The organism is Streptomyces pseudoechinosporeus, assembly GCF_054783935.1.
This window is the reverse complement of record NZ_BAAGPS010000004.1, coordinates 390,068-447,738: the sequence shown is the minus strand read 5'-3', so window position 1 is coordinate 447,738 and position 57,671 is coordinate 390,068. Positions and strand designations below refer to the sequence as shown.

At 69.9% G+C, this 57,671-nt stretch carries 49 protein-coding genes and 2 pseudogenes (1 of these 51 cut by a window edge); 17 read left to right on the top strand and 34 right to left on the bottom strand.

The features are described from left to right. The 3 genes from ACYVO6_RS06615 to leuA form a co-directional block, all read right to left on the bottom strand. On the bottom strand, positions 1-773 hold the 5' portion of the coding sequence (locus ACYVO6_RS06615) for an MMPL family transporter (protein ID WP_461058196.1). 1,348 nt of this gene lie to the left of the window's left edge; the window shows 773 of its 2,121 coding nt (coding positions 1-773); the start codon lies at positions 771-773; its stop codon lies beyond the left edge, outside the window. Positions 774-961: 188 nt separating this feature from the next. Further along, entirely contained in the window at positions 962-1,672 is a 711-nt protein-coding gene (locus tag ACYVO6_RS06610) for a TerB family tellurite resistance protein (RefSeq protein ID WP_461058194.1), read from the bottom strand. Between the two features lie 372 nt (positions 1,673-2,044). After that, positions 2,045-3,766 (bottom strand): 2-isopropylmalate synthase, encoded by a 1,722-nt coding sequence (leuA, locus tag ACYVO6_RS06605; RefSeq protein ID WP_461058192.1) that lies wholly within the window; start codon positions 3,764-3,766, stop codon positions 2,045-2,047. A gap of 395 nt (positions 3,767-4,161) precedes the next feature. Here leuA and ACYVO6_RS06600 point away from each other — a divergent pair, with 395 nt between their 5' ends. The 4 genes from ACYVO6_RS06600 to ACYVO6_RS06585 all read left to right on the top strand — a co-directional run bounded on the left by ACYVO6_RS06600 (position 4,162) and on the right by ACYVO6_RS06585 (position 7,655). Next, positions 4,162-5,229: a M4 family metallopeptidase gene (locus ACYVO6_RS06600; protein WP_461058190.1), complete on the top strand. Its 1,068-nt coding sequence runs from the start codon at positions 4,162-4,164 to the stop codon at positions 5,227-5,229. Between the two features lie 56 nt (positions 5,230-5,285). Beyond that, the gene (locus ACYVO6_RS06595; RefSeq protein ID WP_388671865.1) at positions 5,286-5,552 is read left to right on the top strand and encodes a protealysin inhibitor emfourin; all 267 of its coding nucleotides are present in this window, start codon (positions 5,286-5,288) and stop codon (positions 5,550-5,552) included. A 58-nt stretch (positions 5,553-5,610) separates the two neighbouring features. Continuing rightward, on the top strand, positions 5,611-6,945 hold the full coding sequence (locus tag ACYVO6_RS06590; RefSeq protein ID WP_461058188.1) for a GH1 family beta-glucosidase: 1,335 nt from the start codon (positions 5,611-5,613) through the stop codon (positions 6,943-6,945). A gap of 233 nt (positions 6,946-7,178) precedes the next feature. Beyond that, positions 7,179-7,655, top strand: coding sequence for a hypothetical protein (locus ACYVO6_RS06585; RefSeq protein ID WP_461058186.1), 477 nt, complete (start codon positions 7,179-7,181; stop codon positions 7,653-7,655). A 134-nt stretch (positions 7,656-7,789) separates the two neighbouring features. Here ACYVO6_RS06585 and ACYVO6_RS06580 read toward each other — a convergent pair whose 3' ends face one another. Continuing rightward, complete coding sequence (locus ACYVO6_RS06580; protein ID WP_461058184.1) at positions 7,790-8,128, bottom strand: P-II family nitrogen regulator; 339 nt, start codon at positions 8,126-8,128, stop codon at positions 7,790-7,792. A gap of 116 nt (positions 8,129-8,244) precedes the next feature. Between ACYVO6_RS06580 and era the strand changes: the two genes are divergently transcribed. Beyond that, complete coding sequence (era, locus tag ACYVO6_RS06575) at positions 8,245-9,213, top strand: GTPase Era (protein ID WP_211270803.1); 969 nt, start codon at positions 8,245-8,247, stop codon at positions 9,211-9,213. Between the two features lie 39 nt (positions 9,214-9,252). Here era and ACYVO6_RS06570 read toward each other — a convergent pair whose 3' ends face one another. From ACYVO6_RS06570 to ACYVO6_RS06525, 10 genes and pseudogenes are all read right to left on the bottom strand, one after another. Next, positions 9,253-9,600, bottom strand: a complete 348-nt coding sequence (locus ACYVO6_RS06570) for a cytidine deaminase (protein WP_328771666.1) — start codon at positions 9,598-9,600, stop codon at positions 9,253-9,255. Positions 9,601-9,680: 80 nt separating this feature from the next. Beyond that, positions 9,681-10,031 (bottom strand): annotated as a pseudogene (locus tag ACYVO6_RS06565) (MmyB family transcriptional regulator); the annotation flags it as partial. Between the two features lie 119 nt (positions 10,032-10,150). Continuing rightward, complete coding sequence (locus tag ACYVO6_RS06560) at positions 10,151-10,510, bottom strand: MmcQ/YjbR family DNA-binding protein (RefSeq protein WP_461058181.1); 360 nt, start codon at positions 10,508-10,510, stop codon at positions 10,151-10,153. Then, positions 10,507-11,814 carry a hemolysin family protein gene (locus ACYVO6_RS06555; RefSeq protein ID WP_461058179.1) on the bottom strand — a complete coding sequence of 436 codons (1,308 nt, stop codon included), beginning with the start codon at positions 11,812-11,814 and terminating at the stop codon, positions 10,507-10,509. Before ACYVO6_RS06555 ends, ACYVO6_RS06560 begins: the two co-directional genes overlap by 4 nt. Continuing rightward, a complete protein-coding gene (gene ybeY, locus ACYVO6_RS06550) occupies positions 11,811-12,308 on the bottom strand; it encodes an rRNA maturation RNase YbeY (RefSeq protein WP_461058177.1) in 498 nt (165 codons plus the stop codon). The genes ACYVO6_RS06555 and ybeY overlap by 4 nt, the downstream gene beginning before the upstream one ends. 13 nt (positions 12,309-12,321) lie before the next feature. After that, the gene (locus tag ACYVO6_RS06545; RefSeq protein ID WP_461058175.1) at positions 12,322-13,374 is read right to left on the bottom strand and encodes a PhoH family protein; all 1,053 of its coding nucleotides are present in this window, start codon (positions 13,372-13,374) and stop codon (positions 12,322-12,324) included. A gap of 155 nt (positions 13,375-13,529) precedes the next feature. Further along, positions 13,530-14,642, bottom strand: coding sequence for a carbohydrate kinase family protein (locus ACYVO6_RS06540; RefSeq protein WP_461058173.1), 1,113 nt, complete (start codon positions 14,640-14,642; stop codon positions 13,530-13,532). A gap of 110 nt (positions 14,643-14,752) precedes the next feature. After that, a complete protein-coding gene (locus ACYVO6_RS06535; RefSeq protein WP_461058171.1) occupies positions 14,753-15,781 on the bottom strand; it encodes an adenosine deaminase in 1,029 nt (342 codons plus the stop codon). Positions 15,782-15,801: 20 nt separating this feature from the next. Then, entirely contained in the window at positions 15,802-16,707 is a 906-nt protein-coding gene (locus ACYVO6_RS06530) for a ribonuclease Z (RefSeq protein WP_461058169.1), read from the bottom strand. 16 nt (positions 16,708-16,723) lie between these two features. Next, a complete protein-coding gene (locus tag ACYVO6_RS06525) occupies positions 16,724-17,077 on the bottom strand; it encodes a histidine triad nucleotide-binding protein (protein ID WP_461058167.1) in 354 nt (117 codons plus the stop codon). Between the two features lie 200 nt (positions 17,078-17,277). Here ACYVO6_RS06525 and ACYVO6_RS06520 point away from each other — a divergent pair, with 200 nt between their 5' ends. The 3 genes from ACYVO6_RS06520 (at position 17,278) to ACYVO6_RS06510 (ending at position 19,353) form a co-directional block, all read left to right on the top strand. After that, complete coding sequence (locus ACYVO6_RS06520) at positions 17,278-17,877, top strand: isochorismatase family protein (protein ID WP_461058165.1); 600 nt, start codon at positions 17,278-17,280, stop codon at positions 17,875-17,877. 10 nt (positions 17,878-17,887) lie between these two features. Beyond that, a complete protein-coding gene (locus ACYVO6_RS06515; protein WP_461058162.1) occupies positions 17,888-18,796 on the top strand; it encodes a GlxA family transcriptional regulator in 909 nt (302 codons plus the stop codon). 356 nt (positions 18,797-19,152) lie between these two features. Beyond that, positions 19,153-19,353, top strand: a complete 201-nt coding sequence (locus ACYVO6_RS06510; protein WP_461058160.1) for a helix-turn-helix domain-containing protein — start codon at positions 19,153-19,155, stop codon at positions 19,351-19,353. Between the two features lie 76 nt (positions 19,354-19,429). On the opposite strand, the gene ACYVO6_RS06505 is transcribed toward ACYVO6_RS06510, so the two are convergent. From ACYVO6_RS06505 to ACYVO6_RS06495, 3 genes are all read right to left on the bottom strand, one after another. Next, positions 19,430-19,777, bottom strand: coding sequence for a helix-turn-helix domain-containing protein (locus ACYVO6_RS06505; RefSeq protein ID WP_461058158.1), 348 nt, complete (start codon positions 19,775-19,777; stop codon positions 19,430-19,432). Between the two features lie 53 nt (positions 19,778-19,830). Then, a complete protein-coding gene (locus tag ACYVO6_RS06500; RefSeq protein WP_461058156.1) occupies positions 19,831-20,337 on the bottom strand; it encodes a hypothetical protein in 507 nt (168 codons plus the stop codon). 258 nt (positions 20,338-20,595) lie between these two features. Next, the gene (locus ACYVO6_RS06495; protein WP_461058154.1) at positions 20,596-21,474 is read right to left on the bottom strand and encodes a sigma-70 family RNA polymerase sigma factor; all 879 of its coding nucleotides are present in this window, start codon (positions 21,472-21,474) and stop codon (positions 20,596-20,598) included. An 83-nt stretch (positions 21,475-21,557) separates the two neighbouring features. Between ACYVO6_RS06495 and ACYVO6_RS06490 the strand changes: the two genes are divergently transcribed. The 3 genes from ACYVO6_RS06490 (at position 21,558) to ACYVO6_RS06480 (ending at position 26,267) form a co-directional block, all read left to right on the top strand. After that, the gene (locus ACYVO6_RS06490; RefSeq protein WP_461058152.1) at positions 21,558-22,007 is read left to right on the top strand and encodes a carboxymuconolactone decarboxylase family protein; all 450 of its coding nucleotides are present in this window, start codon (positions 21,558-21,560) and stop codon (positions 22,005-22,007) included. A gap of 516 nt (positions 22,008-22,523) precedes the next feature. Next, positions 22,524-22,982 carry a hypothetical protein gene (locus ACYVO6_RS06485; RefSeq protein WP_461058150.1) on the top strand — a complete coding sequence of 153 codons (459 nt, stop codon included), beginning with the start codon at positions 22,524-22,526 and terminating at the stop codon, positions 22,980-22,982. Positions 22,983-23,027: 45 nt separating this feature from the next. Continuing rightward, positions 23,028-26,267, top strand: a complete 3,240-nt coding sequence (locus tag ACYVO6_RS06480; protein ID WP_461058148.1) for a S41 family peptidase — start codon at positions 23,028-23,030, stop codon at positions 26,265-26,267. A 94-nt stretch (positions 26,268-26,361) separates the two neighbouring features. Here the strand turns inward: ACYVO6_RS06480 and ACYVO6_RS06475 are convergent, their stop codons facing one another. From ACYVO6_RS06475 to hrcA, 4 genes are all read right to left on the bottom strand, one after another. Then, on the bottom strand, positions 26,362-27,108 hold the full coding sequence (locus ACYVO6_RS06475) for a 16S rRNA (uracil(1498)-N(3))-methyltransferase (protein WP_461058146.1): 747 nt from the start codon (positions 27,106-27,108) through the stop codon (positions 26,362-26,364). Continuing rightward, complete coding sequence (locus ACYVO6_RS06470; RefSeq protein WP_461058144.1) at positions 27,108-28,190, bottom strand: nitronate monooxygenase; 1,083 nt, start codon at positions 28,188-28,190, stop codon at positions 27,108-27,110. Before ACYVO6_RS06470 ends, ACYVO6_RS06475 begins: the two co-directional genes overlap by 1 nt. Positions 28,191-28,359: 169 nt before the next feature. After that, positions 28,360-29,496: a molecular chaperone DnaJ gene (gene dnaJ, locus ACYVO6_RS06465; RefSeq protein WP_461058142.1), complete on the bottom strand. Its 1,137-nt coding sequence runs from the start codon at positions 29,494-29,496 to the stop codon at positions 28,360-28,362. Beyond that, the gene (gene hrcA, locus ACYVO6_RS06460; RefSeq protein ID WP_461058140.1) at positions 29,497-30,513 is read right to left on the bottom strand and encodes a heat-inducible transcriptional repressor HrcA; all 1,017 of its coding nucleotides are present in this window, start codon (positions 30,511-30,513) and stop codon (positions 29,497-29,499) included. 213 nt (positions 30,514-30,726) lie between these two features. On the opposite strand from hrcA, the gene ACYVO6_RS06455 reads away from it, so the two are divergent. Both ACYVO6_RS06455 and ACYVO6_RS06450 read left to right on the top strand, forming a co-directional pair. After that, positions 30,727-31,473, top strand: coding sequence for an MBL fold metallo-hydrolase (locus ACYVO6_RS06455; protein ID WP_461058138.1), 747 nt, complete (start codon positions 30,727-30,729; stop codon positions 31,471-31,473). 43 nt (positions 31,474-31,516) lie between these two features. Further along, positions 31,517-32,317, top strand: coding sequence for a DUF3097 domain-containing protein (locus ACYVO6_RS06450; protein WP_461058136.1), 801 nt, complete (start codon positions 31,517-31,519; stop codon positions 32,315-32,317). 126 nt (positions 32,318-32,443) lie between these two features. Here the strand turns inward: ACYVO6_RS06450 and hemW are convergent, their stop codons facing one another. Next, positions 32,444-33,676, bottom strand: coding sequence for a radical SAM family heme chaperone HemW (gene hemW, locus ACYVO6_RS06445; protein ID WP_461058134.1), 1,233 nt, complete (start codon positions 33,674-33,676; stop codon positions 32,444-32,446). A 37-nt stretch (positions 33,677-33,713) separates the two neighbouring features. Beyond that, positions 33,714-35,633: a SpoIIE family protein phosphatase gene (locus ACYVO6_RS06440; RefSeq protein ID WP_461058132.1), complete on the bottom strand. Its 1,920-nt coding sequence runs from the start codon at positions 35,631-35,633 to the stop codon at positions 33,714-33,716. Between the two features lie 132 nt (positions 35,634-35,765). On the opposite strand from ACYVO6_RS06440, the pseudogene ACYVO6_RS06435 reads away from it, so the two are divergent. Then, a pseudogene (locus ACYVO6_RS06435) lies at positions 35,766-36,383 on the top strand (HAMP domain-containing protein); the annotation flags it as partial. A gap of 189 nt (positions 36,384-36,572) precedes the next feature. Here ACYVO6_RS06435 and ACYVO6_RS06430 read toward each other — a convergent pair. Beyond that, positions 36,573-38,459, bottom strand: a complete 1,887-nt coding sequence (locus ACYVO6_RS06430; protein ID WP_461058130.1) for an AMP-dependent synthetase/ligase — start codon at positions 38,457-38,459, stop codon at positions 36,573-36,575. Between the two features lie 315 nt (positions 38,460-38,774). Then, the gene (gene lepA, locus ACYVO6_RS06425; RefSeq protein WP_461058128.1) at positions 38,775-40,643 is read right to left on the bottom strand and encodes a translation elongation factor 4; all 1,869 of its coding nucleotides are present in this window, start codon (positions 40,641-40,643) and stop codon (positions 38,775-38,777) included. A 284-nt stretch (positions 40,644-40,927) separates the two neighbouring features. Between lepA and rpsT the strand changes: the two genes are divergently transcribed. Next, positions 40,928-41,194, top strand: a complete 267-nt coding sequence (gene rpsT / locus ACYVO6_RS06420; protein ID WP_165341355.1) for a 30S ribosomal protein S20 — start codon at positions 40,928-40,930, stop codon at positions 41,192-41,194. 337 nt (positions 41,195-41,531) lie between these two features. Here the strand turns inward: rpsT and holA are convergent, their stop codons facing one another. From holA to leuS, 9 genes are all read right to left on the bottom strand, one after another. Continuing rightward, on the bottom strand, positions 41,532-42,536 hold the full coding sequence (gene holA / locus ACYVO6_RS06415; RefSeq protein ID WP_461058125.1) for a DNA polymerase III subunit delta: 1,005 nt from the start codon (positions 42,534-42,536) through the stop codon (positions 41,532-41,534). Positions 42,537-42,768: 232 nt separating this feature from the next. Further along, positions 42,769-43,014, bottom strand: a complete 246-nt coding sequence (locus ACYVO6_RS06410; protein ID WP_189319964.1) for a hypothetical protein — start codon at positions 43,012-43,014, stop codon at positions 42,769-42,771. 101 nt (positions 43,015-43,115) lie between these two features. Next, positions 43,116-43,997, bottom strand: a complete 882-nt coding sequence (locus ACYVO6_RS06405) for a YceI family protein (protein WP_461058123.1) — start codon at positions 43,995-43,997, stop codon at positions 43,116-43,118. A gap of 168 nt (positions 43,998-44,165) precedes the next feature. After that, complete coding sequence (locus ACYVO6_RS06400) at positions 44,166-44,993, bottom strand: arylamine N-acetyltransferase family protein (protein WP_461058121.1); 828 nt, start codon at positions 44,991-44,993, stop codon at positions 44,166-44,168. Positions 44,994-45,247: 254 nt separating this feature from the next. Further along, positions 45,248-47,944 carry a ComEC/Rec2 family competence protein gene (locus ACYVO6_RS06395; RefSeq protein WP_461058238.1) on the bottom strand — a complete coding sequence of 899 codons (2,697 nt, stop codon included), beginning with the start codon at positions 47,942-47,944 and terminating at the stop codon, positions 45,248-45,250. 65 nt (positions 47,945-48,009) lie between these two features. After that, entirely contained in the window at positions 48,010-49,083 is a 1,074-nt protein-coding gene (locus ACYVO6_RS06390) for a helix-hairpin-helix domain-containing protein (protein WP_461058119.1), read from the bottom strand. A gap of 187 nt (positions 49,084-49,270) precedes the next feature. Next, a complete protein-coding gene (locus ACYVO6_RS06385; RefSeq protein ID WP_461058117.1) occupies positions 49,271-50,116 on the bottom strand; it encodes a DegV family protein in 846 nt (281 codons plus the stop codon). A gap of 314 nt (positions 50,117-50,430) precedes the next feature. Continuing rightward, the gene (locus ACYVO6_RS06380) at positions 50,431-51,171 is read right to left on the bottom strand and encodes a hypothetical protein (protein ID WP_461058115.1); all 741 of its coding nucleotides are present in this window, start codon (positions 51,169-51,171) and stop codon (positions 50,431-50,433) included. Between the two features lie 136 nt (positions 51,172-51,307). Then, a complete protein-coding gene (gene leuS, locus ACYVO6_RS06375) occupies positions 51,308-54,184 on the bottom strand; it encodes a leucine--tRNA ligase (RefSeq protein ID WP_461058113.1) in 2,877 nt (958 codons plus the stop codon). Between the two features lie 533 nt (positions 54,185-54,717). Between leuS and ACYVO6_RS06370 the strand changes: the two genes are divergently transcribed. Both ACYVO6_RS06370 and ACYVO6_RS06365 read left to right on the top strand, forming a co-directional pair. Beyond that, positions 54,718-55,995, top strand: a complete 1,278-nt coding sequence (locus tag ACYVO6_RS06370; RefSeq protein ID WP_461058111.1) for a cytochrome b/b6 domain-containing protein — start codon at positions 54,718-54,720, stop codon at positions 55,993-55,995. Further along, positions 55,995-57,623: an NADH-ubiquinone oxidoreductase-F iron-sulfur binding region domain-containing protein gene (locus ACYVO6_RS06365; RefSeq protein ID WP_461058109.1), complete on the top strand. Its 1,629-nt coding sequence runs from the start codon at positions 55,995-55,997 to the stop codon at positions 57,621-57,623. Before ACYVO6_RS06370 ends, ACYVO6_RS06365 begins: the two co-directional genes overlap by 1 nt. Positions 57,624-57,671: the final 48 nt, after the last annotated feature.

Here is a 57,671-nt window from a genome sequence, read left to right as displayed (position 1 = left end):
ATCAGCAGCAGGGCGTAGTCGGTGCCCGCGCCGAACACGAGGATCGTCATGATGCCCGTGCTCTGCCCGGAGATGGTCGTGCCAAAGGCCGAGTGGAGGCCGTAGGCGACGCCCATCGAGAGGTAGTTGGCGACGCCCGCGACGGCGAGCGGTACGAGCCACAGCAGCGGGCTGCGGTAGATGAGGATCAGCAGGATCGCGACCACGCCGACGGTGGTGTAGAGCAGCGGGCCGTCGAGCGAGTTGTAGACCTCAGCGGCGTCGGTGGCCAGCGCCCCCGGACCGCCCACCTCGACGCTCAGCCCGCCGTCCCCCTGGGCGACATCGCGTACGTCGTGGACGAACTCGTCCCGCAGTTTCTCGTCGATGCCTGGTTCGTTGCTGGCGACCGGGTACATCAGGGTGGTCCCGTCCTCGGACGGTACGCCCTTGGGGGCTGCGGTCAGCTGGTTCGCGCCCGCGATCTCGTCGACCTGCTGCGCCGCCGTCTCACGGTCGGCAGCGGTGAGCCCGCCGTCCCGGTGATAGACGAGCACCAGCTCGGTGGTCTCGCCGCCGGGCAACTGCTCCTGGATCTTGGCCACTTGGGTGGAGTCCGCACTCGCCGGCAGATAGTCCACGGCTCGGTCGTGCTGCACGTCGGACAGCTTGGACGCGAACGGCGAGGTCAGGGCGAGCACGGCCACCCAGAGCCCGAGCAGCACCCAGGGCACGGCTCGTCGCCGCGTACGCGTGGTTGTCTTTGCGGGTTTCCCGTGGTTTTCGGGCCCCATGCCGGGGTCCCCCTCCCTTGAACGGGTGTCTGGACATCCACCAGACTCCCGGCGGGAAGGGCGGGAATCGTCGCGCGTCAGGGCGACTTCGGGGGTACTGCCGGGGGTGACTGAGGGGACGGATTACTCCCCGGGGAGTAGCGCCGTCGGCGGCAGGAGGGCGTCCGCGCCCGTCTGCCCTACGCCCCTCACGACGGCGTACGCGCCGCAGCCAGCAGCCTCGTCACATCGTCCGAGCAGATCGTCAGCGCCGCGCCCACCGTCGCGAGAGCATCGCGTTCGGCGGGGGTGTACGGGCCGTCGGCCAGCGCGATGCGGGCGCCCTGGAGGAGGATCGACTCGCGGCCGGCGGGGGCGAGGTGCGGGGCCAGTGGGTCCAGCGCCTCGTGGAGCTCTATGGCCAGGCCCGGTCCGCAGGGTCCGGCGTGGACGCGGCCGGTGTCGGCGGCGAGGGCCTCGACGAGTGCGGCGAGCTGGTCCTCGGTGCAGTCCTCGAAGCCGGCCGAGCGTACGGCGTCGGCGGCCGTCTCCAGGGACGTACGGGAGCAGGTGCCGCCCGCGGCCAGGATCGCGAGCGCGACGGTGTGAACGGCGTCGCGCAGCATCGCGGAGAAGCGGGTGGTGGTGGGGTGGTCGAGGACGTCCGCGCCGAAGTGGTCGCGGCAGGCGGCGCACTCCACAACGGGCCCGGTGGCGCCGCGCGGCAGGACCGGCATGCCGAGCAGGGTGAAGCGGCGGCGGCCGGCGAGGCGCTGGTAGTTGCGGTCGCCTCCACAGCCCGGGCAGAAGAACTCACCGTCACCGACTGTGGTCCACGCGGTACGGGTCCCCAGGACGCGGGAGACACCGATCGCGCGAGCGCAGACAAATCGGTCGTTTCGTCCCCAGCCTGGCAGCACGTCAGCACCTCCGTAACCCCGCGGCAACATCGCCGCGCTGGCGTGATGTTAGCCACATCGTCGACTCGGAGTCAGTACCCCGTACGAGGCCACTGTGCGACATGGCCGGTAATCACACCGCGGCCCCGCCCGCCGAGGTGGCGGACGGGGCCGGAGAAAAGCAGGTGAACGGGCTTAGCCCGACCGGCACTTGGAGGGCGGCGTCGCGGGGTCTGGCACGCACATCTGCCGCGTTGTCGTCGGTCGCGATGACTCCGCCATCACTCCCTCCTCCGCCTTGCAGCTGCACGCTCCCCCACGCTCGGCTTCGCTCGCGCGGGGGGACCCCCATCGCCCCCGCTCCTTCTCCCACCCTCCAAGTGCCGGTCGGGCTTATCGCGCCGCGCGGTTGACCGCGGAGACGACCGCCTTCAGCGAGGCGCGTGTCGTATTCGCGTCGATGCCGATCCCCCACAGGACCTTGTCGCCGATCGCGACCTCGATGTACGAGGCGGCCTGCGCGGAGGCGCCCTCGCTCATCGTGTGCTCCTGGTAGTCCAGCAGACGCGCGTCGACGCCGATGCCCTGCAGCGCGTGGAAGAACGCGGAGATCGGGCCGTTGCCGGTGCCGACCAGGGTGGTCTCGGCGCCGTCCACCTCGGCCTCGACGGTCAGTGTGTCCACACCGTCCTTGTCGGTGGTGGACTGGCCGTTCCTCAGCTGGATACGGCCCCAGGCGTTCTCGGGGTTCGGCAGGTACTCGTCCTGGAAGATCGCCCAGATGTCCTTCGGCGTGACCTCGCCGCCCTCGGCGTCCGTCTTCGCCTGGATGATCTTCGAGAACTCGATCTGCATCCGGCGCGGCAGATCCAGCTTGTGGTCGTTCTTCAGGACGTACGCGATACCGCCCTTGCCGGACTGCGAGTTGACGCGGATGACCGCCTCGTAGGAGCGGCCGACGTCCTTCGGGTCGATGGGCAGATACGGCACCGCCCACTCGATGTCGTCGACCGTCTTGCCCTGCTCCTTCGCGGACGCCTCCATGGCGTCGAAGCCCTTCTTGATGGCGTCCTGGTGGGAGCCGGAGAAGGAGGTGTAGACGAGGTCGCCGACGTAGGGGTGGCGGGCGTGGACCTCCATCTGGTTGCAGTACTCGGCGGTGCGGCGGACCTCGTCGATGTTCGAGAAGTCGATCTGCGGGTCGACGCCCTGCGAGAACAGGTTCATGCCCAGGGTGACCAGGTCGACGTTGCCGGTGCGCTCGCCCTGCCCGAACAGGCAGCCCTCGATACGGTCGGCGCCGGCCATCAGCGCCAGCTCGGCGGCGGCGACGGCCGTACCGCGGTCGTTGTGCGGGTGCACGGACAGGCAGACGTACTCGCGGCGCGACAGGTTGCGCGACATCCACTCGAAGCGGTCCGCGTGCGTGGAGGGGGTCGAACGCTCCACGGTGGCGGGCAGGTTGAGGATGATCTCGCGGTCCGGGCCCGGCTGCCAGACGTCCATGACGGCCTCGCAGACCTCCAGGGCGAAGTCCAGCTCGGTGTCGGTGAAGATCTCGGGGCTGTACTGGTAGCCGAAGGTCGTCCGCTCGTCCAGCAGCTTCTCGGCGTACTCCATCACCAGCCGCGTACCGTCGACGGCGATCTGCTTGATCTGGTCCTTCGAGCCGCGGAAGACGACCCGGCGGAAGACGGGTGCGGTGGCGTTGTAGAGGTGGACGGTGGCGCGCTTGGCACCGACCAGGGACTCCACGGTCCGCTCGATCAGATCCTCGCGGGCCTGGGTCAGTACGGAGATCGTGACGTCATCGGGGATCGCGCCCTCTTCCTCGATGATCGAGCGTACGAAGTCGAAGTCGGTCTGCCCGGAGGCGGGGAAGCCCACCTCGATCTCCTTGTAGCCCATCCTCACCAGCAGATCGAACATCTCGCGCTTGCGGGCGGGCGACATGGGGTCGATCAGGGCCTGGTTGCCGTCGCGCAGGTCCGTGGAGAGCCAGCGGGGGGCGACGGTGATCCGGTTGTCCGGCCACGTGCGGTCGGGGATGTCGACCTGGTCGTACGGGCGGTACTTGTGGATCGGCATGGATGTGGGCTGCTGGCGGTTCGCCATGATGCGTGGGCTCCTCGTGGTGTCCGGAAGGACGGCCGACGGCGCAACGCCAGACTCCGCGGGGAGGGGGTCGGCCTCGACTACAGGCCCTCGCCGCGGCAGCTAAGGAGAAGCAGCCCGAAACGCATGATGCGAGGAATGCTAGCGGAGCCTGACTCCGAGCGAGGGTTCGTATCAGTATGCGGGACCACGGAGGAATACGACCCAAAAGGTGCACAAGGCCACAGAGGCCCACTACAACGCGCCTTTCAGGGGCGCGGGGAACTGCGCGACAAGCCACAACGAACCCGCAGCCATAACACAACGGGTAACCCCCACGGCGCCCATATCCACACGTTTCACCAATCATGGTTGCGCCTAGTGACACCAAAAGCACTCAGTGCAAAGGTGCGGTCATGACCGCGAACCGTGGCTTTGAGCCCACCTTCTGCACCATCGTGCCGCCCCACGTCCTCGACACCCTCGCCCAGTCCGAGGACCCCGCGCTCGCGGGCCCCGCCCGCCGCACCTTGGAGCGCGACGCCCTGGAGCGCACCCACCGCCGCCTGACCACGGTCATCGGCGCCCCCACCCTCGCCCCGCCGGAGGCCCTCGCCGACCAGCCGAACCGCACGATCCACGACGCCAAGCACAAGCAGGACCTGCCCGGAAAGAAGGTCCGCGGCGAGGGCGACAAGCCCGGCAAGGACGCCACGGTCAACCGCGCGTACGCCGGCCTCGGCGCGACCTTCGACCTGTTCCTGAAGGCGTACGAACGGAATTCGATCAACGGCGAGGGCCTGCCGCTGAACGCGACCGTGCACTTCGGCGAGGAGTACAACAACGCCTTCTGGAACGGCGAGCAGATGGTCTTCGGCGACGGTGACGGCGAGATCTTCCTCGACTTCACGATCCCCGTCGACGTCATCGGCCATGAACTCGCCCACGGCGTCACGCAGTACACCGCGAACCTGACCTACTTCGGCCAGCCGGGCGCCCTGAACGAGTCCATGTCGGACGTCTTCGGTTCGCTGATCAAGCAGTACACGCTCGGCCAGACCGCCGCCGAGGCCGACTGGCTGATCGGCGCGGGCCTGCTCGCGCCGCGCGTCACCGGCAAGGCGCTGCGCTCCATGAAGGAACCGGGCAGCGCGTACGACGACGATGTGCTCGGCAAGGACCCGCAGCCCGCGACGATGGACGACTACGTGCAGACGGGCCGCGACAACGGCGGCGTCCACATCAACTCCGGCATCCCCAACCACGCCTTCTACCTCACCGCGACCGCCCTCGGCGGCAACGCCTGGGAGCGTGCGGGGCAGATCTGGTACGACGTGCTGACCGGCGGCGAGCTGGACTCGAAGGCGGACTTCGCCGACTTCGCGAACCTGACCCTGGCGCAGGCCCGCGCCACGTACGGCGAGGGCGAGGAACTCCAGGCCGTCACGAAGGCGTGGGAGCAGGTCGGGGTACCCACGGCCTGAGCGCGGGGCGCGGACCCGGAGTGGCCGGGCGGGCGCTTTCGTACTAGACAGGAAGCATGCGTATCCAGGTGAAGCGCACGGGCGGATTCGCGGGCATCGACCGGCACGCCTCGGTGGAGACGGCGGGGCGGGCCGATGCCCAGGAGTGGCACGACCTGGCCAAGCAGGCCGTAGCCGCCGCCCGCCAGACCCCCCCGATCGGCGTGCCGGACGGCTTCAGCTACCAGCTCACCGTCGACGGGAAGACGGTGTACTGCTCGGATCCCCGCTTGACGGAGGAGCAACGGAAGCTGATTTCAAGGGTGCTGAAGGAGGGCGCGTAACGGCCAGTTCTCGCCGGGCTGTTGACTTCTGTTACCGCCGGTAAGGATGATCCGGTGCATGGCGAGCGATGCGCGCGGCGCGACCAACCCCATACCCCAGTTCCCGGCCGACTTCCTCTGGGGCGTATCCACCTCCGCCCACCAGATCGAGGGCGCCGCGGACCAGCGCGAGCCCTCCGTGTGGGACGCCTTCACGGCCGAACCGGGCCGGGTGAAGGACAACTCCACCGCGGCGGTGGCCTGCGACCACTACCACCGCTACCCCGAGGACGTGGCGCTCCTCCGCGACCTGGGCGTGGGAGCGTACCGCTTCTCTATCTCCTGGCCCCGCGTCCAGTCCCCCGGCGGCCTCGACTTCTACGACCGCCTGGTGGACGAGCTGGTGGCAGCGGGCGTACGGCCCGTTCCGACGCTCTTCCACTGGGACCTGCCGCTCGCGGTGGACGAGGAGGGCGGCTGGCTGCGACGCGAGACCGCCGAGCGTTTCGCCGAGTACGCGGCCCTCGTCGCCGAACGCCTCGGTGACCGGATCGACAAGTGGATCACCCTCAACGAGCCCGCCGAGCACACCCTGTTGGGCCACGCCCTCGGCACCCACGCACCCGGCAAGCAGCTGATGTTTGACGCCCTCCCCGCCGCCCACCACCAGCTGTTGGCCCACGGTCTGGCCGTACGGGCCCTGCGCGCGGCCGGAGTCACGGACATCGGGATCGCCAACTCGCACGGCCCGACGTGGCCCGCGTCCGACGCGGCAGCCGATGTGGAGGCGGCCGGTTTCTACGACCTGCTCCTCAACCGGCTGTTTGCCGACCCCGTCCTGCTGGGCCAATACCCGGAAGGACTGGGCGAGTTGATGCCCGGGGACGTCGACGCCGACCTGAAGGTGATCGCCGAGCCGCTGGACTGGTACGGGATCAACTACTACGCACCGACCAGGGTGGGCGCACCTCAGGGCGCCGACATCCAGTTCGGCGGTTTCACACTTCCGGCCGAACTCCCCTTTTCCGTAAGGGAGATCGAGGGTCACCCGGTCACCGACTTCGGCTGGCCCGTGGTCCCGGAGGGACTGACGGAGCTGCTGACCAGCTTCCGTGACCGCTACGGCGACCGCCTCCCGCCCATCGTCATCACCGAGAACGGCTGCTCGTACGAGGGGATCGACGACCAGGAGCGGATCGCGTTCCTGGACGGCCATCTCCGGGCGCTGCACCGGGCGTTGGAGGCGGGCGTCGACGTACGCGGGTACTTCGTGTGGTCACTGCTGGACAACTTCGAGTGGGCGGAGGGCTACGCCAGGCGCTTCGGCCTGGTTCACGTCGACTACGAGACGCTGAAGCGGACACCGAAGGCGTCGTACGGATGGCTGCGGGACGTACTGCGCGCACAGCCCTGAGACGGAGCCCGTTTTCGGGCAACCATCAACTGCCTTCGGCCACTTCCTCCAACCATCAGAAGAATCACTTCCGCATCTCTTGCGATCACGCGCCACTCAGGCCTCAATAGACCTCGACTCTTTCTTTTGACGGGCCGTCAGATCTGACCCCGCGCAGCATTTCCGCGCCCCACCCGTGGGCGGTCCGTCAACCGTTCCCACATGGCAACTCCCCACCAAGGAAAGGGAATCCGATGAGACGCAAGCGGATCGGAATCGGTGCGGCCGTCGCGGCCGGCACCCTCGCAATGACGGGCTTCGTCCTGGCCCCCAGCGCCGCCGCGGTGGTCCCGCAGTCGGCGACCATCACCGCGGACTGCGGCACCCTCGGCGGCGGCGAGGCCACCCTCACCGCCACGCAGGACGGCACCTCCGCCACCATCACCGTCAGCTCCACCGAGATCACCGCGCCGATCGCCCTCGGCGAGGACTCCATCCAGGCCTCGCTCACCATGGTGAAGGCGAGCGGCGGCACCACCGCGTTCACCGGCACCGAGAACCCCGCGATAGCCGCCGGTGAGGGGGTCACCGTCGGACCCCTGACCGGCACCGTCGCCGCCGGGGACAGCCTTGAGGCGAACGGCGGCTCCCTGGACCTGACGGTCCTCGGGATCAACCTCACGTGCACCGCCCAGGGACCGCAGTCACCGGGCCCGTTCGTGTTCGAGTAAGCCCAAGCCCCACGGCAAGTTCCGTACCCCCGCACAACTCCGTACGTGATGATCGGTGCCGTCCGCGCGCAGACGGCACCGATCAGCCACATCAGCCGCCGACTCGGCCCGCGACGAAATACCGACGCGAGAGTTCAGAGCGCATCCGGGCCGCGCTCCCCCGTCCGTACCCGCACCACCGTCTCCACCGGCAGCATCCACACCTTGCCGTCGCCGATCTTCCCCGTCCGCGCCGCCTGGACGATCGCGTCGGTGACCGGGTCGGCGTCCGCGTCCTCGACGACGACCTCGATACGGACCTTGGGGACGAGGTCGACCTGGTACTCGGCCCCGCGGTACACCTCGGTGTGCCCGCGCTGACGCCCGTAACCGCTGGCCTCCGTGACGGTCAGCCCGTGGACGCCGAGCTCCTGGAGGGCGGTCTTGACCTCGTCGAGGCGATACGGCTTGATGATCGCGATGATGAGCTTCATGAATCCGTGATCGTAAGTGGTCGCGGCGTGCGGCGTAAGGCCCGTGAAGGTTCGGACGTGAAGGTCCGGGCATGCGAACGTGAGCACGTGCGGCGGGACTCCGATGATCAGGGACAATGGGCGGCATGAGCGTTCGTACCCAGTCATCCGAGCCGCCGGAATCCTCGGGGGCCACCCATCGCGCGGGCTTCGCCTGCTTCGTGGGCCGCCCGAACGCGGGCAAGTCCACCCTCACGAACGCTCTGGTCGGCCAGAAGGTGGCGATCACCGCCAACCAGCCGCAGACCACGCGGCACACGGTACGGGGCATCGTGCACCGGCCGGACGCGCAGCTGATCCTGGTGGACACCCCAGGGCTGCACAAGCCGCGCACGCTCCTCGGTGAACGGCTCAACGACATCGTCCGCACCACCTGGGCCGAGGTCGACGTGATCGGCTTCTGTCTGCCGGCGAACGAGAAGCTGGGGCCCGGCGACCGTTTCATCGCCAAGGAACTGGCGTCCATCAAGAAGACGCCGAAGATCGCGATCGTCACGAAGACCGACCTGGTGGACGGGAAGACCCTCGCCGAGCAACTCATCGCCATCGACCTGCTCGGCAAGGAACTCGGCTTCGAGTGGGCGGAGATCGTGCCCGTGTCGGCCGTCGCCGACAAGCAGGTGGACCTGCTCGCCGATCTCATCGTGCCTCTGCTGCCGGAGGGGCCTGCCCTCTACCCGGAGGGCGACCTCACGGACGAACCCGAGCAGGTCATGGTGGCCGAGCTGATCCGCGAGGCCGCCCTGGAGGGCGTACGCGACGAGCTGCCCCACTCCATCGCAGTCGTGGTCGAGGAGATGCTGCCCCGCGAGGACCGCCCCGCCGACCGGCCCCTCCTCGACATCCACGCCTTCGTCTACATCGAGCGCCCCAGCCAGAAGGGCATCATCATCGGCCCCAAGGGCAAGCGCCTGAAGGAAGTCGGCATCAAGTCACGCAAGCAGATCGAGGCGCTTCTGGGCACGCCGGTCTTCCTCGACCTCCATGTGAAGGTCGCGAAGGACTGGCAGCGGGATCCTCGGCAGTTGCGGAAGCTGGGGTTCTGAGGGCGGGGTTCTGAGGACGGGTTCCCGGTCCGAAAACCCTCACCCCGCCGTCGCCGACACCCGCACCACCCCGTCCACCCCCGCCAACAACACCGGCGTAGAGGCCCCGCCAAGGTCCCGCACAGCCGCCAGGTCGCCGTCCGCCAAGGATTCGGCCTCGCTCACCACCGCCGCCGCCTCCAGCGACTTCGCCCCCGACGCCACGGCCATGGCGACCGCGGTCTGCAGGGCACTGAGCCGCAGGGAGTCCAGGGCGACGGTTCCGGCGACGTACGTACGGCCGGTCTCGTCGCGTACGGCCGCCCCCTCGGGCACGCCGTTGCGGGCCCGGGCGGAACGAGCCAGGGTGACGATCTTGCGGTCCTCGGGATCAAGGGTGTCGGTCATGCCCTGAGCATACGAAGACCTGGGCGTACGAAGAGGCGGCGGGTCCGGAACGCGCGCCTGCCCGGCCACGGGATACGTACCTACCCGGCCACGGGATACATGGCCCCCCGCCGCCCCTCCGGCGAGGCCAGCCATTCCAGCTTCGCCGCCGTGTTGGCCTCCGCGAGCGGGGTGTGCAGCACGACCGTGAGATCGGGCCGGGCGGGCACCTTCATGGCGGTCGACTCGACGCACAGCAGCCCGACCAGCGGATGGTCGAGCTCCTTGCGTATCTGGCCCTGGTCCAGGATGTCGCGCTGTTCCCACAGCTCGGTGAACTCGGCGCTGGCCGCCTTCACTTGGGCGAGCACCTCCTGGAAGCCCTCGTCGTCGGGGCACTGGGAGCAGGCGGCCCGGAACTGGGCCACCACCGTGCGCGCGTTCTGCTCCCAACGGTCCTGGCCCTGGACGCGACGATCGTGCTCGTCGCGGCGGTGCTCGTGGCCGTGGGCCTGCGTAGGGGTGTCACTCGGGCGTGAGCCGGCGGGGCGGGGCCATGCGCCCCGCCCTGTCAGGCCCGGTCCAGCCGCAGCCGCTCCGCCCGCGGCAACCCCGCCACCACCAGGTCGTACGAGTCCTCGATCAGCTCCCGTACGAGCTGATCCGGAAGGTCGCCGTCGACCGTGACCGTGTTCCAGTGCCGCTTGTTCATGTGATAGCCCGGCACGATCAATCCCGGATACTCGCCCCGAAGCCGAATCGCATCCTCCGGATCACACTTGAGGTTCACCGTGAGCGGGACGCCGTCCAGCCGGGTCAGCGCGAACAGCTTCCCCAGCACCTTGAAGACGGACATGTCCGGGTTGAACGGAAAGTCCTCCACCGCCGCGTTGAAGGACAGGCAGAAGGTACGCAGCTCCTCAGGGGTCACTCCGGCTTCTTCTCCTCCTCCGGCGGCTCCGCCGGGCCCATCGGCTCCACCAGCACGGTCACGATCTTGTTCCGGCGGCCCGCCGCGGTCTCCGCGGTGAGCCGCAGCTCGCGCTCGTCCGGCAGCGACACCACCGACGAGGCGCCCGCGATCGGCACCCGCCCCAGTGCCTTGGCGAGCAGCCCGCCCACCGTCTCGACGTCCTCGTCGTCGTACGCCTCGAAGCCGTACAGCTCACCGAGGTCGCCGATGTCGAGGCGGGCCGTCACGCGGTAGCGGTCGTCGCCGAGGTTCTCGACCGGCGGCAGTTCACGGTCGTACTCGTCCGTGATCTCGCCGACGATCTCCTCCAGGATGTCCTCGATGGTGACGATGCCGGCCGTGCCGCCGTACTCGTCGATGACGACCGCGACGTGATTGCGGTGCTGCTGCATCTCGCGCAGCAGATCGCCCGCGTTCTTCGTGTCCGGTACGAAGGCCGCAGGCCGCATTGCCGTCGAGACGAGCTCGCTCTCCGCGTCCCGGCTGATGTGCGTCTTACGGGCCAGGTCCTTCAGATACACGATCCCCACGATGTCGTCCTCGCTCTCCCCGGTGACGGGGATCCGCGAGAAACCCGACCGCAGGGCCAGGGTCAGCGCCTGCCGGATCGTCTTGTACCGCTCGATGACCACCAGGTCCGTACGCGGGACCATCACCTCCCGCACGAGCGTGTCGCCCAGCTCGAAGACGGAGTGCACCATCCGGCGCTCCTCGTCCTCGATGAGCGACTCCTTCTCGGCGAGGTCGACCAGGGCGCGCAGCTCGGCCTCGGAGGCGAACGGGCCGCGGCGGAAGCCCTTGCCGGGGGTCAGTGCGTTGCCGATGAGGATCAGCAGGGGCGGGATCGGGCCCATGACACGCGCCAGGGGCAGCAGGACGTACGCCGCCGCCGTCGCCGTGTTCAGCGGATGCTGGCGGCCGATCGTGCGCGGGGAGACCCCGACCGCGACATACGAGACGAGGACCATCACGCCGATCGCGATCGACAGGGCCTCCCACGTCTCGTCGAACTCCATCAGGCAGGCGTACGTGACGAACGCGGCGGCGGCCATCTCGCAGGCGACCCGCACGAGCAGCGCGACGTTCAGATAACGGGTCGGGTCCGCGGCGACCTGAGCCAGCTTGGCGCTGCCGCGGCGGCCGGAGCGTACGGCCTCCTCCGCGCGGAAGCTCGAGACGCGCGCCAGGCCCGCCTCCGCGCAGGCGGCGAGCCAGGCCACGACGACCAGCGCTGTCGCGCCGAGAACGATCTGGGGGTTCATGACACGGTCGGGGCCGGGGACGGACCGGTCAGGCCCTTCTCCGCACGCCAGCCGTCCACGATGGCGGCCTGCAGACCGAACATCTCCGCCTTCTCGTTCGCCTGCTCATGGTCGTAACCGAGCAGATGCAGCACCCCATGAACCGTGAGGAGCTGAAGCTCCTCGTCCATGGAGTGCTGCGTCGCCGCCTCCTTGCCCTGCCGCTCGGCGACCTCGGGGCAGAGCACGATGTCACCGAGCAGCCCCTGCGGCGGCTCGTCGTCGTCCTTCGACGGCGGACGCAGCTCATCCATCGGGAAGGACATCACGTCCGTCGGTCCCGGCAGCTCCATCCACTGGATATGGAGCTGCTCCATGGCGTCGGCGTCCACGACGATCACCGAGAGCTCGGAGAGCGGGTGGATACGCATCCGCGCGAGCGCGTAACGGGCGATGTCGAGGATCGCCTGCTCGTCGACCTCGGTTCCGGACTCGTTGTTGACGTCGATCGACATGATCGGGCTTGGTCTACTTCCGTTTGTTACGGCCCTTGTGGGAGCCGTTCTGCGTGCCGTTCTCGCTGTCGTACTTCTCGTACGCGTCGACGATACGGCCGACCAGCTTGTGCCGGACGACATCGTGGGACGAGAGCCGCGAGAAGTGCACGTCCTGGACACCGTCCAGGATCTCCTGGACCTGCCGCAGCCCGGACTTCGTGCCCTCTGGAAGGTCGACCTGGGTGACGTCACCCGTGACCACGATCTTCGAGTCGAAGCCGAGCCGGGTGAGGAACATCTTCATCTGCTCGGCGCTCGTGTTCTGGGCCTCGTCCAGGATGATGAAGGCGTCATTCAAGGTACGGCCACGCATGTATGCGAGGGGTGCCACCTCTATCGTCCCCGCCGCCATCAGCCGCGGGATCGAGTCCGGGTCGAGCATGTCGTGCAGGGCGTCGTACAGCGGACGCAGGTACGGGTCGATCTTCTCGTACAGCGTGCCGGGGAGGAAGCCGAGGCGCTCTCCTGCCTCCACCGCGGGGCGGGTCAGGATGATGCGGTTGACCTGCTTGGACTGGAGGGCCTGGACCGCCTTGGCCATGGCGAGGTACGTCTTGCCGGTGCCTGCGGGGCCGATGCCGAAGACGACGGTGTGCTTGTCGATGGCGTCGACGTACCGCTTCTGGTTGAGGGTCTTGGGGCGGATCGTGCGGCCGCGCGAGGACAGGATGTTCTGGGTGAGGACCTCGGCCGGGGTCTCCTCGGGGCCGTTGCCGTCTTCACTTGCCCTCAGCATGGCGATCGAGCGTTCCACCGCGTCCTCCGTCATCGGCTGTCCGGTGCGGAGCACCAGCATCATCTCGTCGAACAGGCGCTGGACGAGGGCCACCTCGCGGGCGTCGCCGACCGCGCTGATCTCGTTGCCCCGGACGTGGATGTCGGCCGCCGGGAAGGCCTTCTCGATCACGCGCAGGAGGGCGTCTCCTGAGCCCAGCACGGTCACCATGGGGTGCTTGGGCGGGACGGTGAACTGCGCTTTCGCGTTTCCCTGGACAGGGCCTTGCGCTGTGGGTGTGTCAGTCATGGGCCGGCTCGTAGGCCTTGCTCGTCCTCCTCGACAGGGTCCGCAGTCGGTGGACTGCCTTTGCACTGCCCAGGGTACGTCGGAGCACTGACAACGCCGTAGGCGTTTTCGGGGGCCGTTATCGGAGGGGAATGCGAATAACTCACGCCGATCCCTCACGCCGACGTACGGAATCCGATCGTCGGTACCGCCCGTCGCAGTGGCCAGGGCCTGGCGTCCTCCGGGAGCAGTGCCTCCAGGAAGGCGTACCGCCTGAGTGCGGCCGGGTCCTGGTCGTCGTACGACTGGACGCGGCGCCACCAGGCGGCGATCTCGGTCCAGCCGGGGGCGGAGAGGGAGCCGCCGAACTCCTGGACGGAGAGGGCGGCCGTGAGGCCGGCGAAGGCGAGGCGGTCGGCGAGGGGCCAGCCGGCCAGGGTGCCGGTGACGAAGCCCGCCACGAAGACGTCGCCGGCGCCGGTGGGGTCGAGGGCCTCGACGACGATGGCGGGGACGTCGGCGGTCTCTCCGGTGCGGCCGTCGACAGCGTACGCGCCTTCCGCGCCGAGGGTGACGACGGCGAGCGGTACGCAGTCGGTGAGGGCGCGGGCGGCGGCGCGGGGGCAGGGGGTGCGCGTGTAGCGCATGGCCTCCTCGGCGTTCGGCAGGAAGGCCTCGCAGTGCTCCAGGTCGGGGAGGGCGGCGAGGTCCCAGCGGCCGGTGTCGTCCCAGCCGACGTCGGCGAAGATCCTGGCTCCCTTGTGCGCGGCCTGTGCGATCCAGGGTGCGCGTGTGCCGGGCGTCAGGGAGGCGATGGCGGCACGCGCGTGTGGGGGGCAGTCGGGCGCCGGCTCCTCCGGGGGCGGTTCGTGGCCGTGGCTGACCATGGTCCGCTCGCCCTCGTACGCCATGGAGACGGTGACCGGGGAGTGCCAGTGGGGCACCGTGCGTGACGTGGACAGGTCGATGTGCTCGCCCTGTTCCAGGGCGTCCCAGCAGTACTCCCCGTAGTGGTCGTCCCCGAAGGCCGCCGCCAGGGAGGTCTTCAGGCCGAGGCGGGCCAGTGCGGTCGCCATGTTGGCGACGCCTCCGGGGCTCGAGCCCATGCCGCGCGCCCAGGACTCGGTGCCGCGTACGGGGGCGGAGTCGAGCCCGGTGAAGATGATGTCCAGGAAGACGGTGCCCGTGAGGTAGACGTCCCAGGGCGGGTCGCCGGGTGTGCGCAGCCCGGCGAGCGGATCGACGTGGGCGTGGCGGTGGTACGGGCCCTCTCCGTGGGGCGTGGTCACGGTGCGCTCCCCTGAGGTGGTGCGATTTTCAGCCAGTGTGCACCACACCACTGACAGCCGCCCCGCTGCAGCGGGCGCACCCCCGCACCCCTACGCCCCTCTACGCTCCGCTACTCGAACGCGTAGGCCTCCACCTCGGCGAGATACCGCGCCCGCCGCTCCTCGTCATGCTCGAGGAACGACGCGAGGAACGAGTTCCGCGCCAGTTCCCGCAGCCGCTCGCGCGAGAGCCCCAGCGTCTCGTGCACGGCGTGGAAGTTGTCGTCGACGTAGCCGCCGAAGTACGCGGGATCGTCGGAGTTGACCGTGCACAGCAGTCCGGCGTCGAGCATCGCGGGCAGCGGGTGCTCGGCCAGGGTGTCGACGGCTCGCAGCCGTACGTTCGACAGGGGGCAGACCGTCAGCGGCACCCGCTCCCGTACGAGCCGCTCGACCAGCGCCGGGTCCTCCATGCAGCTCAGCCCGTGGTCGATCCGCTCGGCGCCGAGTACGTCGAGTGCCTCGGTGATGTACGCGGGCGGCCCCTCCTCCCCCGCGTGGGCGACCCGTCGCAGTCCGAGCGCGGCGGCGGCCTCGTACACCTCGCGGAACCTCCCCGGCGGATGCCCGACCTCGGCGGAGTCGAGGCCGACGCCGACGATCCGGTCGAGATAGGGCCTGGCGGCGTCCAGGGTCTGCATCGCGGACTCGGCGGACTCGTCCCGCAGGAAGCACATGATCAGCTGCGTGGAGACACCGTGTGCGGCCTCTCCCCCACTCTCGGCTTCGCTCGAGCGGGGGGACCCCCATCGGCCGAGGGCCCGCCAAAGCCCTTCCACGACCGTCCCCATGGCGACGCCGCGTGCGAGGTGCGCCTGCGGATCGAAGAAGATCTCCGCATGCCGCACTCCCTGTGCCGCGGCCCGCGCGAGATAGGCGTCGGCCAGTTCCTCGAAGTCCCGCTCGGTCCGGAGCCCGGCCATCAGCTCGTAGTAAAGCCCCAGGAAGGACTGGAGGTCGCTGAACTGGTACGCCTTGCGGAGCTCCTCCGTATCGGCGTACGGCAGCTCGACACTGTTGCGCGCGGCGAGCGCGAGCGCCAGCTCGGGTTCGAGGGTGCCTTCGATGTGCAGGTGCAGTTCGGCTTTGGGCAGGGGCATTCCGGCATCGTACGACCGGATCACCGGCGTTTCGGAACCGGTACACGCAGCAGATCGTGCGCCACTGTCAGCTCCCCCTCGAACCCGGCGGCCCGCGCCTGTCGCTCGAATTCATCGGGTTCGTTGTAACGCTGGCTGAAGTGCGTCAGCACGAGATGCCGTACGCCCGCGTCCCGGGCGACGCCACCCGCCTGACCGGCTGTCAAGTGGCCGTATTCGACTGCGAGTTCAATGTCCGCGTCGAGGAAGGTCGACTCGATGACGAGCATGTCGGCCCGCTCAGCGAGCGCGTACACGCCGTCGCACAGTCGGGTGTCCATGACGAAGGCGAACCGCTGCCCCCGCCGCACCTCGCTCACGTCCTCCAGCGCGACATCGCCCAACACCCCCTCCCGCTGGATCCGCCCCACGTCCGGCCCCTTGATCCCGTACGAGGCGAGCCGCTCGGGCAGCATTCGCCGCCCGTCGGGTTCGACGAGCCGGTAGCCGTACGACTCGACGGGGTGGGCGAGTTTGCGGGCCTGAAGGGTGTACGACTTCGAGGCCGCGAGTACGCCGTCGGCGGCGACCGGTGCTTCGGTGAGCTGGACGGTCTCGCGGTAGGCGGTGGCGTACCGCAGCCGTTCGAAGAAGCGCCGGCCGGAGCGCGGATAGTGGGCGGTGATCTCGTGCGGCACCCGGTCGAGGTTGATGCGCTGGATCACTCCGGCGAGGCCCAGCGAGTGGTCGCCGTGGAAGTGCGTGACGCAGATCCGGTGCAGGTCATGGGCCGCGACCCCGGCACGCAGCATCTGCCGCTGCGTGCCCTCGCCGGGGTCGAAGAGCAGCCCCTCCCCGTCCCAGCGCAGCAGATAGCCGTTGTGGTTACGGTGCCGGGTGGGGACCTGGCTGGCGGTGCCGAGGACCACCAATTCGCGTACGGACACGGTGAGTTATCCCGGCTTATCCCGGCGGCCACTGCATGCCGCGGCCGCCCAGGACGTGCGCGTGCACGTGCCAGACGGTCTGGCCCGCACCGCTTCCGGTGTTGAAGACGATGCGGTAACTGTCCAGCTTCTCGTCGGCCGCGACCTCACCGGCCTCGCGCACCACGTCGGCGAGGACCGCGGGGTCGGCGGCGGCGAGCGAGGCGGCGTCCCGGTAGTGGGCCTTCGGGATCACCAGGACGTGCGTGGGCGCCTGCGGGTTGATGTCCCGGAAGGCAACGGTCGTCTCCGTCTCCCGCACGACGGTCGCCGGCACCCTCCCCGCCACGATCTTGCAGAACAGACAGTCGTCCTGCGGTTCCCCTGCCATGCGCGGCCTCCTCACGCTGGATGATCGTTACGTCGGCATCGTATCGACCGGTGGGTTCCGGCAGGGGGTCTACGGTCCGGCCGTAAGCCCCTCGTCACAGTGGTTGCTCGGCTGCATGGCCTGCTGGTGACCAGATCGGTCCGCTGCCGGACCCGATACGGCCTGTCGCCGCCCCGCCCGCGCGGCCCAGACTCGAGGACATGACCCGAGCACTGATCGTCATCGATGTCCAGGAGTCCTTCCGCGTCCGTCCACTGTGGGCGGCCATCTCCGACCCGAAGATCGCCGACCAGGTGAACCGCCTGGTCCGGCTCGCCCGTCAGGCCGGGGACCTGGTGGTGTGGGTACTGCACACCGCGCCCGGCACCGGCGATGTCTTCGACCCGGCCCTCGGCCATGTCCGGCTGATGGAGGAGCTGGAGCGAGCGGACGGGGAGCCGCTGATCCACAAGACCTCGCACAACGCCTTCACCACCACCAACCTGCAGCAACTCCTCACCGAGCGCGGCATCCACGAGCTCACCGTCTGCGGCATTCGCACCGAGCAGTGCGTGGAGACCACCACCCGCGTCGCGAGCGACCTCGGCTACCAGGTCACCTTCGTCACCGACGCGACCGCGACCAATCCCATCCCGCACCGCGACGCTCCCGCCGACCAGAGCGTCGCCGAGCTACTGGCCGACCCCCGCACGCTGTCTGCCGAAGAGGTCATCCGGCGCACCGAGTACGCCCTCGCCGGACGCTTCGCCACCATCGCGACGGTCAATCAGCTGGAGGCCGCGGCAGGACGTCAGGCATGATGACCGAATCGTGAGCCACGTCGTCTTCTTCCTGGTGCCCGGAGTCCACTTGCTGGACCTGGCCGGCCCCGCGCAGGTCTTCTCCACGGCGGCCGGCTTCGGGCACCCCTACACGCTCGCCTACGTCGCCGAGCAGCCACAGGTCCCCACTGCCCAAGGGCTGCCGCTGATGGCAGGGCTCGACTGGCCCGAGCTCGGGCCCGAGGATCTGATCGTGGTGCCCGGCTGGCGGGTAGTCACCCTGGCCGACGCCCCCGCCATCGGCGCCGCCACCCTGCAGGTCCTCCGGGACCACCACGCCAGGGGCGGGACGGTGGCCAGCGTCTGCGCCGGAGCCGAGGCGCTCGGCCGGGCCGGCCTGCTCGACGGCCGCCACTGCACCACCCACCACGACGTGCAGGACGAACTGGCCCTGCGCCACCCCAGGGCGGTGGTCGTCCGCGACGTCCTGTTCACCGCCGACGACCGGGTGATCACCTCGGCCGGAATCGCCAGCGGCATCGATCTGGCCCTGCACCTGGTCGCGACCCGGCACGGCCCGGCCGTCGCCGCCCAGGCCGCCCGGAACATGGTCGTCTACGCCCGCCGCAACGGCCATGAGCCGCAGTCCAGCGCGATGCTCCGGCACCGCTCCCACCTCGACGACACCGTGCACCGCGCCCAGGACCTCATCGACGCCCACTTCGACCAACCACTCCCGCTGCCCACCCTGGCCTCGGCCGTCGGCGTCAGCGAACGCACCCTCACCCGCCTCTTCACCCGCGCCACAGGACTCACTCCCCTGCGCTACCAGCAAACCCTCCGCCTCGAACGCGCCCAGCACCTCATCAGTCACGGCGCGACGATCGACGCCGCCGCCCGCTCGGTCGGTTTCGAGGACCCACGCATGCTGCGCCGGCTGCGCGCCCGCACGGCCTGACTGCGGCAGTGGGAGGGGGCTCCCCCTTCAGCCGCGGGACGACCACACCCCACTCGTGCCCCGACTCTGCGCATGTGGGCCACCCGATCGTCCCGTCACCCGCGTTCGGGCTCGGCCGCGCCGTGCTGCCTGCCCGGTCACGGCGATGGTAGTCACGTCTCTCCCTCAGCTAAGAGGCCCGCAGCGCCTGGCTGGCCCCGGCGTGCGCGGGCCAGGACTGGGTGAGGGCAGCCGCGTCGACAGCGCGGCGTGTGTACTCCACGGCGCCGGATACGCCACCCATGGGGCTGCACGTCGTCCTCGCGTAACTCGACGCGAGTACATTGCGAGGTGTCAGCATCGCAATAGGGGTCAGAATGCCCGACGCAGCCTCCGCTGCCCCAGAGCGCATCGGGGCACGCATCCGAGAATTCCGGACTATCCGCGACTACTCACTGTCCGAACTCGGCCGGAGGGCGCACGTCTCGCCAAGCTTGCTCTCCCGCATCGAGAGCGGCGAACGGGCCGTGCAAGACCTCGGCGACCGTGTCAGCGGTATCGGGGGTGGCCAACGCTGACAAGGAACGCCGACATGGCAGAAGCTGCAGCCCCGAAGCAGGAACGCGAACCCAGGGCCAAAATGACGATGCGCGTCTACTCGAGGAGCCGTAGCGGCGAGGTCACCCAGGACCCGGCGTTCGGTGAGGACGACGAAGCAGCCACGGACCGTGCGCCATAGTGCTGAGGTATGGGGCGGCCCGGGCAGTGGGCATCCGCCAGCGCGTCGAACCCGCCGGCCGCGAAGCGGCGGACCGCACCGCGCACGGTGACCTCGTTGCATTCGAGCAGGTCAGCCACCTCCGGCACAATCAGGCCCCGTCCCATCAGTCGTACGCATTCCAGACGCAGTCGGGTACCCGGCGCGAGATCACACGCCCGCAGACGCTCACGCACCTCGCGCTCCTGATCAGACGTCAACTCCACACGCAAGATCTTCGGCATGGGCAACCCTCCCGCCCCATACCCGAACCGCAGCCCCACATCACCGAGACCGCTCAGTGCCCTGGGCCAGGCATTTCGAGTTCGGGCAAGGAGAAGAAACCGGTGATTGCTTGCACCGTCCGTTCCTCGTTGTCATCTCTGTCAAGATCCGCCTGCGGCCCGATCAGATTCGCCGCCGTGAGGACGGGTAGCAGCAGATCAGGGTCCTCACCCACCCGGCCGTGCAGGTTCTCGAAGCTGAAGCCGGTGACCAGGCTCCCATCGCGGTAGTACTCGACCCAGGGACGGTGGGCCTTCGCCCAGCAAGGCTCGGTCACGAAGACAACGAGTTCGCCGCCGTCCGGGCACAGCCGACGGTAATCGGCAAGGTCATAGTCGCCGCTGTCCCAGCTGAGCATGTCGTGCATCATCAGCCCCCAGTCGGTTCCCTTGCCGTACGCGAGTGGCATTCGCCGCAGGCCGATGAGTCCTCGCGTAAGCGCGTCCAGAGACAACCCCCGGAAGAAGACGACATTGGTCTCCTCGTGGTGCGGAAGCGGGCCATGTATCCAATGCGTCATACCGGGCACCGTAGAGGAGCCCACTGACACGGCCGCACAGCCGCCTGCCGTCGTCAAAGCAGCGGCCGACCGGTGAGCGCCAGGTAAGAAGCAGGCCCACTGGCGAGCCGTGAACGCACCCCACCTCGTCGCCCTCGTCCGCGCCGGGACCCGCTTCGAACGCGGCCAGATCATCGAACGCCCCGAAGCCCCGCAGCCTGAAACAGGTCAATGATCCACAGACTGTGGCGCTTGGCGGCGACCTGCCCCGGCAGGGACTCACGCCGGATCCGGCAGGTCCATCAGCGCGAGCTTGGCCGGGTCGATCACGACCGTGATGTTGGTGATCCGGTCGTCGACGACGGTGAACGCGAGGGCCGAGAGCGGGGTGCCGTCCTCGCGCCAGGAAATGATCCCCGGGAGGCCGTTGACGAGTGCCGCCCGCCCCTGTGCGGCTGCGCCGGCGGACAGTTGCGCGCCGGCTGCGACCTTGGTGGCGCCGAGGGTGACGACTACGCCGGACGGGGTGTCGACGGTCAGTTTCACCTCGGGGTCGAGTACCCGCAGCAACCCCTCGAAGTCGCCGCGGCGAGCCGCCGCCAGGAAGGCCTGGACCACCTCTCGCTGCTCCCGTCCGACGCCGGTCGGCCGCTCAATCGCCTGCACCTTCCTGCGGGCGCGGCTGGCGAGCATCTTGGTGGCGGCGGTGGACTTGCCGAGGATCTGGCCGATCTCGTCGAACGGCACCGCGAACAGGTCGTGCAGCACGAACGCCAGCCGCTCGCTCGGCCCGAGCGACTCCAGGACGACGAGCAGCGCGAGCCCGACCGAGTCGGCGAGCACTGCGTCGTCCTCGGGAACAGGACTGTCGTGGAGCGTCACCACGAGCTCGGGCAGGCGGTCGTCGTAGGACGCCTCCGGGCGGGCCTGGCGCGATCGCAGGACATCGAGGCTGATCCGGCCGACCACCGTGGTCAGCCAACCGGCGAGGTTGTGGATGGTCGCCGCGTCCTGGCGGGAGAGGCGCAGCCAGGCCTCCTGGACCACGTTCTCGGCGTCGGCGTGCGATCCGAGCATGCGGTAGGCGACCGCGCGCAGCCGGTCACGCTGGGCCTCGAACGCCGCGGCCATCGGGTCCGCCGGGCTGGTGTCGGACATGTTGTTACCTTCCTCGGCTCTGCTCCGTCATGGGTGATGACGGGCCCGAAGGGGCGCAGGTAACCGATGAAGGAGCAACACCGATGGAAGCACGCATGACAAGCCCGGCGAACCCCGACGTGATCACAGCGATCCAGCACCTCTACAAGGCGATTCACGCCGGGGGCGTCGACAAACGCCTGCTGTCGCTGGTCCACCTGCGGACCAGCCAGATCAACGGCTGCAGCCCGTGCATTTTCGCCTCGATCGAGTCGGCGCGGAAGGCCGGTGAGACAGACGAGCGGCTGCACAACGTGGTCGCGTGGCGCGAGACGCCCTTCTACACCGAGGAGGAGCGGGCGGCCCTCGCCCTGACCGAGGCCGCCACCCGGCTCCAGGACGGCGCACCGGGCGTGACCGACGAGATCTGGGACGCCGCCGCCGACCACTTCAGCGAGGAGCAGCTGGGCGCGATCACCCTGGAGATCGCGATGACCAACTTCTTCAACCGGATCAACCGCACGGTCCGGGAGCAGGCGGGCAAGACCTGGTGAGCCGGGCGGGGCGTCATCCCCCGGAGGCCGCGCCTTCCCAACGTCAAGGGATGACGCCCCCACAGACCGAAACTCCGGAGTCCGTGGCATTCGTTACAGGCACCCCGATCCACAGGTCTTTACTATTCCTCCTGGTCGTGGGCCTGAGCGGCCAAAGAATCAGTACTCGACTTCGCCATACCGCTTAGGGCATCTCGCCCCGCCAACTGGCCCTGGCTGAAATCCTGTTACGAAGTGGAAGGAGTGGCGAGTGCGGCGAATGAGATGGGCGGCCTGCAACCCTCCTGTGTGACTTCTACGAAAGGGGAGGGTGAAGAACCCCACCCGCACCCAGCGTGGCCGCATGCGGTCTACCGCACCCCCGGCCGTAGTGGCACCCTGCCGCCTATGGGGGCATTGAGGCGTATACGGCATGGCTTACGGGGGCGGCGCGGCCCGGTCGTGGCCGGGGTCGCGGTGGTTGCCGTCATGGGAGTCGTCGGGTGTGAGCCGGGGGACGGTATCAATTCCGCCGCCGTGGCCATCACCACCGATCAGGTCGGGACCCGGGAGCTCGAGCGGCAGGGTGTCGATGTGCGGTGGGTCAGCTGCACGGCCTCGTACGGGGAAAGCGCGACCGCCGGGAATTCGCCGAATGCGCGGAGTGTGGCGACCGTCGACTGTGTGGGCGAGGACAAGGAGGGGCGGGACATCACGATCAAGGGAAAGGTGACGCAGGAGGTCGACGGGAAGTGTGTGCGGGGGGATCTGATCGCCAGGGTCGGCGGCAAGGAGTGGTTCAGGGCAGATGTGCTCGGGAACTGCGATGCGGCCGACCCGACCACCGCCGCGCCCACCCCGTCACCACCCGACGACGATCACGGCTCCACCCCGCCCGTCGACCACGAGACGTCGCCCCCTGGGCCCACCGTCACCGTGACCACCACGGTCACCGAGCGCCCGAGCCCCACCTGCTCCTGCCATCAGGGGAAGTGATCCAAAGCTCTGGCCGGAGGAAGAACCGCTGCATAGGGTGATCGGGTGACACAGACCGCATCCGCTGCATCCCATGCCTCCGCTGCGTCCTCGGCGTATCTCCGGTATCCGCATCTCCATGGCGAGTTGATCACCTTCACCGCCGAGGACGACGTCTGGGTCGCGCCCCTCGACGGCGGTCGCGCCTGGCGGGTCAGTGCCGACAACGTCCCGGTGAACCATCCGCGCATCTCCCCGGACGGTACGTCCCTCGCCTGGACGTCCACCCGCGACGGCGCCCCCGAGGTGCACATCGCCCCCATCGACGGCGGTCCCTCCAAGCGCCTTACGCACTGGGGCAGTTGGCGGACCCAGGTACGCGGCTGGACCCCGGACGGCCAAGTGCTCGCGCTCAGCACCTACGGACAGGCCAGCCTGCGGCGCAGCTGGGCGCGGGCCGTACCGCTCGACGGCGGACCCTCAACCACCCTTCCGTACGGGCCTGTTGGCGGCGTCGCCCACGGCCCTGGCGACGGCGTCGTCCTGCTGTCCGCGCCCATGGGACGCGAGGCCGCCTGGTGGAAGCGGTACCGGGGCGGTACGGCGGGCAAGCTGTGGATCGATCGCGAGGGCGACGGTGAGTTCGTACGGCTGCATGAGGAGCTGGACGGGAACATCGAGTACCCGTCGTGGGTGGGGGATCGGGTCGTCTTTCTCTCCGATCACGAAGGTGTGGGGGCTGTGTACTCGTCTCTCGCCGACGGGTCGGATCTGCGGCGGCACACGGCAGTTGACGGCTTCTATGCCCGGCATGCGGCGACCGACGGGACGCGCGTCGTGTACGCGTCCGCCGGTGAGCTGTGGATCCTCGACGACCTGGACGGGGCCGAGCCGCGGCGGCTCGACATCCGGCTCGGTGGGCAGCGTGTCGATCTGCAGCCGCATCCCGTGAACGCGTCCCGCTGGTTCGGAGCGGGCGCGCCCGACCACACCGGACGCGGCAGCGCGATCGCCGTGCGCGGCGCCGTCCACTGGGTCACGCACCGTTCGGGGCCCGCTCGGGCGCTGGCCGCGGAGCAGGGCGTACGGGCGCGGCTGCCGCGTACGTTCCGCGTGGACGGCGAGGAGCATGTGGTGTGGGTGACGGACGCGGAGGGCGAGGACGCGCTGGAGTTCGCGCCCGCCACCGGGGCCGCACCCGGTGCGACACCGCGTCGGCTCGCCGCCGGGCAGCTCGGCAGGGTGCTCGGGCTCGCGGTGGCGCCCGACGGCAGCCGCGCCGCCGTGGCCTCGCACGACGGGCGGGTGCTGCTCGTCGAGCGGGAGACGGGAGAGGTACGGGAGGTCGACCGCAGCGAGGACGGCGATGTCTCCGGGCTGGTGTTCTCGCCCGACTCGGCCTGGCTGGCCTGGTCGCATCCCGGCCCGCGCCCGCTGCGCCAGCTCAAGCTCGCCAACACCGCCGACCTGTCGGTGACCGAGGCGACCCCGCTCCGGTTCCGGGACTACGCGCCCGCGTTCACGCTGGACGGCAAGCACCTGGCCTTCCTGTCGGCGCGCTCCTTCGACCCGGTCTACGACGAGCACGTCTTCGACCTGGCCTTCGTCGGCGGTTCGCGGCCGCACCTCATCACGCTCGCCGCCACCACCCCCTCCCCCTTCGGGCCGCAGCGGCACGGCCGTCCCTTCGACGCCCCCGACAAGGAGGAGACGCCCGACAGCGAGGGCGCCCCCACGACCCGTATCGACCTGGACGGACTCGCCGACCGCATCGTGCCGTTCCCCGTCGAGGCCGCCCGCTACTCGCAGCTGCGCGCCGCCAAGGACGGCGTGCTGTGGCTGCGCCACCCGGTGCGCGGCGTACTCGGCGCCTCCCGCGCCACCCCGGACGACCCGGACCCGAAGACGGACCTCGAGCGCTACGACCTCGTCCAGCAGCGCATCGAGCATCTCGCCTCGGACGCCGACCACTTCGCGGTCACCGGCGACGGCAAGCGGATCCTGCTGTGGACCGACGGCAAGCTCAAGGTCGTACCGAGCGACCGGCGAGCCTCGAACGACGACGAGAGCGACACCAACATCACCGTCGACCTGTCGCGGGTCCGCCAGAGCGTCGACCCGGCCGCCGAGTGGCGGCAGATGTACGACGAGGCCGGCCGCCTCATGCGCGACAACTTCTGGCGGCCGGACCTAAGCGGGGTCGACTGGGACGGCGTACTCGACCGCTACCGGCCGGTGCTCGACCGGGTCGCCGCGCACGACGACCTGGTGGACCTGCTGTGGGAGGTGCAGGGCGAGCTCGGCACGTCGCACGCGTACGTCACTCCGCGCGGCGGCTTCGGCGGCGGGGAGCGGCAGGGGCTGCTCGGCGCGGACATCTCCCGTCACGAGGACGGCAGTTGGCGTATCGACCGGATCCTGCCGTCGGAGACCTCCGACCCGGACGCGCAGGCGCCGCTCGCCGCGCCCGGCGTCGCGGTGCGCGCCGGGGACGCGATCGTCGCCGTCTCCGGGCGGCCGGTCGACCCGGTGACCGGGCCGGGCCCGCTGCTCGTCGGTACGGCCGGAAAGCCGGTCGAGCTGACCATCTCCCCGTCCGGCGGCGGCGATCCACGCCACGCCGTGGTCGTCCCCATCTCCGACGAGGAGCCGCTGCGCTACCACGCGTGGGTCGCCGACCGGCGCGCGTACGTCCACGAGAAGTCCGAGGGACGGCTCGGCTACCTCCACGTGCCCGACATGGTCGGCTCCGGCTGGGCGCAGCTCCACCGCGACCTGCGGATCGAGGTCGCCAAGGAGGGCCTGGTCGTCGACCTCCGCGAGAACCGCGGCGGCCATACGTCCCAGCTCGTCGTCGAAAAGCTCGCGAGACGCATCGTCGGCTGGGACCTGCCGCGCGGAATGCGCCCGTACAGCTACCCCGAGGACGCGCCGCGCGGCCCGGTCGTCGCCGTCGCCAACGAGTTCTCCGGCTCGGACGGCGACATCGTCAACGCCGCGATCAAGGCGCTCGGCATCGGACCGGTGGTCGGTACGCGCACCTGGGGCGGCGTCGTAGGCATCGACAGCCGCTACCGCCTCGTCGACGGCACGCTCGTCACGCAGCCCAAGTACGCGTTCTGGCTGGAGGGTTACGAGTGGGGCGTGGAGAACCACGGCGTCGATCCGGACGTCGAGGTGGTCCAGGCGCCACAGGACTACGCGGCGGGACGCGACGTCCAACTGGACGAGGCGATCCGCATCGCGCTGGCGGCGCTGACGGAGAACCCGGCGAAGACGGCTCCGCCTTTGCCTGGGAGTGAGTGACGGGAGTACTGGGAGGCACAGGGCGTAAGGGCCTGCGAGACGGCAAACTCTCGCAGGCCCTCGGCGTGGAGAGAAGCGTGGCGCTGAAGGCCCGTCAGGCCCACCGCCCCGTACGCCCCAGCAGCAGCGCCGTCGCCGCCGTGCCCGCAGTCGACGTACGCAGCACACTGCGCCCCAGCCGGTACGCCCTCGCGCCCGACTGAGCGAAGACCTCCAACTCCTCGGGAGATACGCCCCCTTCGGGCCCCACCACGAGCACGATCGAGCCGGACGTGGGGAGTTCGGCGGTGGCGAGCGGCTCGCTCGGGTGGAAGCGGTCCTCGTGGAGGACCGCCGCGAAGTCCGCCGTGGTGAGAAGTGCGGCGACCTGCTTGGTCGTCATCGGGTCCGTGATGCGGGGGAAGCGGACCCGGCGCGACTGTTTGCCCGCCTCCCTCGCCGTCGCCCGCCACTTGGCGAGGGCCTTGAGGCCACGGTCGCTCTTCCACTGCGTGATGCAGCGGGAGGCAGACCAGGGGACGATCTCGTCGACGCCCGTCTCCGTCATCGTCTCGACGGCGAGTTCGCCGCGGTCGCCCTTCGGGAGGGCCTGGACGACGGTGATACGGGGCGTCGGCTCCGGCTCCTCGTGGACCTCGTGGAGTTCGGTGACCACCAGCCGGTCCTTGCCCTCGGCCGCCTTCACCACGCCTTCCGTCCAGAGCCCGCGGCCGTCCGTGAGCACCACGTCCTCGCCCGGCCGGAGTCGCTTGACGGACACGGCGTGCCGTCCCTCGGGGCCGTCGAGGACGAACTCCGGGCCGGCCGGCACCGTGTCCACCACGAACACCGGCGCGGTCATCAGACGGCACCCCCGCCGGGCAAAGCCGCCAGGGCCGCCTTCGCCGCGACCAGTTCGTCCGCGAGCACCTCGACCAGCTGCTGCGCCGGCAGATCGCGGGCGAGCCGGTGCCCCTGCCCCGCCCACAGCGCCATCCCCTGCGCGTCCCCCGCCTTGGCCGCCGCCTTGCGCAGACCGGAGGTGAGGTGGTGGATCTGGGGGTACGCGACGGGCGCGTACGGCCCGTGCTCGCGCATGAAGCGGTTCAGCAGGCCGCGGGCCGGGCGGCCGGAGAAGGCGCGCGTCAGCTCCGTACGGACGAAGAGGGGGTTGGTCAGCGCCTGCTTGTGCAGGGCGTTGGCGCCGGACTCGTGCGTGGCGAGGAAGGCCGTGCCGAGCTGGGCGGCGGTGGCGCCCGCGGCGAGCGCGGCGGCGATCTGGCTGCCGCGCATGATGCCGCCGGCCGCGACGATCGGAATCTGCACGGCCTCGCGGACCTGTGCGATCAGGGAGAGCAGCCCGATGCCGGAGCCGTCCGTCTCGGGGTTGTCGCGGTGGGTGCCCTGGTGGCCGCCCGCCTCCACGCCCTGCACGATCACCGCGTCGGCGCCCGCCCACTGCACGGACTGCGCCTCCTCGACGGTGGTCGCGGTGACCATGGTGAACGTGCCGGCGCGGGCGAGGGAGTCCAGGACCTCGCGCGTGGGGCAGCCGAAGTGGAAGGAGACGATCGGCACCGGGTTGTCGAGCAGCACGGCGAGTTTGGCGTCGTAGCCGTCGTCGCGTCCGCTGTCGGGATCGCCCAGTTTGGTCTCGTACCAGGCGGACTCGCCGGCGAGCTGGTTGGCGTAGACCTCGACGGCGGCGGGGTCGGCGTACTCGGGCTGCGGCATGAAGAGGTTCACGCCGAAGGGCCGGTTCGTCGCCCCACGCAGCTGCTTGATCTCCTGGTACATGCCGTCGGCCGTTTTGTAGCCGGCGGCGAGAAAACCCAGCCCCCCTGCCTCGGACACGGCCGCGGCGAGCTGCGGCACGGAGACGCCGCCCGCCATCGGGGCCTGCACGATCGGTAGGGGGAAAAGATCGGTCAGTGCGGAGGACATGACGGCATGTTGTCACGTCCCTCCAAGAGGACCGAATCCGGCCTTCCACCCGGCATACGCCAGGGGAATGGGCGTCGGTCAGCACGTACGGCCAAGCCCTCCAGGCACGAGAACAAGCCGCGCTCAGAGCCCCCCGCAGGCGTACTCCAGCCGCGAGAAGGACCTGCCATCAGCGCCCGTTGAACGCGTCCTTCAACCGCGAGAACAGACCCTGCTGCCCTGGCTGGAACTGCCCCGTAGGCCGCTCCTCCCCCCGCAGCTTCGCCAGCTCGCGCAGCAGCCGCTCCTGCTCCACGTCCAGCTTGCTCGGGGTCTGGACCTCGACGTGCACGACGAGGTCGCCGCGACCGCCGCCGCGCAGATGCGTGACACCGCGGCCGTGCAGCGGGATCGACTGGCCGGACTGGGTGCCGGGGCGGATGTCGATCTCCTCCATGCCGTCGAGCGTCTCCAGCGGAACCTTCGTACCGAGCGCCGCCGCGGTCATCGGGAGGGTGACCGTGCAGTGCAGATCGTCGCCACGGCGCTGGAAGGCAGGGTGCGGGACCTCGTGGATCTCGACGTAGAGGTCACCGGCGGGCCCGCCACCGGGACCGACCTCACCCTCTCCGGCGAGCTGGATCCGCGTGCCGTTGTCGACACCGGCCGGGATCTTCACGGTCAGGGTCCGGCGGGAGCGTACGCGTCCGTCGCCCGCGCACTCCGGGCACGGGTTCGGTACGACCGTGCCGAAGCCCTGGCACTGCGGGCAGGGCCGGGACGTCATGACCTGGCCGAGGAAGGACCGCGTGACCTGCGAGACCTCACCGCGGCCACGGCACATGTCACACGTCTGGGCCGAGGTCCCCGGAGCCGCGCCCTCGCCGCTGCACGTGGTGCAGACGATGGCCGTGTCGACCTGGATGTCCTTCGTGGTCCCGAAGGCCGCCTCGTCGAGCTCGACGTCCAGGCGGATCATCGCGTCCTGGCCGCGACGGGTGCGCGAGCGCGGGCCGCGCTGGGACGCCGTACCGAAGAACGCGTCCATGATGTCCGAGAAGTTCCCGAAGCCGCCCGCGCCGAAGCCGCCCGGGCCGCCACCGGCCGCCTGGGACAGCGGGTCGCCGCCGAGGTCGTAGACCTGCTTCTTCTGCGGGTCCGACAACACCTCGTACGCGGCGTTGATCTCCTTGAACCGCTCCTGCGTCTTCGGATCGGGATTGACGTCCGGATGCAGCTCGCGTGCGAGTCTCCGGAAGGCCTTCTTGATCTCGTCCTGTGACGCGTCGCGGCGCACGCCGAGTACGGCGTAGTAGTCCGTGGCCACTTACGACTCCGCCAGGATCTGTCCGACGTACCGTGCCACCGCTCGTACCGCTCCCATCGTTCCCGGGTAATCCATGCGGGTCGGTCCGACCACGCCGAGTTTGGCTACTGCCTCGCCGCCCGAACCGTAACCGACAGAGACGACCGATGTGGAGTTGAGTCCCTCATAGGCGTTCTCATGACCGATGCGCACCGTCATGCCCGAATCGCTTGCCTCGCCAAGGAGTTTGAGGAGGACGACCTGCTCCTCCAATGCTTCCAGGACGGGCCGGATCGTGAGGGGAAAGTCATGTCCGAAGCGGGTGAGATTGGCGGTGCCGCCGATCATCAGCCGCTCCTCGGTCTCCTCGACGAGCGTCTCCAGGAGGGTGGAGAGCACCGTCGAGACCGTGCCGCGGTCCTCGGCCTCGAAGGCCTCCGGCAGGTCCTGCACCAGCTGCGGGACGTCCGTGAAACGGCGGCCCGCGACCCGGCTGTTGAGCCGCGCGCGTAGATCCGCCAGAGACGTCTCCCCGAACGGCGCCGGGCAGTCGACCATGCGCTGCTCGACCCGCCCGGTGTCCGTGATCAGTACGAGCATGACGCGGGCCGGAGCCAGCGCCAGCAGCTCCACGTGCCGCACCGTCGAGCGCGTCAGCGACGGATACTGCACCACCGCGACCTGCCGGGTGAGCTGCGCCAGCAGCCGTACGGTCCGCCCCACCACGTCGTCCAGATCGACGGCGCCGTCGAGGAAGTTCTGGATCGCCCGTCGCTCGGGCGCCGTCATCGGCTTGACGCCCGCGAGCTTGTCGACGAAGAGGCGATAGCCCTTGTCCGTGGGAATGCGTCCGGCGCTGGTGTGCGGCTGCGCGATGTAGCCCTCGTCCTCCAGCGCCGCCATGTCGTTGCGCACGGTCGCCGGGGAGACTCCGAGGTTGTGCCGCTCGGTGAGCGCCTTGGAACCCACCGGCTCTTCCGTGCCCACGTAGTCCTGGACGATGGCGCGGAGCACTTCGAGCCTGCGTTCACTGAGCATCGCGCACACCTCCAGCTGGTCTTTCCCGTGGCCTTCGCCTGGCACTCAGCGCGCACGAGTGCCAGCATCCCGGCTCAAGTGTACGGCCGTCGGGTACGGCCCCGGCAAGGGCGGACCTGGGCCGCTGACCCGAGGTGTACGGGCATGTCCTGCTCTGTCGGGGACATACAGCTAGCGTCGTTGCATGACGGTGACTTGGGAAGAGCCCGCGGGATGCTGAACACGGTCTGGGCGGAGTCGGGGTGGGAGGAACTGGCCCCCGGAGTCGGACGGTGCCGTCTTCCCATGTGGGACTGCACGGTCGGGCTGGTCGTGGGCGAGGGGGCGGCGCTCATGATCGACGCGGGGTCGAGCGTCCGGGAGGGCGTACGGCTGCGCACGGAGGCGCAACGGCTCCTCGGGGGTCGCAGGGTCACCCATCTCGCGCTCACGCATCCCCACTTCGACCATGTCCTCGGGGCGGCGGCGTTCGCGGGGGTCGAGGTCTTCGGGGCGGTGGGCGTGGACCGGGTGCTCGTTCACGACCGCGAAGAGCTGCGCGCGGACGCCGTACGCAACGGCGCCGATCCGCGCGAGGCGGCCGAAGCCGCGGATCTCCTCGTCCGGCCGCGGCACCTGGTGTCCGGCGAGTGGACCCTGGACCTGGGCGGCGGCCGCCAGGTCCTGCTGGCGAACGTGGGCCCCGGCCATACGCTCCACGATCTGGCCGTCCTGGTCCCCGGCAGGCCCGGCGCGGATCCCGCCCCCGAGATCGTCTTCTGCGGCGACCTGGTCGAGGAGTCCTGCGAACCCCAGGCCGGCCCCGACGCCGTACCGTCCCACTGGCCCGCGGCCCTGGACCGGCTGCTCGGCCTGGGCGGCGAGGACGCGGTGTACGTCCCCGGGCACGGCGCCGCGGTGGACGCGGGCTTCGTACGGGCCCAACGGGACGCGCTGGCAAGGCGTTTCGGGGTGTCGTGAGTGTCGTACGTGCCGTGACGGTCGTAAAGGTATCGTCAGCCGAATGCGCCAGTACTCACCGGACCTGACCCCTCCCTGGAAGAAGCGCGGGCCCGTACCGGAGGTCCCGGCAGAGCCGGGCCTGGTCGTCGAGGAGCCCGGCACCGGCTTCTGCGGCGCCGTGATCCGCTGCGAGGCGGCCACGGTCACGCTGGAGGACCGCTTCGGCAAACACCGTGTGTTCCCGCTGGAGCCGCGCGGCTTCCTGCTGGAGGGCCGGGTGGTCACGCTCGTACGTCCGTCGTCGGCGCCGGTACGCCCCACCCGTACGGCCTCCGGCTCGGTGGCCGTCCCGGGCGCCCGCGCCCGCGTGGCCCGTGCCGGGCGCATCTACGTGGAGGGCCGCCACGACGCGGAACTGGTCGAGAAGGTGTGGGGCGACGACCTGCGCATCGAGGGCGTGGTCGTGGAGTACCTGGAGGGCATCGACGACCTCCCGTCCATCGTCGAGGACTTCGCCCCCGGCCCCGATGCCCGCCTGGGGGTCCTGGTCGACCACCTGGTGCCGGGCAGCAAGGAGTCCCGTATCGCGGAGGCGGTGACGAGTGAGCACGCCCTGGTCGTCGGCCACCCGTACATCGACGTCTGGGAGGCCGTGAAGCCCGCGTCGGTGGGCATCGCGGCGTGGCCCCGAGTCCCCCGCGGGCAAGACTGGAAGACGGGCGTCTGCCGGGCGCTGGGCTGGCCGGAGAACACGGGGGCGGCGTGGGGGCGGATCCTTGGCTCCGTGCGCTCGTACAGGGATCTGGAGCCGGCGCTGCTGGGCAGCGTTGAGCGACTCATCGACCACGTGACCGTGCCTTGAAGCTGCTCGATGCGTTGACAGGGCGGGACTGGTGGACAGGTCTCCGCCTATGCGGAGGTTGTCCGCCGATCAGTTCGTCGACCCGGCCGAGCAGGTCGTTGTCCCCGCCGACGCGGGGTTGGCCGGTCAGTCCACCAGGTCCCGCACCACCGCGTCCGCAAGCAGCCGCCCCCGCAGTGTGAGAACCGCGCGGCCCTCGTCGTACGGGCCCGTCTCCAGAAGCCCCTCAGCCAGCGCCCGCCGGGACGCCGCGAGCCCGTCCGGCCTCAGCAAGGACAACGGGCAGCCCTCCCGGAGCCGTAGCTCCAACAGGATCCGCTCCACCCGGCGGTCCTCCTCGGAGAGGAGCTCACGCCCGGCGCCAGGCGACTTGCCCGCCGCCAAGGCGCTCGCATACGCCCCCGGATGCTTCACGTTCCACCACCGCACACCTCCCACATGGCTGTGCGCCCCCGGCCCGGCCCCCCACCAGTCGGCCCCCCGCCAGTACAGCTCGTTGTGCAGGCACCGCCCGGCGGCCGACGTGGCCCAGTTCGACACCTCGTACCAGTCGAACCCCGCCCCCGCCAGCACCTCGTCCGCGATCAGGTACCGGTCCGCGTGGACGTCGTCGTCCGTCATCGGGACCTCGCCCCGGCGGATCCGGCGGGCCAGCTGCGTCCCTTCCTCGACGATCAACGCGTACGCCGACACATGGTCCGGCCCTGCCCCCAGAGCCGCCTCCAACGACGCCCGCCAGTCATCGTCCGACTCCCCCGGCGTCCCGTAGATCAGGTCGAGGTTCACGTGCTCGAACCCCGCCGCCCGCGCCTCGGCGACGCACGCCTCGGGGCGCCCGGGCGTATGCGTACGGTCCAGCACCTTCAGCACATGCCGGCGAGCACTCTGCATCCCGAACGAGACCCGGTTGAAGCCCCCGGCCCGCAGTGCGGCCAGATACGCCGGATCCACCGACTCCGGATTCGCCTCCGTCGTGATCTCCGCGTCCTCCGCGAGCCCGAACTCCTCCCGGATCGCCCCCAGCATCCGTACGAGATCATCGGCGGCCAGCAGCGTGGGCGTGCCGCCGCCGACGAAGACCGTGCGCACCGGGCGGGGGTCGTCGCCCAGGACCTTGCGGGCGAGGCGGACCTCGTCGATCAGGGTCGAGGCGTAGTTGTCTCGGGAGGCGAGGACGCCCCCGCTGCCCCGCAGCTCGGTCGCGGTGTACGTGTTGAAGTCGCAGTAGCCGCAGCGCGTCGCGCAGTACGGCACGTGCAGATAGAACCCGAGGGGGCGCGAGGCCGCGCCCGCCAGGGCGTGCGCGGGGAGCGTCCCGTCGTGGGGGACGGGCTCGCCGTCGGGAAGTGCGGAAGGCATGCCTTCCATTGTCCAGCACCGCCGCGAGTCCCCCGGCCTACTCCGCCTGCAGCACCAGCAGCGCGAGATCGTCCTCCGGCGGCTTCGGCCCGAACTCGTGCACCAGTCGCCGGACCCGCTCCGCGATCAGCTCGGCGCTCAGCCCCGCGCAGCCGCTGAGGACGGTGGCGAGACCGTCGGAGTCGTCGAACTGGCGGGTCCCGCTGCGCCGCTCCGTCACCCCGTCCGTGACGCACAGGAGGCTGTCGCCGGGGCGCAGCTCGAAGCTGCCGCAGGTGTACGTGGCGTCCTCGAAGACGCCGAGGAGCGTCTGCGGCTGGGCCACCTCGGTCAGCACCGAGCCGCAGGGTTCCAGGACCAGCGGCAGCGGATGCCCGGCGGAGGCGAGGGTGCAGTGCACACCGCCGTCGAAGGGCACCAGCTCGCCGTACAGCAGGGAGAGGAACCGGTTCTGCGGACCCTCGTCGGCAAGGCCGGAGCCGCCGGCCGCCACCAGGGAACGGGCGGCGGCGTCCGCGGCCTCGGTCGCGTCGTCGAGGAGCAGCTGGTTGAGGCGGTCGAGGACGTCGGGCACCTGGTAGCCCTCGCGGGCGAGCAGCCGCAGCCAGGGCCGGGCGAGGCCGATGACGACGGCGGCCTCGGGCCCCTTGCCCTGGACGTCGCCGAGCGCGAAGCACCAGCGTCCGTCCCCGGCCGGGAACAGGTCGTAGAAGTCACCGCTCGGCCCGCCCTTGTCGCACGGTTCGTACACGAGCGCGCTGCGTACGCCCGGTATCTCGGCGACCGCCCCGGGCAGCAGGCCACGCTGCAGTACGCGGCTGATGGTGGCCTGGCGCGCGTACTGCCGGGCCGCCCCGATGGCGAGCGAGACCCGGCGGCTGAGGTCCTCGACGAGCCCGGTGATCTCGTCGGGGAAGCGGACGAGCCCGGCCCGCCCGATGACGAGCGTGCCGAGCGGCCGGCCGCCCGCGATCAGCCGGTACGCGAGTGCCGTCCCGCCGTCGGCGCGCCCGCCGAGCGCTTCGCCGGGCCAGCGCACGGGGACGGGTCCTGAGCCCGCCGAGTCGGGCACGCGCGGCGGGTCCTTCTCCAGGAGCAGACGCAGTTCCTCGATGCGGTTCTCGCTGCCGTGCCAGACGCGGGCGAGCCGTTGCCCGCCGAGGAGACCCCAGTCGGACCGGCCCGGGGCCTCGTCCTCCAGCCACACCGCGCACCAGTCGGCGAGCCGTGGCACGAGCAGTTGCCCGGTGAGCGCGGCGACCAGGTCCTCGTCGAGCTGTCCGGCGAGCAGGTCGGAGGCCTCGGCGAGAAAGCAGAGGGCGCCGCGGTTGAGCCATTCCCGGTCCTGCAGCGGTATGCCGCGCCGGGGCGCGGGGGTGAGGATCTCGGCGGCCCGCACCCCGCGCAGCAGGGCGTGTTCACCGGCGTACGCCTCTGGCTCGGCCGTCTCCTCGACAGGCGCGACCCCCTCGACGGGTAGCCGCGCCCACACGGTCTTGGTGCCGGTGCGGTAGGTGATGCCCCAGGACTCGGCGAGCGCGGAGACGAGCCGCAGACCGCGCCCGTACTCGACGGTGTCGGACGACCGCTCTACGCCGTCGTCGCGCACCACGCGCGCGGGGTGGTGGTCGGCGACCTCGATGACGAGCACACCGGCCGGTCCCCCGTCAGCGTCCTCGGCGGCCTCGGCGGACTCGGCGGCCTCGATGCGCGTCTGAAGGTCTACGTCCGTGCCGGCGTGCACGACCGCGTTGGTGACGAGTTCGCTGACCACCACCACGGCGTCGTTGACCAGCCGGTCGGTGATGAACTCGACGCCGGGCAGGGCGAGTTCGGTCCACTCGGCGAGCGCGGTGCGGACGAAGCGGCGGGCGGCTCCCGGCGCGAGAGGGTTGCCCGGCAGCGACGTACGCGCGGTCGGGCGCGGGCGCTCAGGCGTGTCAGGAGCACGGGACATGGCATCCCGTCGCGTTGGTATGGCCCCCACTGTGCGGCTCCCTGAGCAGTTGGACGAATAGGCCTCAGGCGGCATCGACAGAGTGACAGACTGACCCCGCCCATAAGCGTCGAGTTACCGAAGTGGGCCCGCATGAGTGAGAACAGTGCTACGCATGTGCTCCAAGACGGACAGATTCGGGCATCAGATCTACGTCCTCTGCTCGCTGCCATGACCGCCGCGCGGGACGGCGACTTCACGAAGGTGCCGGAGTCGGGGCAGGGTCTGGTGGCCGAACTCAACAGGGTGTTCAACCAGATCATGGGCCGGGACGCGCACTTCAACTCCGAGGTACAGCGCGTCCGCCGGGAGCTGGTACGCCACGGCCGCCTCGACGAGCGGCTCTCCGCCAGCCCCGGCCAGGGCCGGTGGACGACCAGGGTCGACGATGTGAACCAGCTGCTCGACGCGCTGGTGGCGCCCGCCGCGAACGCGACGCGCGTGCTGGACGCGGTGGCGGGCGGCGATCTGACCCAGCGGGTCGACCTGCGTGACGGGAACCGTCAACTCCGGGGCGATCTGCGCCGGTTGGGGCGAGCCGTCAACAAGATGGTCGATCAGTTGTCCCTCTTCACCGGAGAGGTGACCCGGGTGGCGCGCGAGGTCGGCACGGAGGGACGGCTGGGCGGTCGCGCCAAGGTGACGGGCCTGTCCGGGAGCTGGCGGGACGTCACCGAGGCCGTCAACACGATGGCGTTCCGGCTGACGGCCTGGCGCAGCTGTGTACGCAGGTCCGAGAACTCCGGGCCCTGGTGAGGGAAACAGCGCCCCGTTTTAGGACGTGCGGGCGTGCGCTCCCCGGGAGAGGCGCGGGCGTAGGGGCGTGGGGAACTGCGCGACCAGCCACGTACGGCCCGCAGCCAACAGCCGAATCGCAGTTCCCCGCTCTCCCGAGAGGCGCTACGCCTCTCGGGAGCCCGCGTACATCTCATCGATCAGGTGCTTGTACTCCCGCTCGACAACCGGCCGCTTCAACTTCAGACTCGGCGTCAGCTCACCGTGCTCGATGTCGAGGTCCCGCGGTAGGATCTTGAACTTCTTGATGGTCTGCCACCGCTGAAGCCCTTCGTTGAGCTGCTTGACGTACCCGTCGATGAGCTCGACCGTCGCGGGGGCGGCGACGACCTCGGCGTACGACTTGCCCTCCATGCCGTTCTCCTTGGCCCAGCCGAGGATGGACGGCTCGTCGAGCGCGATGAGCGCGGTGCAGAAGTTCCGGTCGGCACCGTGCACGAGGATGTTGGAGACGTACGGGCACACCGCCTTGAACTGGCCCTCGACCTCGGCCGGCGCGATGTACTTGCCGCCCGACGTCTTGATGAGGTCCTTCTTACGGTCGGTGATCTTCAGATAGCCGTCGGGCGACAGCTCCCCGATGTCACCGGTGTGGAACCAGCCGTCCGGCTCCAGCACTTCGGCGGTCTTCTCGGGCAGCTTGTGGTAGCCCTCCATGATCCCGGGCCCGCGCAGCAGGATCTCGCCGTCGTCCGCGATACGCACCTCACAGCCGGGCAGCGGCTTGCCCACGGTCCCCGTGCGGTACGCCTCCCCCGGGTTCACGAAGGAGGCGGCGGACGACTCGGTCAGTCCGTACCCCTCCAGGATGTGCACGCCTGCGCCGGCGAAGAAGTAGCCGATGTCGGGTGCGAGCGCGGCCGATCCGGAGACACAGGCGCGCAGGTTGCCGCCGAAGGCCTCGCGCAGCTTGGAGTAGACGAGCGCGTCCGCGATCTTGTGCTTGGCGCCGAGGCCGAAGGGCACGGAGGCGGTACCGGTCCTGCGGAAGTTGTCCTGGCTGACCTTCGCGTACTCGCGCGCTACGCCCGCCGCCCACTGGAAGATCTTGTACTTGGCGGGACCGCCGGCGCGGGCCTTGGCCGCGACGCCGTTGTAGACCTTCTCGAAGATGCGGGGTACGGCCGCCATGTACGTCGGCTGCACCACCGGCAGATTCTCGATGATCTTGTCCACCCGGCCGTCGACGGCGGTGACGTGCCCGACGTCGATCTGCCCGGACGTGAGCACCTTGCCGAAGACATGGGCGAGCGGCAGCCACAGGTACTGCACGTCGTCGGCGCTGATCAGCCCGGTCGCGGAGGTCGCCTTCGCCATGTACGACCAGTTGTCGTGCGGCAGCCGTACGCCCTTGGGGCGGCCGGTGGTGCCGGAGGTGTAGATCAGCGTGGCGAGCTGGTCGGGGGTGATCGCCCCGACCTTCTCCTTGACGAGGTCGGGGTTCTTCTCCAGGACGGCGGCGCCGCGCTTCTCCAGCTCGGCGAGGGTGAGTACCCAGTCGCCCTCGTCCTGGGAGGAGTCCACGCCGGTGCCGTCGATGACGATGACATGGGTGAGTTCGGGGAGTTCGGCCCGCTTCTCGCGCGCCTTGGCGAGCTGTGCGGCGTCCTCCGCGATCAGGACCTTGCTCTCGGAGTCGGAGAGGATGAAGGCCGACTCCTCGGCGTTCGTCTGCGGGTAGACGGTCGTCGTCGCCGCGCCCGCGCACATGATGCCGAGGTCGGCGAGGATCCACTCGACCCGGGTGGCGGAGGAGAGCGCGACGCGCTGCTCGGGCTGAACGCCCAGTTCGATCAGGCCCGCGGAGATGGCGAAGACCCGCTCGGCGGCCTGCGCCCAACTCAGCGACTTCCAGTCGTCCGGGCCTTCACCGGATGCGGGGGGTACGGGGTAGCGGTAGGCCTCGGCGTCCGGTGTGGCCGCCACGCGCTCCAAGAAGAGGGCCGCCACGGACGGCGGACGGTTCTCGATCAGGGTTTGTGTGTCGCTCACGACATCCTCCGGGCCCGCGACAGTGTGCGGCTGGCTCTTTGTGGCTGTGGCGTCACTCGCGACCGTTGTTTAACTCGCGAGTAACCATCGAGTGGTGATCAGAGTAGAGCGCGACTCGCCGGTGTGTAAGGGGTGGCGGGCTGTCACTTCCTACAAGAGGCTCCTACGCTGAGCGACCTTACGCACGGCATGGGGGTCCCCCCGCTCGAGCGAAGCCGAGAGTGGGGGAGGGCTCGTCGCGCCGAAACGCGACGAGCCCGCATTGTGCCCGAGTTCCAGGGGTGACGGTGGTCGGCTGCCCCGGAATGACACCTGCTACTTCTTGCCCTTGCCGGAGCCCGCGTTCTCCTCGCTGGACAGCACCGCGATGAAGGCCTCCTGCGGAACCTCCACAGAGCCCACCATCTTCATCCGCTTCTTGCCTTCCTTCTGCTTCTCCAGCAGCTTCCGCTTACGGGAGATGTCACCGCCGTAGCACTTGGCGAGGACGTCCTTGCGGATGGCGCGGATGGTCTCGCGGGCGATGACCCGGGAGCCGATGGCCGCCTGGATGGGCACCTCGAAGGCCTGCCGCGGGATGAGCTCGCGCAGCTTGGCCACGAGTCGCACGCCGTATGCGTACGCCTGGTCCTTGTGGGTGATCGCGGAGAAGGCGTCCACCTTGTCGCCGTGCAGCAGGATGTCGACCTTGACCAGGCTGGAGGTCTGCTCGCCGGTGGGCTCGTAGTCGAGGGAGGCGTAGCCGCGGGTCTTGGACTTCAGCTGGTCGAAGAAGTCGAAGACGATCTCCGCGAGCGGCAGCGTGTAGCGGATCTCGACGCGGTCCTCGGAGAGGTAGTCCATGCCGAGCATGGTGCCGCGGCGGGTCTGGCACAGCTCCATGATCGAGCCGATGAACTCGCTCGGGGCGAGGATCGTGGCGCGTACGACCGGCTCGTACACCTCGCTGATCTTCCCCTCGGGGAACTCGCTCGGGTTCGTCACCGTGTGTTCGGTGCCGTCCTCCATGAGCACGCGGTAGACCACGTTCGGCGCGGTGGCGATCAGGTCGAGCCCGAACTCGCGCTCAAGCCGCTCCCGGATCACGTCCAGGTGCAGCAGCCCGAGGAAGCCGACACGGAAACCGAAGCCGAGGGCGGCGGAGGTCTCCGGCTCGTAGACCAGCGCGGCGTCGTTGAGCTGGAGCTTGTCGAGGGCGTCGCGCAGCTCGGGGTAGTCGGAGCCGTCCAGCGGATACAGGCCCGAGAAGACCATGGGCTTCGGGTCCTTGTAACCGCCGAGCGCCTCGGTCGCCCCCTTGCTCAGGGTCGTGATGGTGTCACCGACCTTGGACTGGCGGACGTCCTTCACACCGGTGATGAGGTAGCCGACCTCACCGACTCCGAGGCCGTCGGCGGGGAGCATCTCGGGCGAGTTGGTGCCGATCTCCAGCAACTCGTGCGTGGCGCCGGTGGACATCATCCGGATCCGCTCGCGCTTGTTGAGCTGTCCGTCGATGACTCGTACGTACGTCACGACGCCGCGGTAGGAGTCGTAGACCGAGTCGAAGATCATGGCGCGCGCCGGGGCGTCCTTGACGCCGACGGGGGCGGGGACCTCGGCGATGACCTTGTCGAGCAGCGCCTCGACGCCGAGTCCGGTCTTGGCGGAGACCTTGAGGACATCGCCGGGGTCGCATCCGATGAGGTGAGCGAGCTCCTCGGCGAACTTCTCGGGCTGCGCGGCGGGCAGATCGATCTTGTTGAGCACGGGGATGATCGTGAGCTCGTTCTCCATCGCCAGGTAGAGATTGGCGAGGGTCTGGGCCTCGATACCCTGAGCGGCGTCGACGAGCAGGATCGTCCCCTCGCACGCAGCGAGCGACCGGGACACCTCGTACGTGAAGTCCACGTGCCCCGGAGTGTCGATCATGTTGAGGATGTGGGTGTTGCCCTTGTCCTCGGTCGGGGCCCAGGGCAGGCGGACCGCCTGGGACTTGATCGTGATGCCGCGCTCGCGCTCGATGTCCATCCGGTCGAGGTACTGAGCGCGCATCTGCCGCTGCTCGACCACACCGGTCAGCTGGAGCATCCGGTCGGCGAGCGTGGACTTGCCGTGGTCGATGTGCGCGATGATGCAGAAATTGCGGATCAGAGCCGGGTCGGTACGGCTCGGCTCGGGCACATTGTTAGGGGTCGCGGGCACGCAGGGTCCTGATTCTTGAGATATCCGCAGGGGTCAGCGGCTCGGGTCGGATCGATACGTAGCTTCCATGGTCCCACGGGCGGGGACCGGCGACGGGTTTGGGCCGGTAGGACTACGGCTGCTAGTCTGAGCAGCTGTGTCTCATGCCGTCTGGGGTGCCCTCAGCGGGTGGCCCTCTGCGGGAGGCACAGACGGTTCCGCCGGGTCACCGGTGGGCCACTCGAAGATCAATCACCGGCATGTGAGGCTGGCCCTCGTGTGCCTGAACCTGAAAAGGCTCATTCGTGGCGAACATCAAGTCCCAGATGAAGCGGATCAAGACCAACGAGAAGGCGCGGCTGCGCAACAAGGCCGTGAAGTCCTCGCTGAAGACCGCGATCCGCAAGGCCCGTGAGGCCGCTGCCGCGGGTGACGTCGAGAAGGCCACCGAGTTGCAGCGCGCTGCCGCGCGTCAGCTCGACAAGGCCGCCTCGAAGGGCGTCATCCACAAGAACCAGGCCGCCAACAAGAAGTCGGCGCTTGCTTCCCAGGTCGCTTCCCTCAAGGGCTGAACCTGTACCGGGTGACTCGGCTCCGCCGAGGGCCCACTTGATTCGATCGCCGGAAGGACCCTGAGCGGGCCCTCTCTCTTCCGCTCCCGACCGGCACCCCGGGTTCATGCGCGGCCTGCGTTCGCCACGCGGGCATGGACCTACCGGCTCAGCCGAAGGCCCCGCCTCCCACCCTTCCCCAGGGTGGGAGGCGGGGCCTTCGGCTTTGGCTTGGGCAGCGATGGGCTTCCCTGCTTCCGGAACCTTGGGGGTGCCCCGTCAGGGGCGCGGGGAACTGCGCGACCAGCCACGACCGACCCGCAGCCGCCAACGAACCAAACCCACCACCCCCGTAGGCTTACCGCACTCCCCGCGGAGCGCTCCGTGCCGCCCGGGCAATCGCAACGACCGCCTTCTCCAGGGCGTACTCAGGATCGTCGCCCCCGCCCTTGACGCCCGCATCCGCTTCGGCCACAGCCCGGAGGGCGACCGCGACGCCGTCCGGAGTCCAGCCCCTCATCTGCTGCCGCACCCGGTCGATCTTCCACGGCGGCATCCCGAGCTCACGAGCCAGATCGGCCGGACGCCCCCCACGCGCGGAGGAAAGCTTGCCGATGGCCCGCACCCCCTGCGCCAGCGCGCTGGTGATCAGCACCGGCGCGACCCCTGTCGACAAGGACCACCGCAGCGCCTCCAACGCCTCCGCCGCCCGCCCCTCGACGGCCCGGTCGGCAACGGTGAAGCTGGAGGCCTCGGCCCGCCCGGTGTAGTACCGCCCGACGACCGCATCGTCGATCGTCCCCTCGACATCCGCGACCAGCTGCGCCACCGCGGACGCCAACTCCCGCAGATCACTCCCGATGGCATCGACAAGGGCCTGACAGGCCTCAGGCGTGGCCGACCGCCCGAGCGTACGGAACTCACCGCGCACGAAGGCCAGCCGATCCGCCGGCTTGGTCATCTTGGGACAGGCAACCTCCCGCGCCCCCGCCTTCCGCGCGGCATCGAGCAGCCCCTTGCCCTTGGCGCCCCCGGCATGCAGCAACACCAGCGTGATCTCTTCGGCGGGCGCCCCGAAATACGCCTTCACGTCCTTGATCGTGTCCGCCGACAGATCCTGCGCACCGCGCACGACCACGACCTTCCGCTCGGCGAAGAGCGAGGGACTCGTCAGCTCGGCGAGCGTCCCCGGCTGCAACTGGTCCGACGTGAGGTCCCGTACATCCGTGTCCGGATCGGCGGCCCGCGCGGCGGTCACCACCTCCCGCACGGCACGGTCGAGCAGCAGGTCCTCCTGCCCCACGGCGATCGTCACGGGGGCGAGTACGTCTGCTGCGTCTGCGGATTCAGTCTTCCTGGCCATCGCGCTCAAGCATCCCACGCACCACTGACAACGACCCTCGACCGAGGGCTAAGCGGCCTCGGGGAAGTGGGGTGCGTTCCCGCGTCGTCCGGTGCGGTGCATCGGCGTGCTGCCGTATCGCCCTCGTACTGGACGTACTTGGGCGATGCGGAAGTGCGGCGAGGTGCCGTACCGGGCGGCGTGGGGGCGTGCCTCACTTCCCCGAGGCCGCTTAGGCACCCCGGCCCCGCGGCTACGGCTCCTCCCGCCACCCGTCCCACTCACCGGCGAACTCGTCCAGCTCTCCGGCGTCCAGCCGTTCCTCGGCATCCCGCAGGACCAGCAGCCACTGCGCGTCCTCGGCATCGTCCTCACCGGCCAGGGCATCCCGTACGAGCTGCGGCTCCTCGTCGATCCCGAACCGCTCCCCGAGCGCCTCCGACGCCTCCTGCGCGGCATCGCGATCGGGCAGCACCAGCACATGTCTCACATCGCTCACACGGACATTTTCGGGTACGCGCCGAGCAGCCCGCGCCGCGGCTCAGCCCTCGTGCACAGTCCCTCGTGCTCAGCCCTCGCCGTTCAGTCAGCTCTCGCTGTTCAGCTCTTGGGGACGATCTGTACGTCCAAGGCGACCCGGATGCTGGGCCCGACCACGGCGATGCCGCGGGCGAGCATCGTCTGCCAGCTCACCGTGAAGTCGTCGCGCCGCAACTCGGTGACGGCCCGGCACGCCGCCCGCACCTCGCCCTCCATGCCGTTGCCGATCCCGAGGTACTCGGTGTCGAGCGTGACCGTACGCGTCACGCCGTGCAGTGACAGCGCCCCGGTGACCGCCCACCGGTTGCCGCCCTTGTGTACAAAGCGGTCGCTGTAGAACTCCAGCGTGGGGAAGCGGTCCACGTCGAGGAAGTCCGCCGACCGCAGATGGTCGTCCCGCATCTTCACGTTGGTGTCGATGGACGAGGCGTCGATCACCACGTGCATCGCCGTCTGCTCCACCTGCTCGGCGACCCGTATCACGCCGGCGAAGGTGTTGAACCGGCCATGAACCCGCGCCAGTCCGATGTGCCGCGCGGTGAACCCGATCGAGGAATGCGCCGGCTCGATCTCCCAGTCCCCCGGCTCGGGCAGTGCGGGGGGCTGGGCGACCCGAAGCGCCACATCGCCGAGCGAGGTCACCGCGTTCTCCCGCACCGTGGCGCTCTCCCGGAGCGGTGTGTAGCCCTCCGCCGTCACCCCGAGCCGGTACTCACCCGCGGGAACCGTCGCCACGAACGACCCGAACGGATCCGCGCCGCCACCGACCACTTTGCGTCCCATGACGTCACTGACCGTGAACTCCGCATGCGACACCGGCTGATTGACCGGATCCATCACCCGGCAGCTGAGCATCCCGGCACCGGTCGGCACCGGCATGGCAGCGAGGAGATTCGTCCCTTGCACTCGGTTCTTACGGATTCCCAGCCAACGGCCGACCATCTACGACACACCTCGCGCAATATGAAACAAGACAAAATCTGGTGGCGATGCATTCGACCACTGGTGCGGCTTTCGAGGCAAGACTCGACCACATCGCGGGAATCAAGCAGTTGTGCTGGGTATAAGCATGATGAGCCCGACTTGGCCGTTCCGCTTATGTTTCCTACCTCAGAAACCCGCTCTCCCGACGACCGGAACGCGCTCCAGCAAGATTCCGAATCGCTCCCGGTACACCTCCAACGCATCCTCGTCCGTGGCCAGATCCGATCCCTCTTTCGTCCCGTCGGGCGCCGTAACCGTGAACTTCCACCCGCTGAGCGTGATCCGCCCGCCGTCGTCGGTGACTCGCGAGCAGACAAGCGACCGTGTGAAATGCGACACCGGCGAGGTGCTGTGCCACCAAGCACCGCTCACGCAGTCCCCGAGCACCCTCGGCCGCAGCTCCAGCCGGTACTGAGGTCTGCCGTCCCGCAGGACATCCAGGTCACCGGAGCCCGCGGCGCCCCCTCGCACCCCAGCCGGATCCTCCCCGGCCTCGACCAGCCGGAACGTGCCTGCCGGATCCATCTGCTCGCCCCGCTCCCCGAAGGCCAGCGGATAGTGGCTGTTCGCCCCGAACCCTACGTCGACCAGCCAGTCACCGCCGTCCACCGTCCCCACCCGCAGCGCGAGGTGATCGAACGGAATGCCCAGCCGCTCCCCCTCCCCGTACACCCGCGCTGCGAGCAGCTTCACCTCGAAGCCCAACTCCGCGAGCAGCGCCCCGAACGCCCCGTTCAGCTCGTAACAGAAGCCGCCCCGCCGGGCGCCCACCACCTTGTCCAGGAGCTGTTTCTCCTCCAGCACGATCTCCTCTCCCAAGTGGATCGACAGGTTCTCGAACGGCACGGTCAGCAGATGCCGCAGTTGCAGTTCCCGAAGCGCCTCGACCGTGGGCAGCGCGGGGCGCTCGGCCCCGATCCGACTGAGATAGGCATCTGCCTGTATGGATTCCATCAGTCTCCTAGCGAGGGGACCACCGGCTTCAGCCGGTGGGGGAATCGCTTCCCTGGGATATGGTATTTTCCTTTTGTCCCGCAAGGGATCGGTTCGGGCTGGACCGCAACCCTCGGGTTGGAAGCCCCCCCTCCTTCAGGTGGGGGAGCGGAGTCACGCCTTCCAGTCTCCTGGCACTCGGTCCCGGCTCCCGGGTGTCTCAGGCTTCTGGAGCCTGAGACACCCGGGAGCCGGGGCCTGAGACCGTCGGGGCTTCAGATGCCCGCCACCCACAGGCGGTCCCCCTCTCCGGCGACAGCCATCGCCCCGTCCTCGTCCGTACGCAGCACCGTGGCGCCCCCGGCACGCAGCGCCGCCACCGTGCTCGGTGCCGGATGCCCGTACGGGTTGTCCGCGCCGCACGAGATCAGCGCGAGGCGTGGTGCCGTCCGGCGTATGAGCTCCGGGTCCTGGTAGGCCGACCCGTGATGGGCGACCTTGAGGACGTCCACGCCTCCCAGTGCGGCGCCGACCGGGGATCTCAGCAGGGCCTGCTGGGCGGGCGGTTCGAGGTCGCCGAGCAGGAGCAGGGTCAGGCCGGCCGACCGTACGAACAGGGCGACACTTGCGTCGTTCGGGCCCTCCGGAGTGGGGGCCGGACGGGGCGGTGGCCACAACACCCGCCAGTCGAGCGCGCCCGTACGCCGCCGCTCGCCCGCCACCGCCCGGGTCACCGGGATACGTCGGGCCGCCGCCTGCCTGTGCACGAATTCCGCCTGGCCCAGCGGCTCTTCGAAGCCCGTCGTCTCGATCGCGCCCACCGAACGTCCGCGCAGTACGCCCGCCAGCCCCGCCACATGGTCCGCGTGGAAGTGGGTCAGCACGACAAGGGGGATCCGGGTGATGCCCAGGGTGCGCAGGCACCGGTCGATGAGGACCGGGTCGGGTCCCGCGTCGACGACCACACCGGCGCCGTCGCCCGCCGCGAGCACCATCGCGTCGCCCTGTCCCACGTCGCACATCGCGAACCGCCAGCCTGGTGGCGGCCACCCTGTGATCACCCGGGTGAGGGGCGCCGGCTGCATCAGCGCCAGCAGGAGCAGCAGCGCGCAGGCACCGCTCAGCCAGGGGTGCCTCAGGAGCCTCCGGCTGATGAGTACGAGCAGCACGGTCACGCAGGCGAGCAGCAGCGCGCCCGGCCAGCTGTCCGGCCAGTCCACGCCCGCGCCGGGCAGGGCGGCTCCGGTGCGGGCGATGTCCGCGATCCAGCCCGCCGGCCAACTCGCGCACCACGCCAGTGCCTTGGCGACCGGCATCGCCCACAGGGCCGTGGCCAGCGTCGCGAAGCCCAGCACCGTGGCGGGCGCGACCGCGAACTCCGCGAGCAGATTGCAGGGCACCGCCACCAGGCTCACCCGAGCCGACAGGACGACGACAACGGGCGCGCATACGGCCTGCGCCGCACCCGCCGCGGCCAACGCCTCGGCGAGCCGCGGCGGGACCCGCCGCCTCTGGAGCGCGGCGCTCCACCTCGGGGCCAGGGTGAGCAGGGCGCCGGTCGCGAGTACGGAGAGCAGGAAGCCGTAACTCCGTGACAGCCAGGGGTCGTACAGCACCAGCAGCAGGACCGCCGTGGCCAGCGCCGGAATCAGGGACCTGCGGCGGCCGGTGACGATGGCCAGCAGCGCGATCGATCCGCAGGCCGCGGCCCGCAGCACACTCGGGTCCGGCCGGCACACGATGACGAAGCCGAGCGAGAGCGTGCCGCCGAGTACGGCGGTCGCCCTCAGCGGGATGCCGAGTCTGGGGGCGAGGCCCCGGCGCTCGGCGTGCTGCGCACGGCCCGGCGGTCCGATGAGCAGGGCGAGCAAGATCGTGAAATTGGCCCCGCTGACGGCCAACAGGTGAGTGAGATCAGTCGCCTTGAACGCCTCGTCCAGCTCCGGCGTGATCCGCGAGGTGTCCCCCACCACCAGTCCCGGCAGCAACGCCCGCGCATCCGGCTCCAGCCCCTCGGTCGCCGCACGCAGCCCACCGCGCAACTCCCCCGCGAACCGCTGCGCCCCCGACGGCTCCTCCACCACCAGTGGTGGCCCATTGCCCTGCACCCGCAACACGGCCGCGATCCGCCCACTGTCCTCCAACTCAGGCACAACCCGCGCCGCCACGCGCACCTTCGTGGAGGGCAGGAGGGACAGCCACGGCGAGCCGTGTGCCTTCCCGGAAGGGGCGCCGGATTCCGGTCCCGCCCCGGAACTGTCGCCGGATACCGCGGATTCCGACCCCGGCGACACGATCATCAGTACCGGTGTCCGCGTCGCCGTCGCCGTTCCGTCCGGCTGCTCGATACGGCGGACCTCGGCGTTGAGCAGTACGGCGGTCGGGACGGCGTGGGCTCCCCTGATCCGGGGGCGGGTGAGCCGGGGGTCCGAGGTGACCTCCACGTCGGCGGTCACCTCTGCGTACTCGCGCGCCAACTCTGGTACGGGGCCACGGCGCAGGTCCGCCCCGTGCAGCCCACCGGAGGCAGCCGCTGCGGCCACGCAGAGCAGCACGGCGGCGACGGAGGCGGAGGCCTTCGGCCAGGTACGCCACAGGGGCCGCCGCGCGCGGTTGGGCTCCGGATCGGCGCGGTGAGGCGCCAGATCGCCGCGCGTGCGCTCCGGGTCGGCGCGGTCGCGCTCCGACTCGCCGTGGGTGAGCTCCGGCTCATCGCGCGTGGGGTCCAGCTCACCGCGCGCGGGTTCCGGCTCACCGCGACTGCGCCTCCGGCGCCTCCGACCCGTGACCAGTAACGCGCCCGCCACGACCAGGCAGACGGCCACCACACCGATGGTCCAGCTCGGTGACGCACCCAGCGTCAGTGCCGCCGTCACCCATGCCGCCAGGGCGGGCGGCACCAACCGCAGGTCGGTCGGCCCCTCTTGACGAGGACGCGCGGCACCGAGCGGGTTCCTGGAGGCGGCGTGCACGGCCGGGCGGTCGCGCACGCCGGGGTTGGGAACGCCGGGGTTGCGCGCTTGAACCTCCGGCCCATTCATGGTCGTACGAGATTCTGCAGATCGGCGAAACGACGATCACCAATGCCATTCACTTCCCGGAGTTCGTCGACCGAGCGGAAACCGCCGTGCTGCGTGCGGTAGTCGATGATGTGCTGGGCCAGCACCAGGCCGACGCCCGGCAATGTGTCGAGCTGCTCAAGGGTGGCCGTATTGAGGGCGACCGGAGCGGCCGCACCGGCGGCGGCTCCCCCGGGACCCACAGCGCCCGAGGCACCAGCAGCTCCAGCGGCGCCCGTGCCTCCGCTCACACCAACTCCCGCCCCGACAGGCGGAGCCCCGACCACCACCTGCTCACCGTCCACAAGAAGCCGGGCGCGGTTCAGCCCCACGGTGTCCGTGCCCGGACGCACTCCTCCGGCGGCCCGCAGCGCATCCGCGACCCGGGAACCGGCCGGCAGCCGGTGGATACCGGGTTCGCGCACCTTGCCGCTGACGTCCACCACGATCGCGGTGCCGGCCGCGCCCACCGGGTCCCGCGCGGCTGTTGAGGATCCGGGTGCCACCGCCGCTTCCTCATGCGGAGCCGGGGGTGCCGCCCGTACCACCTCCGGCGGACGCACCGGCTGGGTCCGGCCCGACCAGAAGTGCTGACCGGCGAAGACGGCGGCCACCACGAGCAATACCGAGAGCGCGACCACACTCTTCCGCTCCAGCCCGCATCTCGACTGCAGCCACAACGGCATCCGCTCCCGCACAGCAAGCCCAACCCGCTCCCGCCACACGGCTTCAGCTCCGGCCCCGGCCTCGTTCCTGCCCGCTTCGGCGCCGACGGCCCCAACCGCGTCGTCGCCAACTGCCCGGTCGCGATGGGCCACACGCGTCCTCGGGCCACCGTCGGGCGGCGGCCCATGCCCCAACCCCCGCCGCTCTCCCGCCCGTTCGGCGAAGATCGCCTCCGCGCGCAGGCGGAGCGCCTCCGCCGAGGCCTGGTGGCGACGGGCCCTGCCTCGGTAGTGACGGCGGCGGTGCCGGGTGCGGCCGTCGGAGACGGGGCCGCGGCCCGGGCCACTGGTAGCGGTCGTTGTCCGTGAAGGTGATCGAAGTGCCATGCGACGAGAATCGGGCACGACGGCACCCTCACGATGATCTTGCTCAATTCCCGTGGATTACCGCCCAGTTGTGGATAACTCCATCACCCACACGAGGCGCCCGCGCACGCAACACGAGGCTTCCCCACACAAACCACAAGGCTCGCGACATACATCACAGTGAAAAAGCTCACCACCACAGTGAAACTCACCGAGGCGAGACCACGGCCCCCAGCAACCCGGGCCCGGTATGCGCCCCGATGACCGCCCCGACCTCGCTCACATGCAGATCGGCCAGCCCAGGCACGCGCGCCCGCAAGCGCTCCGCAAGCGCCGACGCCCGTTCAGGCGCGGCGAGATGATGGACCGCGATGTCTACCTGGGCGCTCCCCGCCCGACCGGCCACGATCTCCTCGAGGCGGGCAATCGCCTTCGACGCGGTCCGCACCTTCTCCAGCAGTTCGATCCGGCCGCCGTCGAGCTCCAACAGCGGTTTCACAGCCAGCGCGGACCCGAACAAGGCCTGCGCCGCCCCGATCCGGCCGCCCCGGCGCAGATAGTCCAGGGTGTCGACGTAGAAGTACGCGGATGTGCCGGCGGCCCGCTTCTCCGCCGCGGTCACCGCCTCGTCGATCGTGCCGTCCGCCTCCGCGGACTCGGCCGCGGCCAGGGCGCAGAAGCCGAGAGCCATGGCGACCATGCCCGTGTCCACGACCCGTACGGGCACCGGAGCCTCGCGCGAGGCGAGGACCGCCGCGTCATACGTACCCGAGAACTCGGCGGACAGATGCAGCGAGACGATGCCGGTGGCGCCCGACTCGGCGACCTTGCGGTAGGTCTCGGCGAAGACCTCGGGGCTGGGCCGGGACGTGGTGACGGGGCGTCGCTTCTGCAGCGCCTGTGCCAGCGAGCGGGCCGAGATCTCGGTGCCCTCTTCGAGCGCCTGATCACCGAGCACCACGGTCAGGGGCACCGCGGTGATGCCGTGGCGCTCCATCGTCCGCGGCGGCAGGTAGGCCGTTGAATCGGTGACGATAGCGACATGGCGGGACATGAGCTGGAGATTACCCGCAGGAACGCGCGGGCGGCAGCCCGGCACGAAGCGCTCCGCTGGAAGACGGGTGATGAACCCGCGGGCCGGTGGGGGCTGGTCGCTCCCCCACTCTCGGCTCCTCCCCCACTCTCGGCTTCGCTCGAGCGGGGGGACCCCCATGAGCGGGGGACCCCCATCGCGGCGGAGCCGCATATGTCACTGCCCCGCGCCCCTTCGGGGCCTGCGGCCCCTCAAGCGGGCGCGGTACCGCACCGGACTTCACCAAGGCCGCTCAGGGGGTTTCTGATGGACCTCCGCGGCGTCGCGTTCCGGGATCAAGTCGTGCTCTCCGGGCGGGGCTTCTTCTCCCAGGGGTAGGTGGGCCGCGCTGCCGGCGGGGTGATGGCGGGCCGGGTGGGCGTGGGCTTCTCCTCAGCGGTGCGCGACTCAGCCGTGTCCGGCCAGGTCTGCTGGTCGCCCGGGGCGGCCGGTGCCTCCGGCCAGGGGGGCGGCGGCTGAGCGGGCGCCGGCGCCTTCGTCCAGTGCCGCAACGCGCCCGCCTCCATGTCGATCTGCTGGCTCAGGGAGTCCAGGTCGTCGCCCGCGAACCGACGGGCCCGGTCACGCGCCGCCGAGCGTAGGGCGTCGGCCGACTTCGTGATCTGCTCCGTACGCTCCCGCAGGTCCGGCAGCTGCTCGACGAGGCGGGCTCTGTTCGGCTCGCGCTCCAGTCGCTTCATGTCGGCGTCCAGTTCGTGGCCGTGTGCGCTGAGTCGCTGGAAGAGGGCCAGGGACTCCTTCAGCGACTCGTCCTCACCCACGCCCGCCTGCAGCGCGTCCTGGGTGGCACGCATCGACGTCCGCAAGGAGAGCCGCAGTTGGGCCAGCTCGCCGAACGCTCCTGGCTGCGCGAGGGTCTTCGCCCTGAGTGTGGAGTCCTCCACCGTGCGGCGGGCCTGCGCGACGGTGCGGTCCACTCCGCGCTTGGCGGCGCCGACCACCTTGACCGTCGCATACGCCCCGAGGACCACGAACAACACGAAGATCAGCGCCACGATTGCTGCCACGGCTTCCATGACGTCGTTCCTCTCGGGTCCTGCTTCTCGGTCCTGCTTGAAGTGCTTGCGGGCTCTTTCACGGTAAACGGAAAAAGCAGGCCGGGGGTTCCAGCGGAACCCCCAACCTGCCCGTAGGGGACTACCCCGACCCGCGTTACGCAGGAACGATGTTCACCAGCTTCGGCGCCCGCACGATCACCTTGCGGATCCCTGCGCCGTCCAGCGCCGCCACGACCTTGTCGTCACCCAGCGCAGCCTTCTCCAGCTCCTCGTCGGAGATCGACGGGGACACCTCCAGGCGCGCCTTGACCTTGCCCTTGACCTGCACGACACAGGTCACGGTCTCGTCCACGACGTACGCCGGGTCGGCCACCGGGAAGTCCTGGTGGACGACCGAGCCGGTGTGCCCCAGCTTGCGCCACAGCTCCTCGGCGATGTGCGGGGCCAGCGGCGCGACCAGCAGCACCAGGGACTCGGCGACGGACCGCGACAGCGGCCCTCCCGCCTTGGTCAGGTGGTTGTTCAGCTCGGTGACCTTGGCGATGGCGGTGTTGAAGCGCAGGCCCTCCAGGTCCTGGCGTACGCCGTCGATCGCCTTGTGCAGGGCACGCAGCGTGGCCTCGTCCGGCTCGCTGTCCACGACCGTCACCGCGCCGGTGGCCTCGTCCACGACGTTGCGCCACAGCCGCTGCAGCAGCCGGAACTGGCCCACCACCGCGCGCGTGTCCCACGGCCGCGACACGTCCAGGGGTCCCATGGCCATCTCGTACAGACGCAGCGTGTCCGCCCCGTACTCGTCGCAGATCTCGTCCGGAGTGACCGCGTTCTTCAGGGACTTGCCCATCTTGCCCAGCAGTCGGGTGACCTTCTCGCCCTCGTAGTAGTACGCGCCGTCGCGCTCCTCCACATCGGCGGCGGGCACCGCGATGCCCCGGCTGTCGCGGTAGACGAAGGCCTGGATCATGCCCTGGTTGTACAGCCTATGGAACGGCTCGGCCGACGAGACGTGCCCCAGGTCGTACAGGACCTTCGACCAGAAGCGCGCGTACAGCAGGTGCAGCACGGCATGCTCCTGGCCGCCCACGTACAGGTCGACGCCGCCGTGCGGCATGCCGTCGCGCGGGCCCATCCAGTAGCGCTCGTTCTCCGGGTCGACCAGCTTCTCGGAGTTGTGCGGGTCCAGGTAGCGCAGCTCGTACCAGCAGGAACCGGCCCAGTTGGGCATGGTGTTAGTCTCGCGGCGGTATTTCCGCATGCCCCTGCCGTCGCCCAGGTCCAGCGTGACGTCGACCCACTCCTGGTTGCGGGACAGCGGGGTCTCCGGCTCGGTGTTCGCGTCGTCCGGGTCGAAGGTGCGCGGCGAGTAGTCGTCGACCTCCGGCAGTTCCAGGGGCAGCATCGACTCGGGCAGCGGGTGGGCGATGCCTTCCTCGTCGTAGACGATCGGGAAGGGCTCGCCCCAGTAGCGCTGACGGCTGAACAGCCAGTCCCGCAGGCGGAAGTTGACGGTGCCCTCGCCGATGCTCTTGCGCTCCAGCCACTCGGTGATGCGGGCCTTGGCCTCGACGACGCCCAGGCCGTCCAGGGTGACGTCCTCACCGGAGGAGTTCACGATCTTCGCGTCGTACGAGACGAACGCGTCGTCCCAGGTCGACGGGTCCGTGCCCCGGTCGTCGTTGGGCTCGACCACGCAGCGCATCGGCAGCTCGAAGGCGCGCGCGAACGCGAAGTCGCGTGTGTCGTGCGCCGGGACGGCCATGATCGCGCCGGTGCCGTAGCCCATCAGTACGTAGTCGGCGATGAAGACGGGCACCTGTTCGCCGCTGACCGGGTTGGTGGCGTACGAGCCCGTGAAGACGCCGGTCTTGTCCTTGGCCTCGGCCTGCCGCTCGACGTCCGACTTGGAGGCGGCCTGCGCGCGGTAGGCGGCGACGGCCTCGGCCGGGGTGGCGTGGCCGCCGGTCCACACCTCGTGCGTGCCCTCGGGCCATTCCTGGGGCGTGAACTTCTCGACCAGCGGGTGCTCGGGGGCCAGCACCATGTAGGTCGCGCCGAACAGGGTGTCCTGGCGCGTGGTGAAGACCGTGATGTTCTCGCCGTCGATCGGGAAGTCGACGCGGGCGCCTTCGGAGCGGCCGATCCAGTTGCGCTGCTGCAGCTTGATGGCCTCGGGCCAGTCCAGCTGCTCCAGGTCGTCCAGCAGCCGGTCGGCGTACGCGGTGATGCGCATGTTCCACTGGCGCAGCTTGGCCTTGAAGACGGGGAAGTTGCCGCGCTCGGAGCGGCCGTCCGCGGTCACCTCCTCGTTCGCCAGTACGGTGCCCAGGCCGGGGCACCAGTTGACGGGCGCGTCGGAGGCGTACGCCAGGCGGAACTCACTCAGGACGTCGGCGCGCTCGGTGGCTGTCAGCTCACTCCAGGGACGCCCACCGGGCACCGCTCGCTCGCCGCTCTCGAACTGGGCGACCAGCTCAGCGATCGGGCGGGCCTTCTTCGCCTCGTCGTCGTACCAGGAGTTGAAGATCTGCAGGAAGATCCACTGGGTCCACCTGTAGTAGTCCGGGTCGATCGTCGCGAACGACCGGCGGTTGTCGTGACCCAGGCCCAGCCGGCGCAGCTGCACCTGCATGTTCTTGATGTTGGCCTCGGTGGACACACGCGGGTGCGTGCCGGTCTGCACGGCGTACTGCTCGGCGGGCAGGCCGAAGGCGTCGAAGCCCAGGGTGTGCAGGACGTTGTGGCCGGTCATGCGCTGATACCGGGCGTACACATCGGTGGCGATGTAGCCCAGGGGGTGGCCGACGTGCAGGCCCGCACCGGAGGGGTACGGGAACATGTCCATGATGAACTTCTTGGGCTTGGCCACCAGGGCGGGGTCACCGGCCAGGTCGCCGCTCGGGTTGGGCGCCGCGTAAGTGGCGTTCGCCTCCCAGAAGTCCTGCCAGCGTGCCTCGATCTCGTCGGCCATGGCGGCCGTGTAGCGGTGCGGCGCCACCACCTCGGAGGCGGCGGCGGGGTTCGTCTCGCTCATGATCCTCAAAGCTCCATCGATCGTCTCTGCCAGCGGTCGGAAATGAAAAAGCCCCTCGCACAGGAGGGGTCGCCGCGCCGATTCCGGCCACGGTTTCATCGGTGGCCGGGACTGATCAGCGCGGCTCGCTAAGCAGAAGGCGTACGGCACGCATGGCGTCAGGGTACCGCAGCCGCCGAGTGGGCCGCGACGGAGATTTCAGGGGCACATGACACGGCGTGCCACACTCGTGTTGCAGCACCCAAAGCTGAACAAAGGTCAAGAGTTACTCGGCGTAAGGGAATCTAAGGGACATCACAACTCCCTCAGGGCCCATTGATAACAGCGCAATAACTCAAACCTCGTACCCCTCGGTATGTCTCGGCCTAGAGTGCGGCATCGGGACCGCTTCCCCGAACTGTTTGGGAGACACCCCCCATGAACACTCGACGCAGTAACAGCCCGGTTCCCCGACCGGGCTGCTCGGCCCGCGGTGGAATCACCGCGGGCGCGTTGTCGCTCATACCCTTCGTCGTGATGTTGGGAGGTACGTCGTGGTAAGCGAGACGACGTCGGACAGCACGTTGGACGACTCGTTCGCCGCGTTCCTCGACTTCGGTACCGGCGTCCTGTCCCTCGTCTCCCTCAGCGCCTCGGTGATCTGGGGGCTCGTCGCCCAGGACAGGATCTTCCTCGACGCCCGCGGGCGGATCCTGGCGCAGGCGGTGCACCGGGCCACCGCTGTCGCCTCGGTCGTGTTTCTCCTGGTGCACATCGGGACCAAGCTGGCGCTGGACCACACCTCGTGGATCGCCGCGGTCATCCCGTTCGGACTCGTCGGCTCGGACGACGAGATGCTGGGCAGGGCCTTCCTCATCGGCCTGGGCACTCTGGCCAGCCTGATGATGATCTTCGTGGCCATCACCGGCATCCTGCGCAATCGCTTCGCGACCCCGGCACCCGTCGCGTCCCGCTGGCGCATGATGCACAGCCTCGCCTACCCGGCCTGGTGCTTCGCGCTGGTCCACGGCCTGTTCACCGGCCGCGAGGCGAAGCCGGTCTTCGTGGTCCTCTACTGCCTGAGCCTGGCGGCGGTCGGCGGGGCGCTGGCCCTGCGGGCGTCTCCGCCGCCGTTCAGGCGCAAGGTCGCCCAGCGCATCCGTGAGCTGATCGGGAACAACAACGGCGGACTACGCGCGGAGCCCCCGGGACGTCGTACCGCGGCCGAGGCCCGGCAGACGGGCGGCGCCGGTTCACGTCCGGGCTTCCCCGAGGGGAAGGTGCCCCGGCAGCGGACGGGTTCCCCGTCGAACGCCTCGCTGTACGACACCGGCCAGCGCGCCGCATTCACGGACACCGGGTCCAACCCGCTCACCGACACCGGCGGCTTCTCGGCCGCCTACCGCGCCGTGTCCAACACCGGCAGCATCCCGCGCATACAGGACCCCCTGGGTCAGCCCGAGCCGACCCAGCGCATGCAGCAGGTCCCGCCGGACATGCAGCCCACGGAGACGTTCCCGCGCGCCGAGGACAACGCTCCCCGCTGGCCGGCCCCGTCCCCGCCGCTGTACGAGGCCCCGCCGCGCCCCTCCGAGGCGCCCACCGCGTACAACCCGGTCTACGACACGGGCAACATGCCCTATGTGACTCCCGGCACTCCCCCGCCGTACGGAAACAATGATTTCTACGACACCGGTGAGTCGAACGACCCCCTTGGTACGTACAACCCGAATGACACGTACGACAGCGGTCCCGCCACTGAAACACTGCCCGGTGCGTTCGACGCACCCAGCTCCGGCGAACCCTGGAACGCGCCTTCCGGAGGCTTTTAGTGAACGCCGCTCTCCCCGATGTCCCCGAGGTCCGCGTGGTCGGACTTCCCCAGCTCACCTCGGGTTTCGACCTGGTCGAAAGACTCGACCTGGACATGCACCTCAAGGTGCACGGTCCGCTCGAGCCGATGGGCGGAGAACAGCTCGCGCAACTCGCCGAGCGAATATCCCTGAAGGGCCGCGGCGGCGCGGGCTTCCCCTTCCACAAGAAGCTGCGGTCGGTCGCCGAGTCGGCGATCAAGCGCGGCGTCCGGCCCGTGGTCGTCGTCAACGGCAGTGAGGACGAGCCGGCCTGCCGCAAGGACACGGTGCTGATCAACCGTGCCCCGCACCTCATCCTCGACGGCGCCCTGCTGGTCGCGGAGGCACTCGGTGCCCGCACCCTCGTGGTCGGTGTGACCCGCGAGTCCACCCAGAAGTCCATGGAGGCCGCACTCGCCGAGCGGGGCCTGAACAACCGGCGCGGCTCTGTCCTCCGCGCCCGGGTGCAGCGCAATCCGGTACGGATGGTGACCGGAGCCGCCGCCTCGCTGATCCGCTCCATCGACGGCGGGCCTGCGATCCCACCGGGCCGCAAGATCAGCGCCTCGCAGAGCGGCGTCGGCGGCGCTCCCACACTGCTGTCCAACGCCGAGACGTTCGCCCAGCTGGCGATCGCCGCCCGCATCGGCTCCGAGCGCTACGGCAACACCGGCCTGTACGACGAGCCCGGCACCGTCATGGTCACCGTCTCCGGCGCCGTCGCCCGCCCCATGGTGATCGAGATGCCCACCGGCGTGCCGCTGCGATACGTCCTCCAGCTCGCCGGCGCCCCGCCGGTCCCGCAGGGCGTGCTGACCGGCGGCTACCACGGCAAGTGGATCGACGCGGCCACGGTCAACGAGGCGATCGTCTCGCGTGACTCCCTTGCGGCGGTGGGCGGTGCGCTCGGCGCGGGCGCGATCCTCCCGATCAGCCAGGAGACCTGCCCGCTGGGCGAGTCGCTGCGCGTGGCGCAGTGGCTGGCCGAGGAGAGCGCGGGACAGTGCGGTCCCTGCTATCTCGGTCTGCCCGCCGCGGCACGGGGCATGGAGGACATCCTCAACGGCGGTGGCCCCGCCGCCCTGGAAGCGGTGAAGCAGGTCGCCCACGCCGTGAAGCGACGCGGTGCGTGCTCGCACCCGGACGGCTCCGCGATGTTCCTCGAGTCGACCCTCAAGGCGTTCACCGACGACCTCGCCGCGCACGTACTCGGCAACGGCTGCGGCAGGCCCGTGGAGGGCGTGCTGCCGCTCTTCGAGGGCGGCGGGACCCCGACCGGTATCCCGGGCGGCCAGGGGCAGCTGGAGGCGGGCCCCAGCCGGCAGAAGATCTACGTCGACTGGACGCTGTGCCGCGGCCACGGCCTGTGCGCCGACATCCTCCCGGAGGTCTTCGAACTGGGCGCCGACGGCTTCCCGACCGTCGCCCAGGCGCAGGTGCCGCGCTACGCCGAGCAGAAGGCAATGCGCGCCGTACGCCGCTGCCCGGCGCTCGCGCTGCGCATCGAGGAGGACAACTCTGGGGGCCCGGCCCGCAACAACCTGCCCGTCCTGTCGCAGGGCCGCGGCCAGAGCCGTGGCCGCCGCGCGCTCGGCAGCGGCCGCTGAGTCGCTGAACGCGACGTAATGGCATAACGACGTAACGACGCACCACAG

Excerpts from the sequence above, each read along its gene's own strand:
- hrcA (WP_461058140.1), bottom strand. The coding sequence starts at position 30,513 with ATGCTCAGTGAACGCAGGCTCGAAGTGCTCCGCGCCATCGTCCAGGAC.
- ACYVO6_RS06600 (WP_461058190.1), top strand. The coding sequence starts at position 4,162 with ATGACCGCGAACCGTGGCTTTGAGCCCACCTTCTGCACCATCGTGCCG.
- ACYVO6_RS06585 (WP_461058186.1), top strand. The coding sequence starts at position 7,179 with ATGAGACGCAAGCGGATCGGAATCGGTGCGGCCGTCGCGGCCGGCACC.
- ACYVO6_RS06555 (WP_461058179.1), bottom strand. The coding sequence starts at position 11,814 with ATGAACCCCCAGATCGTTCTCGGCGCGACAGCGCTGGTCGTCGTGGCC.
- leuS (WP_461058113.1), bottom strand. The coding sequence starts at position 54,184 with ATGAGCGAGACGAACCCCGCCGCCGCCTCCGAGGTGGTGGCGCCGCAC.
- ACYVO6_RS06500 (WP_461058156.1), bottom strand. The coding sequence starts at position 20,337 with ATGACGCATTGGATACATGGCCCGCTTCCGCACCACGAGGAGACCAAT.
- ACYVO6_RS06495 (WP_461058154.1), bottom strand. The coding sequence starts at position 21,474 with ATGTCCGACACCAGCCCGGCGGACCCGATGGCCGCGGCGTTCGAGGCC.
- ACYVO6_RS06520 (WP_461058165.1), top strand. The coding sequence starts at position 17,278 with ATGACCCGAGCACTGATCGTCATCGATGTCCAGGAGTCCTTCCGCGTC.
- era (WP_211270803.1), top strand. The coding sequence starts at position 8,245 with ATGGGCGGCATGAGCGTTCGTACCCAGTCATCCGAGCCGCCGGAATCC.
- ACYVO6_RS06475 (WP_461058146.1), bottom strand. The coding sequence starts at position 27,108 with ATGACCGCGCCGGTGTTCGTGGTGGACACGGTGCCGGCCGGCCCGGAG.
- hemW (WP_461058134.1), bottom strand. The coding sequence starts at position 33,676 with ATGCCTTCCGCACTTCCCGACGGCGAGCCCGTCCCCCACGACGGGACG.
- ACYVO6_RS06535 (WP_461058171.1), bottom strand. The coding sequence starts at position 15,781 with ATGCCCCTGCCCAAAGCCGAACTGCACCTGCACATCGAAGGCACCCTC.
- holA (WP_461058125.1), bottom strand. The coding sequence starts at position 42,536 with ATGGCCAGGAAGACTGAATCCGCAGACGCAGCAGACGTACTCGCCCCC.
- ACYVO6_RS06455 (WP_461058138.1), top strand. The coding sequence starts at position 30,727 with ATGCTGAACACGGTCTGGGCGGAGTCGGGGTGGGAGGAACTGGCCCCC.
- ACYVO6_RS06570 (WP_328771666.1), bottom strand. The coding sequence starts at position 9,600 with ATGACCGACACCCTTGATCCCGAGGACCGCAAGATCGTCACCCTGGCT.
- ACYVO6_RS06580 (WP_461058184.1), bottom strand. The coding sequence starts at position 8,128 with ATGAAGCTCATCATCGCGATCATCAAGCCGTATCGCCTCGACGAGGTC.
- ACYVO6_RS06385 (WP_461058117.1), bottom strand. The coding sequence starts at position 50,116 with ATGTCCCGCCATGTCGCTATCGTCACCGATTCAACGGCCTACCTGCCG.
- ACYVO6_RS06525 (WP_461058167.1), bottom strand. The coding sequence starts at position 17,077 with ATGGCAGGGGAACCGCAGGACGACTGTCTGTTCTGCAAGATCGTGGCG.
- ACYVO6_RS06470 (WP_461058144.1), bottom strand. The coding sequence starts at position 28,190 with ATGTCCTCCGCACTGACCGATCTTTTCCCCCTACCGATCGTGCAGGCC.
- ACYVO6_RS06400 (WP_461058121.1), bottom strand. The coding sequence starts at position 44,993 with ATGGAATCCATACAGGCAGATGCCTATCTCAGTCGGATCGGGGCCGAG.
- ACYVO6_RS06405 (WP_461058123.1), bottom strand. The coding sequence starts at position 43,997 with ATGGTCGGCCGTTGGCTGGGAATCCGTAAGAACCGAGTGCAAGGGACG.
- ACYVO6_RS06595 (WP_388671865.1), top strand. The coding sequence starts at position 5,286 with ATGCGTATCCAGGTGAAGCGCACGGGCGGATTCGCGGGCATCGACCGG.
- ACYVO6_RS06390 (WP_461058119.1), bottom strand. The coding sequence starts at position 49,083 with ATGGCACTTCGATCACCTTCACGGACAACGACCGCTACCAGTGGCCCG.
- ACYVO6_RS06590 (WP_461058188.1), top strand. The coding sequence starts at position 5,611 with ATGGCGAGCGATGCGCGCGGCGCGACCAACCCCATACCCCAGTTCCCG.
- ACYVO6_RS06510 (WP_461058160.1), top strand. The coding sequence starts at position 19,153 with ATGCCCGACGCAGCCTCCGCTGCCCCAGAGCGCATCGGGGCACGCATC.
- ACYVO6_RS06490 (WP_461058152.1), top strand. The coding sequence starts at position 21,558 with ATGGAAGCACGCATGACAAGCCCGGCGAACCCCGACGTGATCACAGCG.
- leuA (WP_461058192.1), bottom strand. The coding sequence starts at position 3,766 with ATGGCGAACCGCCAGCAGCCCACATCCATGCCGATCCACAAGTACCGC.
- ACYVO6_RS06505 (WP_461058158.1), bottom strand. The coding sequence starts at position 19,777 with ATGCCGAAGATCTTGCGTGTGGAGTTGACGTCTGATCAGGAGCGCGAG.
- ybeY (WP_461058177.1), bottom strand. The coding sequence starts at position 12,308 with ATGTCGATCGACGTCAACAACGAGTCCGGAACCGAGGTCGACGAGCAG.
- ACYVO6_RS06440 (WP_461058132.1), bottom strand. The coding sequence starts at position 35,633 with ATGTCCCGTGCTCCTGACACGCCTGAGCGCCCGCGCCCGACCGCGCGT.
- ACYVO6_RS06450 (WP_461058136.1), top strand. The coding sequence starts at position 31,517 with ATGCGCCAGTACTCACCGGACCTGACCCCTCCCTGGAAGAAGCGCGGG.
- ACYVO6_RS06545 (WP_461058175.1), bottom strand. The coding sequence starts at position 13,374 with ATGACTGACACACCCACAGCGCAAGGCCCTGTCCAGGGAAACGCGAAA.
- ACYVO6_RS06380 (WP_461058115.1), bottom strand. The coding sequence starts at position 51,171 with ATGGAAGCCGTGGCAGCAATCGTGGCGCTGATCTTCGTGTTGTTCGTG.